This is a genomic window from Woodsholea maritima DSM 17123 (genome assembly GCF_000382325.1).
Lineage (GTDB): Bacteria > Pseudomonadota > Alphaproteobacteria > Caulobacterales > Maricaulaceae > Woodsholea > Woodsholea maritima.
Window position 1 is genome coordinate 797575 of the sequence record NZ_KB908056.1, and the last position, 55562, is coordinate 853136.

The 55562-nt window shown below is 56.7% G+C and carries 60 protein-coding genes (2 of these 60 only partly in view); 35 read left to right on the forward strand and 25 right to left on the reverse strand.

All coding sequences use genetic code 11. The annotated features are described in order from the left end of the window. The 6 genes from ffh to rplS form a co-directional block, all read left to right on the forward strand. Positions 1–444, forward strand: partial view of a signal recognition particle protein gene (ffh, locus tag H151_RS0103695; protein ID WP_026353804.1) — the 3' end only. The gene continues 1095 nt to the left of window position 1, outside the view; the window shows 444 of its 1539 coding nt (coding positions 1096–1539); the start codon falls outside the window, past its left edge; the stop codon is at positions 442–444. Between the two features lie 24 nt (positions 445–468). Next, positions 469–891: a 30S ribosomal protein S16 gene (gene rpsP / locus H151_RS17795; RefSeq protein WP_019960288.1), complete on the forward strand. Its 423-nt coding sequence runs from the start codon at positions 469–471 to the stop codon at positions 889–891. 101 nt (positions 892–992) lie between these two features. Then, positions 993–1583, forward strand: coding sequence for a ribosome maturation factor RimM (rimM, locus tag H151_RS15385; RefSeq protein ID WP_019960289.1), 591 nt, complete (start codon positions 993–995; stop codon positions 1581–1583). 101 nt (positions 1584–1684) lie between these two features. Beyond that, the gene (locus H151_RS17675) at positions 1685–1861 is read left to right on the forward strand and encodes a hypothetical protein (RefSeq protein ID WP_019960291.1); all 177 of its coding nucleotides are present in this window, start codon (positions 1685–1687) and stop codon (positions 1859–1861) included. Between the two features lie 121 nt (positions 1862–1982). Beyond that, positions 1983–2687 (forward strand): tRNA (guanosine(37)-N1)-methyltransferase TrmD, encoded by a 705-nt coding sequence (trmD, locus tag H151_RS0103715; protein WP_026353805.1) that lies wholly within the window; start codon positions 1983–1985, stop codon positions 2685–2687. Next, positions 2684–3076, forward strand: coding sequence for a 50S ribosomal protein L19 (gene rplS, locus H151_RS0103720; protein ID WP_019960293.1), 393 nt, complete (start codon positions 2684–2686; stop codon positions 3074–3076). The genes trmD and rplS overlap by 4 nt, the downstream gene beginning before the upstream one ends. Before the next feature lie 407 nt (positions 3077–3483). Here rplS and thpR read toward each other — a convergent pair whose 3' ends face one another. After that, a complete protein-coding gene (gene thpR, locus H151_RS0103725; RefSeq protein ID WP_019960294.1) occupies positions 3484–4041 on the reverse strand; it encodes an RNA 2',3'-cyclic phosphodiesterase in 558 nt (185 codons plus the stop codon). Between the two features lie 166 nt (positions 4042–4207). Here thpR and H151_RS0103730 point away from each other — a divergent pair, with 166 nt between their 5' ends. Beyond that, positions 4208–4948, forward strand: coding sequence for a Bax inhibitor-1/YccA family protein (locus tag H151_RS0103730; RefSeq protein ID WP_019960295.1), 741 nt, complete (start codon positions 4208–4210; stop codon positions 4946–4948). Between the two features lie 69 nt (positions 4949–5017). On the opposite strand, the gene H151_RS0103735 is transcribed toward H151_RS0103730, so the two are convergent. Beyond that, positions 5018–5350: a DUF2794 domain-containing protein gene (locus H151_RS0103735; RefSeq protein WP_019960296.1), complete on the reverse strand. Its 333-nt coding sequence runs from the start codon at positions 5348–5350 to the stop codon at positions 5018–5020. A gap of 421 nt (positions 5351–5771) precedes the next feature. Here H151_RS0103735 and H151_RS15390 point away from each other — a divergent pair, with 421 nt between their 5' ends. Genes H151_RS15390 through H151_RS0103760 form a run of 5 tightly spaced genes read left to right on the forward strand, consistent with a single transcriptional unit; the run spans position 5772 to position 10593 of the window. Then, entirely contained in the window at positions 5772–6536 is a 765-nt protein-coding gene (locus tag H151_RS15390; protein ID WP_019960297.1) for an ABC transporter ATP-binding protein, read from the forward strand. Next, positions 6533–7273, forward strand: a complete 741-nt coding sequence (locus tag H151_RS0103745) for an ABC transporter permease (protein ID WP_019960298.1) — start codon at positions 6533–6535, stop codon at positions 7271–7273. Before H151_RS15390 ends, H151_RS0103745 begins: the two co-directional genes overlap by 4 nt. Further along, positions 7270–9105: a Gldg family protein gene (locus tag H151_RS0103750; RefSeq protein WP_019960299.1), complete on the forward strand. Its 1836-nt coding sequence runs from the start codon at positions 7270–7272 to the stop codon at positions 9103–9105. The genes H151_RS0103745 and H151_RS0103750 overlap by 4 nt, the downstream gene beginning before the upstream one ends. Next, positions 9102–10169: a DUF4340 domain-containing protein gene (locus H151_RS0103755; RefSeq protein WP_019960300.1), complete on the forward strand. Its 1068-nt coding sequence runs from the start codon at positions 9102–9104 to the stop codon at positions 10167–10169. The genes H151_RS0103750 and H151_RS0103755 overlap by 4 nt, the downstream gene beginning before the upstream one ends. Positions 10170–10212: 43 nt before the next feature. Further along, the gene (locus H151_RS0103760) at positions 10213–10593 is read left to right on the forward strand and encodes a VOC family protein (protein WP_019960301.1); all 381 of its coding nucleotides are present in this window, start codon (positions 10213–10215) and stop codon (positions 10591–10593) included. On the opposite strand, the gene H151_RS15395 is transcribed toward H151_RS0103760, so the two are convergent. Next, a complete protein-coding gene (locus tag H151_RS15395; protein ID WP_019960302.1) occupies positions 10590–11444 on the reverse strand; it encodes a DUF1223 domain-containing protein in 855 nt (284 codons plus the stop codon). The genes H151_RS0103760 and H151_RS15395 overlap by 4 nt on opposite strands. A gap of 145 nt (positions 11445–11589) precedes the next feature. Further along, positions 11590–14271 carry an aconitate hydratase AcnA gene (gene acnA / locus H151_RS0103770; RefSeq protein WP_019960303.1) on the reverse strand — a complete coding sequence of 894 codons (2682 nt, stop codon included), beginning with the start codon at positions 14269–14271 and terminating at the stop codon, positions 11590–11592. 308 nt (positions 14272–14579) lie between these two features. Here acnA and ccmA point away from each other — a divergent pair, with 308 nt between their 5' ends. From ccmA to H151_RS0103800, 6 genes are all read left to right on the forward strand, one after another. Next, the gene (ccmA, locus tag H151_RS15400) at positions 14580–15245 is read left to right on the forward strand and encodes a heme ABC exporter ATP-binding protein CcmA (RefSeq protein ID WP_083918440.1); all 666 of its coding nucleotides are present in this window, start codon (positions 14580–14582) and stop codon (positions 15243–15245) included. Beyond that, positions 15242–15916 (forward strand): heme exporter protein CcmB, encoded by a 675-nt coding sequence (locus H151_RS0103780; protein WP_019960305.1) that lies wholly within the window; start codon positions 15242–15244, stop codon positions 15914–15916. Before ccmA ends, H151_RS0103780 begins: the two co-directional genes overlap by 4 nt. Before the next feature lie 87 nt (positions 15917–16003). After that, the gene (locus tag H151_RS16835; RefSeq protein WP_019960306.1) at positions 16004–16828 is read left to right on the forward strand and encodes a DUF3298 and DUF4163 domain-containing protein; all 825 of its coding nucleotides are present in this window, start codon (positions 16004–16006) and stop codon (positions 16826–16828) included. Between the two features lie 72 nt (positions 16829–16900). Continuing rightward, positions 16901–17635, forward strand: a complete 735-nt coding sequence (locus H151_RS0103790; protein ID WP_019960307.1) for a heme ABC transporter permease — start codon at positions 16901–16903, stop codon at positions 17633–17635. Then, positions 17632–17793 (forward strand): heme exporter protein CcmD, encoded by a 162-nt coding sequence (ccmD, locus tag H151_RS17295; RefSeq protein ID WP_019960308.1) that lies wholly within the window; start codon positions 17632–17634, stop codon positions 17791–17793. The genes H151_RS0103790 and ccmD overlap by 4 nt, the downstream gene beginning before the upstream one ends. Next, the gene (locus H151_RS0103800; protein ID WP_019960309.1) at positions 17790–18320 is read left to right on the forward strand and encodes a DsbE family thiol:disulfide interchange protein; all 531 of its coding nucleotides are present in this window, start codon (positions 17790–17792) and stop codon (positions 18318–18320) included. The genes ccmD and H151_RS0103800 overlap by 4 nt, the downstream gene beginning before the upstream one ends. Positions 18321–18349: 29 nt before the next feature. On the opposite strand, the gene H151_RS0103805 is transcribed toward H151_RS0103800, so the two are convergent. From H151_RS0103805 to H151_RS0103815, 3 genes are all read right to left on the reverse strand, one after another. Then, positions 18350–18916: a MarR family winged helix-turn-helix transcriptional regulator gene (locus H151_RS0103805; RefSeq protein WP_019960310.1), complete on the reverse strand. Its 567-nt coding sequence runs from the start codon at positions 18914–18916 to the stop codon at positions 18350–18352. Between the two features lie 273 nt (positions 18917–19189). Then, positions 19190–19543: an arsenate reductase (glutaredoxin) gene (arsC, locus tag H151_RS0103810; protein ID WP_019960311.1), complete on the reverse strand. Its 354-nt coding sequence runs from the start codon at positions 19541–19543 to the stop codon at positions 19190–19192. 18 nt (positions 19544–19561) lie between these two features. Then, positions 19562–20425, reverse strand: coding sequence for an HpcH/HpaI aldolase/citrate lyase family protein (locus tag H151_RS0103815; RefSeq protein ID WP_019960312.1), 864 nt, complete (start codon positions 20423–20425; stop codon positions 19562–19564). A 25-nt stretch (positions 20426–20450) separates the two neighbouring features. Here H151_RS0103815 and H151_RS17300 point away from each other — a divergent pair, with 25 nt between their 5' ends. Continuing rightward, positions 20451–22010, forward strand: coding sequence for a PfkB family carbohydrate kinase (locus tag H151_RS17300; protein WP_019960313.1), 1560 nt, complete (start codon positions 20451–20453; stop codon positions 22008–22010). Between the two features lie 51 nt (positions 22011–22061). After that, entirely contained in the window at positions 22062–23210 is a 1149-nt protein-coding gene (locus tag H151_RS0103830) for a serine hydrolase domain-containing protein (RefSeq protein WP_019960314.1), read from the forward strand. Positions 23211–23254: 44 nt separating this feature from the next. Here H151_RS0103830 and rarD read toward each other — a convergent pair whose 3' ends face one another. Together rarD and H151_RS0103840 are read right to left on the reverse strand one after the other, a co-directional pair. Continuing rightward, entirely contained in the window at positions 23255–24283 is a 1029-nt protein-coding gene (gene rarD, locus H151_RS0103835; protein WP_019960315.1) for an EamA family transporter RarD, read from the reverse strand. Positions 24284–24379: 96 nt separating this feature from the next. Further along, on the reverse strand, positions 24380–25405 hold the full coding sequence (locus H151_RS0103840; protein ID WP_019960316.1) for an aspartate-semialdehyde dehydrogenase: 1026 nt from the start codon (positions 25403–25405) through the stop codon (positions 24380–24382). A gap of 250 nt (positions 25406–25655) precedes the next feature. On the opposite strand from H151_RS0103840, the gene H151_RS0103845 reads away from it, so the two are divergent. The 4 genes from H151_RS0103845 (at position 25656) to H151_RS0103860 (ending at position 28086) form a co-directional block, all read left to right on the forward strand. Continuing rightward, entirely contained in the window at positions 25656–26126 is a 471-nt protein-coding gene (locus H151_RS0103845) for a low molecular weight protein-tyrosine-phosphatase (RefSeq protein ID WP_026353807.1), read from the forward strand. Positions 26127–26149: 23 nt separating this feature from the next. Beyond that, complete coding sequence (locus H151_RS0103850; RefSeq protein WP_019960318.1) at positions 26150–26854, forward strand: NAD-dependent deacylase; 705 nt, start codon at positions 26150–26152, stop codon at positions 26852–26854. A 99-nt stretch (positions 26855–26953) separates the two neighbouring features. Then, entirely contained in the window at positions 26954–27445 is a 492-nt protein-coding gene (locus tag H151_RS0103855; protein ID WP_019960319.1) for a hypothetical protein, read from the forward strand. Positions 27446–27591: 146 nt separating this feature from the next. Next, positions 27592–28086: an MmcB family DNA repair protein gene (locus tag H151_RS0103860; protein WP_019960320.1), complete on the forward strand. Its 495-nt coding sequence runs from the start codon at positions 27592–27594 to the stop codon at positions 28084–28086. Positions 28087–28089: 3 nt separating this feature from the next. On the opposite strand, the gene H151_RS0103865 is transcribed toward H151_RS0103860, so the two are convergent. Continuing rightward, positions 28090–28599, reverse strand: a complete 510-nt coding sequence (locus H151_RS0103865) for an ActR/PrrA/RegA family redox response regulator transcription factor (RefSeq protein ID WP_051088953.1) — start codon at positions 28597–28599, stop codon at positions 28090–28092. Between the two features lie 145 nt (positions 28600–28744). Further along, the gene (locus H151_RS0103870) at positions 28745–30133 is read right to left on the reverse strand and encodes an ActS/PrrB/RegB family redox-sensitive histidine kinase (RefSeq protein WP_019960322.1); all 1389 of its coding nucleotides are present in this window, start codon (positions 30131–30133) and stop codon (positions 28745–28747) included. A 193-nt stretch (positions 30134–30326) separates the two neighbouring features. Here H151_RS0103870 and H151_RS0103875 point away from each other — a divergent pair, with 193 nt between their 5' ends. Together H151_RS0103875 and H151_RS0103880 are read left to right on the forward strand one after the other, a co-directional pair. Beyond that, positions 30327–30962, forward strand: a complete 636-nt coding sequence (locus H151_RS0103875) for an SCO family protein (protein ID WP_019960323.1) — start codon at positions 30327–30329, stop codon at positions 30960–30962. Between the two features lie 47 nt (positions 30963–31009). Next, positions 31010–32290: a polyhydroxyalkanoate depolymerase gene (locus tag H151_RS0103880; RefSeq protein WP_019960324.1), complete on the forward strand. Its 1281-nt coding sequence runs from the start codon at positions 31010–31012 to the stop codon at positions 32288–32290. 82 nt (positions 32291–32372) lie between these two features. Here the strand turns inward: H151_RS0103880 and H151_RS0103885 are convergent, their stop codons facing one another. Both H151_RS0103885 and H151_RS0103890 read right to left on the reverse strand, forming a co-directional pair. Beyond that, positions 32373–33938, reverse strand: a complete 1566-nt coding sequence (locus H151_RS0103885) for a hypothetical protein (protein WP_019960325.1) — start codon at positions 33936–33938, stop codon at positions 32373–32375. A 108-nt stretch (positions 33939–34046) separates the two neighbouring features. After that, positions 34047–36044 carry a transglycosylase domain-containing protein gene (locus H151_RS0103890; protein WP_019960326.1) on the reverse strand — a complete coding sequence of 666 codons (1998 nt, stop codon included), beginning with the start codon at positions 36042–36044 and terminating at the stop codon, positions 34047–34049. Positions 36045–36206: 162 nt separating this feature from the next. Between H151_RS0103890 and H151_RS0103900 the strand changes: the two genes are divergently transcribed. Next, positions 36207–36428 (forward strand): hypothetical protein, encoded by a 222-nt coding sequence (locus H151_RS0103900; RefSeq protein WP_019960328.1) that lies wholly within the window; start codon positions 36207–36209, stop codon positions 36426–36428. A gap of 107 nt (positions 36429–36535) precedes the next feature. Next, a complete protein-coding gene (locus H151_RS0103905) occupies positions 36536–37588 on the forward strand; it encodes a glycerophosphodiester phosphodiesterase family protein (RefSeq protein WP_019960329.1) in 1053 nt (350 codons plus the stop codon). 66 nt (positions 37589–37654) lie between these two features. On the opposite strand, the gene H151_RS0103910 is transcribed toward H151_RS0103905, so the two are convergent. Further along, entirely contained in the window at positions 37655–37867 is a 213-nt protein-coding gene (locus H151_RS0103910; RefSeq protein ID WP_019960330.1) for a cold-shock protein, read from the reverse strand. A gap of 556 nt (positions 37868–38423) precedes the next feature. On the opposite strand from H151_RS0103910, the gene H151_RS0103915 reads away from it, so the two are divergent. Continuing rightward, positions 38424–38645, forward strand: a complete 222-nt coding sequence (locus H151_RS0103915; RefSeq protein WP_019960331.1) for a hypothetical protein — start codon at positions 38424–38426, stop codon at positions 38643–38645. 32 nt (positions 38646–38677) lie between these two features. Next, entirely contained in the window at positions 38678–38983 is a 306-nt protein-coding gene (locus H151_RS0103920) for a winged helix-turn-helix domain-containing protein (RefSeq protein ID WP_019960332.1), read from the forward strand. 57 nt (positions 38984–39040) lie between these two features. Here H151_RS0103920 and gyrB read toward each other — a convergent pair whose 3' ends face one another. The 4 genes from gyrB to H151_RS16840 form a co-directional block, all read right to left on the reverse strand. Next, entirely contained in the window at positions 39041–41446 is a 2406-nt protein-coding gene (gyrB, locus tag H151_RS0103925) for a DNA topoisomerase (ATP-hydrolyzing) subunit B (protein ID WP_019960333.1), read from the reverse strand. 9 nt (positions 41447–41455) lie between these two features. Further along, on the reverse strand, positions 41456–42079 hold the full coding sequence (locus tag H151_RS0103930; RefSeq protein ID WP_019960334.1) for a LysE family translocator: 624 nt from the start codon (positions 42077–42079) through the stop codon (positions 41456–41458). An 89-nt stretch (positions 42080–42168) separates the two neighbouring features. Beyond that, positions 42169–42933 (reverse strand): SDR family oxidoreductase, encoded by a 765-nt coding sequence (locus tag H151_RS0103935; protein ID WP_019960335.1) that lies wholly within the window; start codon positions 42931–42933, stop codon positions 42169–42171. Positions 42934–43022: 89 nt separating this feature from the next. After that, positions 43023–43661, reverse strand: a complete 639-nt coding sequence (locus H151_RS16840; protein WP_169336701.1) for a TetR/AcrR family transcriptional regulator — start codon at positions 43659–43661, stop codon at positions 43023–43025. An 87-nt stretch (positions 43662–43748) separates the two neighbouring features. On the opposite strand from H151_RS16840, the gene H151_RS0103945 reads away from it, so the two are divergent. Next, positions 43749–44504 carry a CPBP family intramembrane glutamic endopeptidase gene (locus H151_RS0103945; RefSeq protein ID WP_019960337.1) on the forward strand — a complete coding sequence of 252 codons (756 nt, stop codon included), beginning with the start codon at positions 43749–43751 and terminating at the stop codon, positions 44502–44504. Here the strand turns inward: H151_RS0103945 and recF are convergent. From recF to mutM, 7 genes are all read right to left on the reverse strand, one after another. Then, positions 44501–45697: a DNA replication/repair protein RecF gene (recF, locus tag H151_RS0103950; RefSeq protein WP_019960338.1), complete on the reverse strand. Its 1197-nt coding sequence runs from the start codon at positions 45695–45697 to the stop codon at positions 44501–44503. The genes H151_RS0103945 and recF overlap by 4 nt on opposite strands. A 19-nt stretch (positions 45698–45716) precedes the next feature. Further along, entirely contained in the window at positions 45717–46835 is a 1119-nt protein-coding gene (dnaN, locus tag H151_RS0103955; protein WP_019960339.1) for a DNA polymerase III subunit beta, read from the reverse strand. A gap of 132 nt (positions 46836–46967) precedes the next feature. Next, the gene (gene dnaA / locus H151_RS0103960; protein ID WP_019960340.1) at positions 46968–48431 is read right to left on the reverse strand and encodes a chromosomal replication initiator protein DnaA; all 1464 of its coding nucleotides are present in this window, start codon (positions 48429–48431) and stop codon (positions 46968–46970) included. 474 nt (positions 48432–48905) lie between these two features. Continuing rightward, positions 48906–49175: a 30S ribosomal protein S20 gene (gene rpsT / locus H151_RS0103965; RefSeq protein WP_019960341.1), complete on the reverse strand. Its 270-nt coding sequence runs from the start codon at positions 49173–49175 to the stop codon at positions 48906–48908. Positions 49176–49296: 121 nt separating this feature from the next. Next, on the reverse strand, positions 49297–50073 hold the full coding sequence (locus H151_RS0103970; RefSeq protein WP_019960342.1) for an enoyl-CoA hydratase: 777 nt from the start codon (positions 50071–50073) through the stop codon (positions 49297–49299). A 139-nt stretch (positions 50074–50212) separates the two neighbouring features. Beyond that, a complete protein-coding gene (locus tag H151_RS0103975; protein WP_019960343.1) occupies positions 50213–51097 on the reverse strand; it encodes a TraB/GumN family protein in 885 nt (294 codons plus the stop codon). A gap of 96 nt (positions 51098–51193) precedes the next feature. Beyond that, positions 51194–52069, reverse strand: a complete 876-nt coding sequence (gene mutM, locus H151_RS0103980) for a bifunctional DNA-formamidopyrimidine glycosylase/DNA-(apurinic or apyrimidinic site) lyase (RefSeq protein ID WP_019960344.1) — start codon at positions 52067–52069, stop codon at positions 51194–51196. A 43-nt stretch (positions 52070–52112) separates the two neighbouring features. Here mutM and H151_RS0103985 point away from each other — a divergent pair, with 43 nt between their 5' ends. The 4 genes from H151_RS0103985 to coaBC all read left to right on the forward strand — a co-directional run. After that, a complete protein-coding gene (locus tag H151_RS0103985) occupies positions 52113–52748 on the forward strand; it encodes a hypothetical protein (RefSeq protein ID WP_019960345.1) in 636 nt (211 codons plus the stop codon). Positions 52749–52847: 99 nt separating this feature from the next. Continuing rightward, entirely contained in the window at positions 52848–53627 is a 780-nt protein-coding gene (locus H151_RS0103990) for a class I SAM-dependent methyltransferase (RefSeq protein ID WP_019960346.1), read from the forward strand. Positions 53628–53688: 61 nt separating this feature from the next. After that, complete coding sequence (gene ubiB, locus H151_RS0103995; protein ID WP_019960347.1) at positions 53689–55230, forward strand: 2-polyprenylphenol 6-hydroxylase; 1542 nt, start codon at positions 53689–53691, stop codon at positions 55228–55230. An 88-nt stretch (positions 55231–55318) separates the two neighbouring features. Continuing rightward, a protein-coding gene (gene coaBC / locus H151_RS0104000) for a bifunctional phosphopantothenoylcysteine decarboxylase/phosphopantothenate--cysteine ligase CoaBC (protein WP_019960348.1) crosses the window boundary here: on the forward strand, positions 55319–55562 show its start. It continues 965 nt past the right edge of the window; 244 of the gene's 1209 nt are visible here — the first part of the coding sequence; the start codon lies at positions 55319–55321; its stop codon lies beyond the right edge, outside the window.

Genomic DNA, 55562 nt, shown 5'->3' on the forward strand with positions numbered 1-55562 from the left:
ATGGCCAATGCGGGCTTTGATGACAAAGCGCTTAAGCGCCAAGAAGCCATAATCCTCTCCATGACCCCAGAAGAACGCGCTAAGCCGGATATCTTGAAGGCGAGCCGCAAGCGCCGCATCGCAATGGGCGCAGGCGTCGACGTGCCTGAGGTCAATCGCTTGATCAAAATGCACCGCCAAATGGCGGACATGATGAAGAAGGTCTCCAAAAAAGGCCCCAAAGGCCTGGCCGGTATGATGGGCGGAATGCCTGGCATGCCGGGCGGTATGGGTGACGCCCCGGATCTGGGCAGCGCTGCGCAAGATCTTCTCAAAGGAAACACGCCGCAAGGCGTCAAAGGACTACCGGGCCTGCCAGGGGCCGGTGGATCCTCAGGTGGCCTGCCTGGACTTGGCGGATCACTGGGGCCCAAAGGCCTACCCCCTGGCTTCGGTAAAAAATAAACGACCTATCAAGGACTTAATATCATGGCATTGAAAATTCGTCTCGCCCGTGGTGGCGCTAAAAAACGTCCATTCTACCGCGTCGTTGTCGCTGACAGCCGTATGCCGCGCGATGGCCGCTTCATCGAGAAAATCGGCATCTACAACCCGATGCTGCCACGCGATCACGCCGAGCGTATCGTTCTGGACGCTGAGAAAGCCGCTGAATGGCTGAAAAAAGGTGCTCAACCGACCGACCGTGTGGCTCGCTTCTTAGGCGCAGCTGGCGTTATTGAGTGGAAACACGGCAATAACCCGAAAAAAGCGGTTCCTGGCCAGAAAGCCAAAGAACGCGCTGAAGAGCGTGCTGAAAAAGAAGCCGCCCGTAAGGAAGCGGAAGAAGAAGCCAAAGCCGCCGCCGCAGCGCCTGCAGAAGAGGCCGGTGAAGAGGCTGCTGCTGAAGAATAAGGCTTGGCCCTTATCGTCAGCGAATTATAAAAGCCGGATGGGCAACCATCCGGCTTTTCTTCTATGTAAGCTGGTTTTTCGCCATCAAGGAACTGAGTATTATGAGCGCTTCTGACACCTTTATTCTGGTCGGTGCTATCGCCGGGGCCCATGGCGTGAAAGGCGAGGTGAAAATCAAATCCTTCACTGCTGACCCCGATGCAGTCTTTGATTATGGCCCCTTCCTGAATAAAACCGGCGCGCCGCTCTTCACCGTGAAGAGCCATAAAAGCACCAATGATGGCTTTATCGCGCGCATCGCGGAGGTGAAATCGCGCGAAGAGGCCCAGGCCCTGAAAGGCACGCAGCTGTTTGTGCCGCGCGAGGTTTTCCCCGATCTGGAAGAGGATGAGTTTTATTATACCGACCTCTATGGCCTGAAGGTCGAGGATCTGGAGGGTAATCCCTTGGGCGAGGTCAAAGCCGTCTTTGATTATGGCGCAGGCGACCTTCTAGAGCTGCACAAGACCCCAGATCGTAAGGGCAGCTGGCTGTTAGCCTTCACCCGCGAAGCTGTGCCCCATATCGACATCAAGGCCGGCAAGATCATCGCCAATCCGCCGCAAGAGGGCAATGAAACCCAGGCCGAAGAAGAAGCCGGTCGCAAGGCGTTTTTAGAGGGGGATACGCCTGAAGACGACCTGCAAACATAGCTTATGTCTACCACTGCGCTTTTATCTTCCGGAACGCTCTCATCGCTGACGCGTTGATTTTGCTGAAGTCCTTTGGGCGAGGTTGATCAAGGAGAGGCGTCATGTCTGCTTTTAGCGCATATCTGTTAGGCTCTATCGTTTTGGCGCTTGCGATCGGGATGGGGCTTTATAGGCTCAGTGTTCCGCCTCTATGGATTGGTGTCGGAGCCCTTATCATTGTCGGCTTTGGCCTGATGGGCGGCGCAGCCAAGACCAAACATAAAGACAGCCCGCAATAGATCAGGGGCTTAAATCTGGATCGACAGAGAAAGATATGAAGGTTTGGCGCTTAAGGGCTTAGCCAGGATAGCTGGCCTCTCAGCTTGAAACTTCGCCTATTGGATGCCATACCCCGCGCCCATGACATGGACCGCAACTGTCTTAACCCTGTTTCCAGAGGCATTTCCAGGCGCTTTAGGCGTCTCTCTCATAGATTCTGCACATAGAAACGGTCTTTGGGCGCTAGAGACGGTAGACATTCGGTCATTTTCCCGTCATAAGCACGCCTCCGTTGATGACACGCCGGCTGGCGGCGGCCCAGGAATGGTGCTGCGCCCCGATGTAGCAGCAGCGGCGATTGATAGCGTGCCCCGTGACGGGCGCGCATTAATCTACTTAACACCGCGCGGCAAACCGGTGTCCCAAGCTCGGGTTCGAGAGTGGGCACAGGGGCCGGGCGTTATTCTGTTTTGCGGACGCTTTGAAGGCCTGGATCAACGGGTCATCGACAGCCGGGAAATGGAAGAGGTGAGTGTCGGTGATGCCGTGCTGGCCGGTGGTGAAATTCCTGCGCAATACCTCATCGAGGCCTGCGTGCGATTGATCCCCGGTGTGCTGGGCAAGATGGCATCCACCGAAGATGAGAGTTTCGAGGGTGACCTGCTTGAATACCCCCAATACACCCGTCCGCGGGAGTGGGAAGGGCAGGTTATTCCCGATGTGCTGTTATCGGGCGACCATGGAAAGGTCGACCAGTGGCGGCAAGACCAGGCAGAAGCATTAACAGAGCGGCGCCGTCCCGATCTCTTCGAGAGATATCAGCGGCGCAATGGAGAGACCCGATGAACTTGATCGAAGAGCTCGAAAAAGAAGAAACCGCCCGCGTATTGGGTGAAAAATCAATCCCTGAGTTTTCCGCAGGCGACACTGTTTCAGTGGGCGTGTGGATCCGCGAAGGTAACCGTGAGCGTATCCAGCGTTTCGAAGGCGTTGTGATTGCCCGTTCTGGCGAAGGCCTGAACGAGAACTTCACGGTTCGCAAAATCTCTTTCGGTGAAGGCGTCGAGCGCGTATTCCCCGTTTATTCTCCGATCCTCGATTCTATCGAAGTGAAGCGTAAAGGCCGCGTTCGCCGCGCCAAGCTTTACTATCTACGTGATCGCCGTGGTAAGTCTGCGCGTATTGTTGAGCGTACCACCGGACGCGGGATCGAGCAGCGCGCTCAAAAGTCCTAAGACTTTAACGCTTCTGCCAAGTGTTATGCCCGCCTGAGCTTGCTCAGGCGGGTTTTCGCTTATGCCCTCAAGCAGGCGATAACGGCCGTCAGGCCGCAAGCGCGAATGTCCTCAAATAGCCGACAGGCGTTAGGACAAATAAGAAGTGTGCGCCCGCAGCGAAGCGAGGAAACAGAACCGGACCCATCGGGTTCGCAAGGACGACCGTGCGCCCGCAGCGAAGCGAGGAAACTTAAGGAAAAATGTCATGCCAGACTTGATCTGGCATCCATGCCGTGACCTTGAACTATAGTCTGGTCGTGCAAAGCCTTGCCTAACCCTGTCAGCATGGACCCCAAATCAAGTTTGGGGTGATAGTTTGAGTATAGAATTAGACCCTCAAACACACACCATCAGGTTGCGCACCCCTACCCGATCACCAGCTTATGATGGAGGGGGTATTCCGCTTCGATCTCATAACTGGTGCCGCCTTTATCGTGAAACCAGCTGGAATAGAGATAAAACCGGTCCGCCATGAAAGGCTTGGACTTATAAAGGCCTAAACGGCGTTCAAATGTCGCCAAACGCTCCAGATCGGGTCGGCGCAGATAGGCGATGGTCACATGGGGGCGATAGACGCGCTTTTCCATGTCCAGACCCAAGGCCCGCGCACGGCGCTCCACCCGGCCCGCCAGATCATGAAGGGCAGAATTGTCCTCTACGCCGAGCCACAAAGCATGGGGCTCTGTCCTGCCAAAATGGCCTGCGCCTTTAAGCTGGATCTCAAAGGGGCTCTGATCGATACGCGCCAGCTCACTATCGAGCGCCTCGGCGCGGCGCTCATCCAACTCACCAAAAAAGGCCAGCGTGATATGAAACTGGTCACGCCTGCGCCATTTTGCGCCTTTCACACCTTTCATGAGGGGCTCAAAACGCTCAGCGATCTCATCAGGGATCGGCAATCCCGCAAATAAGCGTAAGGTCATAATAGCCCTAGCCCTCATCAATTTTGCCTGTGCCGTCAAGGCAAAATCATGTGATCGCCTATGAAACTAACGCCGGTTTCACTTGCAATTGGCGCGCTCACACCCGATATTATGTAACAAAGCGCAGCTATGCGTGATTATGGATTGAGAAAGGCAGTTAGACACGATGAGTGAATATTCACGGGCAAACTATGGCGCAACCACGCTGGATATGTCCGCAGACGCGGGTTTGCGCAAATTCATGCTGGGCGTTTACAACAAGCTGGGTCTCGGCTTGGTGTTGTCCGGTATTCTGGCCTATCTGACCTCGGCCTACCCGCCGGTGCGCGATGCCATGTTCAACATCCAAGATGGCTATCTGGTCGGCTACACCCTGTTGGGTAATATCGTGCGCTTTGCGCCGCTGGTCATGATTTTCGGCTCGATGTTTGTGATGAAAAACCCCAGCGCCGCGGCCGCGAACCTGCTCTACTGGGCCATGGTTGCCACCATTGGTGCAGGCCTGGGCGTATGGCTCTTGGTGTATACCGGTGAATCGGTAGCCCAGACCTTCTTCATCACCTCAGCGGCCTTCTTTGGTCTGTCGCTGTTTGGCTATACCACAAAGCGTAACCTGCAAGCCTTTGGCAGCTTCCTGATCATGGCCGTCATCGGCCTGATCCTGGCGATGGTCGTTAACATGTTCCTGAAATCAGGCATGATGGCGATGATCATCTCTGGTATCGGTGTTTTGATCTTCTCTGGCTTGATCGCCTATGACACTCAGCGCCTGAAGCTACAATATTACCAATTGGGTGGTGATCAGCGTTCTATGGCGGTTGCGACATCCATGGGCGCGCTGAGCCTTTACATCAACTTCATCAACCTGTTCCAATTCTTGTTGATGCTGTTGGGTAATCGCCGCTAAGCGATCCTAACTTTGATGACAAAAACCCCGGTCCTTTGGGCCGGGGTTTTTTTGTGGGCTCTACCGTGTTTAGGGCGTCAGCTTCAACAATAAGCGATCAAAGACCCGCATCACCTGGGCCAGATCATGACCCCGCTTTAAAATCGCCCCCGTAGCGGCAACCACGCGGTAAGCCCCCTGCTTATGGGCATCCTTGGGTGTTTTGATAATGCGATAGATCGGCACTTCGGCGGCGTGGCGAAAGATTGAAAACTCCGCGCGATCCTTCAGGCCATCAATCGCATAATCGCGCCATTCCCCGGCCGCCACCATGCGTCCATAGACCCACAAAATCTTATCCAGCTCTTCACGCTGAAACATCACGATCTCGGGGGATGATTTCGAGAAGGGTGTTGCACTCATCTCACACCCTTTTGGTGCAGGCTAAACTCAAATACACGTCATACCCTTATTCTTACTGACATTTCATGAAGCGCCACAATACCGCCTTATTTCGGTCTTCTCTGCGCCTCATCCCATGGCCATCTTCATTCCTGTCGATCGGTCGGGACGACGCTAGGTCCTGGTTTCACAGCCCCCCCAGCCCCCCGGATTTGGCGACTGGCTGATCGACACCAGCTTCCCCCCATTTTACCCGCTCATGCAACTGCAATCTTTCGGGAACGCTTTTAGACCTTTGTGGATTATCCTTAGGGTGAATTATGCTGAGATCGTCTTAGCGTCACACCTAGCCAGCCGCCCTAAGACAGGCTATCGCTAAGAGCATCGGGAGAGGGTGGATCACGCGGGCATGCTCGCACGGTCCAGATGAGACGAGGCGTCGATGATCATCGCAGATTCTTTGGTCAAACGCTTTTCCAATCAAACAGTTGTCAAAGGCGTTTCGTTCCAGGTTGAGCGTGGTGAAGTCCTTGGCGTGTTAGGCCCCAATGGTGCAGGCAAATCGACCACCTTGCGCATGTTGGCCGGATGTTTGGAGCCTGATGGCGGCCAAGCCAGGCTGAATGGCTTTGATAGCGCCCTGCAACGCCGCGAAGCGCAAACCTATCTCGGCTATTTGCCCGAAGGGGCCCCGGCCTATCCCTCGATGACCCCGCTCAGCTATGTGCGCTTTTGCTTACGCGCGCGCGGCTTTTCTGGCTCTGCCTTAAAAGACGCCGCCGATCACGCCTTGGAGCGCGCACGCATGGGCAAGATGGCCCATAAATCCATCAGCGATCTTTCAAAGGGCTATAAGCGGCGCGCGGCGCTGGCCGCGGCCATTGCCCATGATCCACCGATCCTGATCCTGGATGAGCCAACCGATGGCTTGGATCCTAATCAGAAAGACGCCGTGCGCGCCTTGATGGCTGAAATGGCCCCAAAAAAAGCGATCATCATTTCCACCCATCTTCTTGATGAGGTGGAGACCATGTGCTCACGCGCCATTGTCATCGCCGATGGCGAAGTGCGCGCCAATGCCAGCCCGCATGAGCTGATGCATTTGGGCCGTGAGGTGAGCCTGGCGAGTGCCTTCCGCACCCTGACCGCCCCGACGGAGCCCCTCCACACCCCTTCGCAGATCTGCCATCATGGGGATGGATCATGACCGGGCTTTATGCGCTTTATCGCCGCGAATTGGCGGCCTATTTCCAGACCCCGCTCGCCTATGTGTTTTTGAGCGTCTTCGCGCTTGCCGCGCCGGGTTTCACCTGGCAGGCCGGGGCCTTGTTTGATACCGGGCGCGCCGATCTGGCCCCCTTGTTCGATTACCTCCCCTGGCTCCTCCTGTTCTTAATGCCCGCGCTCGCCATGCGCGCCTGGGCCGAGGAGCGTGATCGCGGCACGTTAGAAATGCTGCTGGCCACCCCGATGAGCCTATGGTCTGCGGCCGGCGCGAAATTCCTCGCCGCCTGGACCATGGCGGCCTGCGCCCTCATCCTTACCTTTCCGCTGTGGATCGCGATGAATTATCTGGGTGCACCCGATAATGGGGCCATCGCTACGGGCTATGGCGGGGCGTTATTATTGGCCGGAGCCTATCTCGCCTTAGGTCAAGCCCTCTCGGCGACCACCCCCAACCAGGTCATAGCCTTCGTTCTGGGGGCCGGGGCCTGCTTCCTCGTTACCATAACGGGTCTACCCTTTGTGTTCGATATGCTGGCCGATCATTTACCCGGTGCCAGTGCGGAGGCCTTGGGCGAGCTTTCTGCCCTTGCCCGCTTTGAATCCCTACGCCGCGGCGTCGTGACGCTTCGTGATGTGCTTTATTTTCTAAGCCTGATTGGCCTGGGTCTCACCTTAAGCGTCACCTTGATTGATGCGCGCCGGGGAGGGGGCCGATGAATAGCGCGCGCCATATCGCCCTCGTCACCCTGGCCCTGATCTGCGGCTTTGTCGGGCTGAACCTGCTCGCCGGTGTCTTGACCCAGAGCGTGCGCCTGGACCTGACCGAGCAGCAGCTCTATCGCTTAAGCCCCGGCGCGCGTGATATCTTGCAGGACATTGGCGAACCCATTGATCTGGAGTTCTATTATTCGCGCGCCGACGCCGCGCAATATCCCGCCATCCGTGCCTATGGGGCGCGCGTGCGCGGCCTCTTACGCACCATCGAAGCCGAGGCACGCGGGCAGATCCGCCTGCGCGAAATTGATCCCAAACCCTTCAGTGAAGACGAAGACGCGGCCATTGCCGCGGGCCTGACCCAGATCCCAGGTGAAGGGGGCACGCCGTTATTCTTTGGGCTACGCGCCACCAATTCGGTGGATGATGCGCGTATTGTCGATGTGTTTGATCCCAGTGAAGAAGCGCGCCTGGAATATGATATCCTGCGCCTGATTGCAGAGCTGGATCGGGCTGATACGCCCCATATCGCGGTTGTCTCCAGCCTGGCGCTGGAGCCCGTTGAGGGCGGGGATAATCATCCCTTGGTCGCTGAATTACAGCGCGCCTATCAGCTGACTTGGCTGGATCGGGACTTTGAGACCCTTCCCGAGAGCACGGATCTATTAGTCGTGTGGCATCCCGGCCGCCTCACCGATCATCAGCTTTATCTGATCGATCAATTTGCCCTGCATCAAGGCCGCATCCTCGCCATCCTCGACCCCCTGGCCCATATGGCCTTGAAACCGGGCCGCGATGGCCTGCCGCCGATTGATGCGCAGCGCAGCTCCAATCTGGGCAATCTCTTGGGCCAATGGGGTATGGGCTATGACACCACCCAAGTGGTGATGGATCGCCAGCAAGGCCTGCCCGTGCAAGTGGTTGAGGCCGATGGTCGTCCGCGCATGCGCGCCTATCCGCTGTGGTTCTCCGTTCCGCAAGCGGGCCTCGCCGCAGGTGATCCCACCACCGCCAATCTCAGCCGTGGAATTAATCTAGGTTCGCCGGGGCTTCTTTCACCGCTCGAAGGCGCTTCGACGCAGTTTACGCCCTTGATGATGACCAGCGATGAGGGCGCGGTGCTGGATGTCGATATCGTTGCCACCTCGCCTAGCCCGGATGACGTTGCCCGCCTGTATGAAGGTTTGGATCTGGGTCAGCAGATTTTGGCGGCGCGCCTGTCTGGCGTTATCAATACGGCCTTCCCCAATGGCCCACCGGCGCAAACCGATGCGCGCCTGATCGAGGCCGATCATGCCGAAATCTCTGATGGTCCGGTCGACATTATTGTGATTGCCGATGCCGATTGGCTCGATCCGAATTTCTTCCTCAGCGGCGATCAGATCGTTGCCGATAATATCACCCTAGCGCTCAACTGGCTTGATAGCCTGGCTGGGGATCGCGCCCTGTTGGGTCTACGCTCGCGCGCGTCATCCATCCGCCCCATGGTGCGGGTCGAAGCCCTGCGCGCCGAAGCCGAAGACCGGTATTTAGAGCTGCAAACCCAGTTCGAGACCCGCTTGCTCGAAGCGGAAACACGCTTGCAGGCCTTGCGTGAACAGGGCAGTGCCTCGGCCCTCACCCGTGGTGAGGATGAAAGCGGAGCCAATGCCGAGGCCCTACGCCAAGAGATTTTGGAAACCCGCGCGCGTTTGCGCGATATTGAGCGCGGCTTCCATCGTGATATTGATGCGCTGGAGCGCCAGCTGATGATTTGGACCCTTTGGGCACCGGCGGGCGGTATTTTGCTGATCGGTTTGATCGTCTTCTTCATCCGTCGTCGGAGGCGCGCATGAGCCCGGCTCAGTTCAGATTACGCCTTGCTCTCGGCGGGCTCTTCGTCGGTTTCAGCCTGTTGGTGCTGGGCGTGTTAGCGGTTTGGCATGATGCCAGAACCGATACCCGCCCCGATGTTGCCGGTCCCGTTCTGCCGCTATGGCGTGAGCAAGCCAGCCAAGCGCGCACATTGGAGATCCGTACCCGTGATCAACATCTCGTTCTGCGCCGGCAAGACGGCGTCTGGGTTCTGCCCTCACGCGGGGATTATCCCGCCCTTTCCAACGTGATGGGGGAGCTGGATGAATTTCTCACCACGATCCATTTTGAAACAGCGTTAACACGTGATCCGGATAAATATGCACGCCTGCATATTGGTGAGCCCAATCAAGGCGGTTATGGCCTGGCCCTCACCATTAAAGATGATAAAAACCAAGCCCTTGTCGATGTAATCTTCGGCACGGGCGAGCGTAATGACGGCCTCTATGTGCGTGAACGTGGCGGTGCGCGGGTTTATCGCATTTCCGGCAACTTGCCTGAAGGCCTGAATGAGACCGATCGCTGGTTGGGGCTCGATTTCCTGAATATTGATCCCGGAACGATTGCGCGGACACGCATTAATCCTGAAGATGGCCCGGACTACTTCTTGATGAAACCGGGTGCGGGCAGCCGCAATTTCGTCTTGCGTGAACCGCGCGGCTGGCGCCTTCTCACGGCGGGCGCGGCCAATGGCCCGGCCATCTCCTCCACGCGCCTACGCTTTCGCGATGTGCGCCCCTTATCCGACTTTGCCGATCAGATTGCCGTCGCCCATCATAATGCCGTGACATTTACTGGCCTATCGCTGGATTTTGACTTCTATCAAGTCGGCCAGACCCGCTGGGTCGCGGTGAAAGCCGAAGGGCGAAGCGATGATGCGTCCGGCATGGCGATGCTGATCAATCGACGTGCTGAAGGCTGGGCCTTTCTGGTCAGTGAAGATGCTTATGAGCGCTTGGCCAGACCCTTAAGTGATATGGCAGAGTATAATCCGGCGCGCACTTTTGAAGATGCAGCACAATCCCTATCTACCGGAAATAACTAATTCTCGGGGCCTGCCCCGTCAGAGCCGGGGAAGCGTCCTGATCATGCGTCTTAATCAAATCACCTTGCCCGTCAGCGACATGGATCGTTCGCGCGCCTTCTACAGCGCCTTGGGGTGCCGCCTGATCGTCAAAACCGATCATTATTGCCGCTTTCTGGCCCCTGAAGGCGACACAACCTTATCACTCAGCCTGACCGATCAGCCCCTTCATCCCGGCGCGGTGATCTATTTCGAATGCGAGGATGTTGATCGTGTCGTTGGCGCGTTGGAAGAAGCGGGCTTTCATTTCGCCTATGGCCCGCGTGATGAAAGTTGGCTATGGCGCGAAGCCAAGCTAGAAGATCCAGACGGTCATCTGATCAAGCTCTACCATGCCGGGATCAACCGCCTCGATCCGCCTTGGGAAGTCGGGGATGAGACTTAAGGGCGTGCAGGAAAGAGTGCGGCCGCCAGAATGCGTCCGCCGCGTTCGGCCTGGACTAAAATTGCCCCGCGTATATGACCATCCTGAGGAAATTCGGGCAAAGCGAATTCATCTTCGCCGCCATCCCAGGATCCAATTTGGATAAGGCTACGCGCCATATTGAAATGCGGTGTGGACCGCCCGGCATTGGCCCCGCCCCCGATGGCGCGCCATTGCTCGCTCTCTTCATAGGTCACCATCCACACTTCGGCCGGTTGAGAAAGGCGCGGTCCGGACAATATCAATTCATAGCCCTCATGGCCTGAATGAATGTGCGCTTCGGCGCTCAAAGGCTCTTGATGGTCAATGAAATCGAGGATTTCGCTGGGCTTGAATTTCAGCTTATGGGGATCGCCATTGACGACAAAATGCGGAGTGAAGACGCGCATCGCCTCGCCGCGTTCCACATAATCATGCTGGCGTGCGACAAAATCAGGGACGGAAAACTCATCCTCCCAGCCATACATATCCCAATAATCGACCCCATAGGCGATGGCGATAATGTCGGGACGGTCTGACAAAGTCCCCAAGAACGCATTGGCATCGGGACACATCGGACAGCCTTGCGAGGTGAACAGCTCCACCACCACCGGATGGGGATGCCATTCCTTCATCGCGCTTTCGACCAAGCAATCATCATGATCATGATCATGATCATTAGAAGGGTCGGTATGCGAACGCGGCGGTGGGGAGCTGGCTTCGACACCGCTGGTCACAGGGATGTGCGTCATCAACCCAGCGGGAATCGGGCTGGCATCGTCCCAGAGAGGCTGGGCAAACAGGCTGAGGGCAAGAAGTCCGATTATCATCATGTGGCCAAACTAACCCAAGGGCGTGAGAATGCCGAATCACACACGCGTTATAAACCCTTCTGCACGGGTCACTTTATGCATACAACATAAAGCCCCTGGCGATGACGCCAAGGGCTTTTGCAAAAAGTCTTACGAAAAATGGCGCTTATGCGCTGGCGCGTTGACGCAGAACATAATGCAGAATGCCGCCATTTTTGTAATATTCCAGCTCATTCTCGGTATCGATACGGGCCAAAAGCTTGGTGGTTTTCACAGAGCCGTCAGCGAAAGTGATCTCCAGATCCAGCTCACAGCGTGGGGTCAGGTCTTCAATGCCTTTAAGGGTGACAGTTTCAGACCCGGTAAGACCCAGGCTCGCCCAGCTTTCCCCATTTTGGAAGACCGCAGGCAGAACCCCCATCCCGATCAGGTTTGAACGGTGGATCCGCTCAAAGCTCTCGGTGATCACAGCTTTCACACCCAACAGGCGCGTGCCCTTTGCGGCCCAGTCCCGTGAAGACCCGGTACCGTATTCTTTACCGCCGAAGACCACCAAAGGTGTGCCTTCTGCCTGGTATTTCATGGCCGCATCATAGATGAACATCTCTTCGCCATCGGGCTGATGCTTGGTTACACCGCCTTCAACGCCTGGAACCATTTGGTTCTTGATGCGGATATTGGCAAAGGTGCCGCGCATCATGACATCATGATTACCGCGGCGCGCGCCATAGGAGTTGAACTCCAACGGTGGCACACCATGCTCTTGCAGATATTTACCCGCAGGGCTGTTGGCTTTGATCGAACCGGCCGGAGAGATGTGGTCCGTGGTGATAGAATCGCCAAACAGACCCAGGATCCGCGCACCTTCGACGGAGGCTGGTGCGGTAACATCGGTGGACATACCTGCGAAGAAAGGCGGGTTCGCGATATAGGTTGAGCTTGGCCAATCATAGGTGAGACCCGTCGAGGTCTCGATATTCTGCCAATGCGCATCGCCTTTGAAGACATCGGCATAACGCTCGGCAAACATTTGCGGGGTAACGGCCTGGCGCACCACTTCAGCAATCTCGCCAGAAGATGGCCAAATGTCTTTGAGGTAAACCGGCTCATTCTCATCATCATAACCGATCGGATCGCGCGTAATGTCAACATTCATTGAGCCCGCAATCGCGTAAGCGACAACCAATGGCGGTGAGGCCAGATAGTTCGCACGCACATCCTGGCTGACACGGCCTTCAAAATTGCGGTTACCAGACAGGACCGAAGTTGCCACCAGATCGCCTTCATGGATCGCTTTTGAGATCTTTTCTGGCAATGGCCCGGAGTTACCGATACAGGTCGTACAGCCATAGCCCACCAGGTTGAAGCCCAGCTTATCGAGATCATCCTGCAGCCCCGCCTTGGCGAGATAATCGGTCACGACCTGAGAGCCCGGCGCCAGAGAGGTTTTCACCCAAGGCTTCACAGTGAGGCCACGCTTGACGGCATTACGCGCCAACAGGCCCGCACCCAGCATCACGGACGGGTTAGAGGTATTGGTGCAAGAGGTGATCGCGGCGATCACCACATCCCCATGACCTATGGTGTAGTCTTCACCCTCAACCTGAACGCGCTTGGCCGCCTCTTCCATTTTCTTGAACTCGCTGTTCAAGGCATCGGCGAACGCATCAGCGGCTTCAGTCAGGATCACGCGGTCTTGCGGACGCTTCGGACCGGCCAGCGCAGGCACAACCGTGGCCATGTCCAGCTCCAGCGTGTCGGTATAAACCGGCGTATCGGTACGGTCCGGGCGGAACATGCCTTGAGCCTTGGCATAGGCTTCGACCAGCGCCACGCGCTTAGGATCACGGCCCGTGGCTTTCAAATATTCCAGCGCCTCGTTATCGACCGGGAAGAAGCCACAGGTCGCACCATATTCCGGTGCCATATTGGCGATAGTCGCCGCATCTTCCAAAGACAGGCTGTCAATGCCTGCGCCGTAAAACTCGACAAATTTGCCGACAACGCCTTTTTTACGCAGCATCTCAACCACGCGCAGAACCAGATCGGTCGCGGTCGCGCCTTCGGGCATTCTTCCAGTCAGTTTAAACCCGATCACCTCTGGGATCAGCATCGAGACCGGCTGACCCAACATGGCCGCCTCGGCTTCGATACCGCCCACACCCCAGCCCAGAACGGCCAGGCCATTGACCATGGTGGTGTGGCTGTCAGTCCCTACCAGCGTATCAGGATAAGCGTAGGTGACGCCGTCTTCATCTTTGGTCCAAACGGTTTGGGCCAGATATTCCAAATTCACCTGGTGGCAGATCCCGGTTCCAGGAGGAACCGCGCGGAAATTATCAAAGGCACCCGCCCCCCAGCGTAGGAATTTATAGCGCTCAGCATTGCGCTCATATTCACGCTCAACATTTTTCTGGAAGCTGTCTTCACTGCCGAAATAATCCACCATCACAGAGTGGTCGATGACCAAATCAACGGGGACCAGCGGGTTGATCGACTTTGGATCGCCGCCCAGCTTCGCCGTCGCATCGCGCATCGCGGCCAGGTCAACCACGGCCGGAACGCCGGTGAAATCCTGCATCAAGACGCGCGCGGGACGGTAAGCGATTTCGTGCTCGGATTTGCCGGTCTTGGTCCAGGCGGCAATCGCCTCAATATCGGCCTTCGTGACAGTTTTGCCATCTTCGTGGCGCAGCAGGTTTTCCAAAAGCACTTTCAGCGTGTAAGGCAGCTTGGAGACGCCTTCCAGGCCATTGGCCTCGGCTGCGTTCAGGTCGAAATAGACATAGGTCTCGCCATCGACATTCAGTTCGCGGCGTGACTTAAAACTATCAAGAGAAGCCATCATGAGGTTCCTTTTGCGATAGAGCCTGAACCCAGCTGGGTCAGGCGAAACGGACGGAAGGTCTTCACAGCCTGAGGGGTGGCCGTCAAAACGGGTCCAGAAAGAAGGGTCTGACCCGCGTTGTAGCGCCGAGACTTCGCGCCTGCAATGCGTCTGACAGACTTATCTGCGTGTGAAGCACTATTTATCCCATATTCGGGGGCTTTTACAGTCCATTCAACGCTGACACCCCCCGCGTCAGTCTGCCATTTGCACGAAATGAGACTTTATGCCTAAAAGGGTGTTTTCCAATGCCCGAGCCCGGCCCCGTCATGTTTGAGACTTCCCTTATTCTTAAGGCGCTTTGCGTGGCCCGTGCCGGTCGGGTCTTGATGCGTGATCTTACGCTTAGCCTTGAACCGGGTAGCGCTCTGTTGCTGACCGGGCCCAATGGGGTGGGTAAAACCAGTTTATTACGAACACTGGCCGGACTTTTAGCAGCCCAGAGCGGTGAAGTGCATTATCAACGCGCAAGCCTGCGCGAAGACGCAGCACATAACGCCAAACCCCAGGCCCAATCCCATGAAGATGCGGTGGCCTATCTCAGCCATGCCGATGGCCTGAAAGCGACAGAAACTGTCGCCGAAGCCCTGACCTTTTGGCGGACTTTACATGGCGCGCCGGACATCCCTGCGCGTCTCGTTTTGAAACAGGTAGGGATGGAGCGCTTATCCCGGCGGCCCTGTGCGCGTTTGTCTGCGGGGCAAAAACGCCGCGTGGCTTTAGCGCGGGTGATGATCAGCCATCGACCGATCTGGATCCTGGATGAACCTGCCGCCCCGCTGGATACGGCCGGGCGCGCGCTGCTGGCCGATCTGTGCCAAGGCCATCGCGATCAAGGCGGTATTGTCATCGCCGCCACCCATGTCGATCTGGGCTGGACCCAGGCTCAGAGCCTCGATCTCGTCCCACTGCAGGCAGAGGGGATCCGCGCATGACCTTTGTGGCGCTTTGGGCGCTCTTCAAACGTGAAGCCAAGCTCGCCTGGGCGGGCGGGGGCGGGGCCGCGGGGCCAGCCGCCTTCAATCTCGCCGCGCTCGCGCTGGCACCCCTCGCCATGGGGCCCTCACCAGAGCTCTTAAGCCAGGCCGGTCCGGGTATTGTCGCCTTCTCACTCCTGCTATCGACCTTACAACCGGCTGAGCGTTTGTTTGGCGATGATGTCGGTGATGGCACGCTCGATCTTTATGCGTTGTGTGGACAGAGCCTCACCCTCATCAGCCTGGTCAAGACCTTGGCCTTTGCCTTCGCCGTCTTTTGGCCCGCCCCGATGATCGCCCTGATTGGCGGGCTTGCCTATGGACTTCCCTTTGAAGCGGCGGCGACATTGGCCTTCGGATTAAGCCTTGCCATTCCCGGCCTTGCCATGATCACCGCCTTTGCCGGGGCGTTGGCGGCTGGGATCAAACGCTCCGGGCTGTTGATCGCCCTGATCGCCGCGCCATTGCAAACCCCGCTGCTCATCTTTGCGGCTGGGGCCGGGCGCGAAGCGCTCAACGCCACCGGGCGCGCCGATGCCAACCTGCTTTTGACCTTGGCGGTCAGTCTGATGCTGTTGGTCTTAAGCCCCGCCGGGATCGCAGCCGCGCTCAAAGCGCGCCTCGACTAATCTCCTCAAAATCGCCATGGTTATGCACCAAGCGGGCTTTGAGATGGCGCTCAATCGCGCCTGCCCGAGAACAAGGATTACGCTCTAATGATGATGCGCACTGCGCTTTTGTCTCTTGGCCTGTTGGCACTTGGCGCATGCGAAGCCGCTGCGCCAGAGGCAACCTCACCCCCCGCCACGCCAAACTTGGATCAGATAGAAATTTCGCAGCGTAATGATGCCGGTCAGGGCGAAGCGCATTTTCCTGATCTTTCCGCGCACTTCCCCGGGCTTCATGCCTATCTCAACGATCACGAAACCCGCGCCGTCGGGCAATTCCTGGCCGAAGCCGAGCAAGCTCAAACCAGCCTTGCCGAAAACGATCCCGACTATCCCTTTATGACGTGGGAATATGGGGCCACTTATGAGGTGAGCTGGATGGATCGCGATTTCATCTCGCTCAACGTCCATCATTATACATTCACCGGCGGGGCTCATCCCAATCCCGCCCTATCAGGTCGGCTATGGTCGAAAGCGGCGGGGGCGTTTATCGGCTTGGACGCGCTGTTTACTGATTTGAGCGAGCAATCCCCGGCCCGTCTGACCCTCGCTAAGGCCGTCTATGAGGCCATCATCGCCGCACGGTTAGAGCGCAATGGCGATGAAGCGATTGCGCGCGATCCGTTCTGGACCCGCGATCTGAACAGCGAGCATCTGACCGATTGGAGCTTCGTTCTGACCCCGGCGCGGGATGATCCCCAGAAGATCGGGGCCATCACCTTTGTCTTTGGTCCTTATGTCGTCGGCTCCTACGCGGAAGGCATGTATCAGGCGCAAATCCCCCAAAGCGTCTTTCACGACTTTTTGACCCCCGCCTGGCAGGCCCGCTTTGGCGGCGAACCCGCAAGTGAGCCCCGCAACACCGCCCCCTAGGATCTAAGCGTACAAGGGGGTGCGGCGCATGGACGCTTGCACCCCAACCCCACGCCGGTATATCACCGCCTTATGTGGTCTTATTTTGCAAATCCTGATCGTTTTGATCATCTGGCGCGCCGGGCTCTGCCGATATGTGCGGGCGTGAGCTTTCTTCTCTTCGCCATTGGCCTACCTTGGGCGTTGATCTTTTCACCGCCCGATTATCAGCAAAGCGAAAGCGTGCGTATCATGTATGTCCATGTGCCCGCCGCCTGGCTGGCCATGTTCGCCTATGCCGGCCTTGGCGCATCCAGCTTTGTCTATTTCGTCTGGCGCCACAATGTCGCTGATGTCGCCGCCCAGGCCATCGCACCGCTTGGGGCCGCCTTTGCCTTTCTCTGCCTGGTCACCGGATCTCTGTGGGGTAAGCCAATGTGGGGGGCCTGGTGGGTGTGGGATGCGCGCCTGACCTCCATGCTGGTGCTGTTCCTGCTGTATCTGGGTTATATGGCGCTGCGCGGGGCCATCGAAGATGAGAAGCTGGCGGCACGCTCGGCCGCAATCCTCGCCATGGCCGGGCTGGTCAATCTGCCCATCATTAAATTCTCTGTCGATTGGTGGAATTCCTTGCATCAAGCCGCCAGCGTCTTTCGCTTCGATGGGCCGACTATTGATGCCAGCCAGCTTTGGCCGCTTCTGATCATGGCGCTGGCCTTCACCTTCCTCTATCTCACCCTCACCTTGATGCGCATGCGCACGGTGATCGTGGAAAAACGCGCCGCCAGCTTGGAGCGCCGTCTGGAAGCCCAAGGAGTAAATCTATGAGCACCTGGCTCGCCATGGATGGCTATGGGGTTTTCGTCTGGGCCTCTTATGGCCTAACCGCCGGGGTCACTGGCGCGCTGATCCTTCTCAGCATGCTACGTCACGCCAAGGCCAAGGCGCATCTGGCTGACCTTCAAGCCGAGATCGAGGGATTATGAGCCGCGTTTTACTATGGGCCCCGATTGCCTCTGTCCTGATCCTGATCGTGGTTTTTGCCCTTGCGCTGAACAACCCGCGCGAGGATGTGGGCCAAGATCCGTTGATCGGCCATCCCCTGCCCAGCCTGCCTTTAGAGGCGCTACCGGGTGGGCAAATCTTTGACCCGGCCACGATTGAGGGGCCTTATCTTCTCAATATCTGGGCATCTTGGTGTGCGCCCTGCCGGATTGAGCACCCCATGCTAAGCGAGCTGAATGACGCGGGCATCCCCATCTATGGCATTATCTATAAGGATAAACCCGAAACTGCGGGTGCCTTCTTAACCGAGCTGGGTAATCCCTTCACCGCCTTGGCTGCCGATCCTGAAGGACGCGCCGCGCTGGAACTGGGCGTCACGGGCGCGCCAGAAACCTGGGTGATTGATCAAAACGGGATCGTGCGCGCACGCTGGCGCGGGGCCATCACCCGCAATGTCTGGAATGATTTCCTGGCCCCGCCCTATCGCGCGGCCGAGCGCGGGGAATAAAATCAAAGACGGATGAAAAAGGGCTGGGATCAGCCCTTTTTCTTATCTTTCTTCTTTTTCTTATCTTTTTTCTTCTTGCCTTCGCCCTCATCTTCATCGGTGACGGCTTTGATGGCGGCCTTGGCCTTTTTGGCTTCGACTTTCAATTCGCCTTCATCCAGCTCCATCGCGCGGGCAATGCGGGTCAGAGCCTCCACGAAATTGGCGCGCTTGTTCTTGGGCAGCGCCGTTAAGATCGCCTCATCGGCGGCAATCGCCCCAGCGCGCGCATTGGCCAGCAAAGCAGATCCTTCGTCCGTCAGACGCACCGCATTGGCGCGGGCATCGCCCGGCGCGCGCTCTCGCAGCAACAACCCTTTCGAGGCCATGCGCGTCACCAATTCAGCCAAGGTCGAACGATCAATGCCGGTCGCTTGCACCAATTGGGTCTGGGTCAGGCCCTCTTGCGCGGCCACGGCACTGAGCACCGCAAACTGGCGTTGGGTAATGGTCACCCCGCCGGTGGCATCTGAAAACCGGTCAGCGGCAAATTGCTGTGCGCGGTGGAGCAAATGCCCCGGTGAAAGGGAAAGATCGAATACCAGCTCTTCACTCATCGCTTTCGCCTCGTTGTTTACTCCGTATCATGGATGCATATTAGCGATATTTCTTCAGAATACAATGAAAAATCGTTCTGAATACGGAGAGGATTGAGCATGCGCACAATGAACTGAGATATTGTAATATCAAAACAAATCGGAGGGCAGGTGAATATTACTCATAAAATACTATCTACAAGGGAATAATTCATAAACCCAGTGCGCCATGCCACTCCATGATTACACACAGGCACGGAGCAATTCGAGGGCATGAAGACCAACCCCGCCAGCCTAGCTGTTGAACAGCACCAAAACGCGCTCGGGCGGACGGCCCAGCATGGCGCGCGCGCGATGGATCACGATAGGGCGTTCAATCAATTTAGGCTCATCGTGCATAGCCTGGATCAAGGCGTCTTGATCGCTTACCTCGCCCAAGCCTAGATCTTTATAGGCGGCTTCTTTGGTGCGCATCAGCTGGCGCGCATCTTCAAAGCCCAGCTGGCCTAAAACCGTACGGATATCCTCCACGCTGGCCTTTTCCTCCATATAGAGGCGCACTTTAGGCTCAATGGCGTGCTGGCGTAAAAGCGCCAAGGTTTCGCGCGATTTCGAACAGCGTGGATTATGCCAAATCTCAGTCGCCATGAATGAGCCTTTCCCGTCTTAGGCGCGCGCGATCAGGCGCAGCGCTTGATGATAATGCATGGCTTCGACCATGCGGCCTTGATGGGAGATGGCCCCCTTGCCTACGTTTGCCGGATCTTCAAAGGCCGTGACCAGAGCGCGGGCCGCCTCCAGCGCCGCCGCATCCGGGCGTAGTGCCGCGTGTACCCCCGCGATCTGATCGGGATGGATCAAGGTTTTCCCCTCAAAGCCCAAACGCAAGCCTTCTTGGGTTTGGGCGATCAAGCCCGCCTGATCGCGGAAATTATTATAAACCCCATCCAGGGCGATCAGGCCGAAAGCGCGCGCATGAAGGACAAGGGCCTGTAAATGCGCCACGATAGGACCGCGATCGCCATCACACAGACAATCCAGCCCCGCACACAGATCATTGGTACCCGCGATCAATCCGATCAGATCAACATCCCCCGCGATCTCGCAAATCTCTTTCAGATTGACGATACCCAAAGGCGTTTCAATCACCGCCCATAAGGGCCCCGAGCATCCCAGCGTATTTAAATCCGCATGCGCCTCTTGAAGCGCTAACACGCTTTCAACCTTGGGAAGGGCGATGCCGTCAAAGCCCAGCTCTGCGGCCAGGGCTATATCAGCTTCAAACTCAGCCGTGTCGGGGGCATTGACCCGAAGCAATGTCTGAGAGGACGAGGCCCGCCAACTGGCAGCGGCAATGCGGGCATTTTCGCGCGCGGGCGCCTTTTGTCCTGGGCCAACCGCATCTTCAAGATCCAGGATCAGAAGGTCTGCGCCCAGATTTGGGGCCTTTTCCAGCGCGCGCGGCTTATCGCCGGGCACATAAAGCGCACTTCGATGGGCCTTGTGACATTTTTGCTCTTCATTCGTCATCGCGTTACGGCCTATATCAGAGTTTATGCAGAACGCCATCCTTCTCACTTCCCATGTCGCAGGATCACGTATCGGCGGGCATGTCACGCAAACCCTGCTTCACCAAGCCGGGATTGGAACGATCTTTTGTCCCACGGTTTTGTTTGGCCGTCATCCCGGTCGTGGAATACCCGGCGGCGGGGCCGTCAGTGATGAGACTTTCCTGGGCCTGATCGAAGGAATACGCGCCGAAGGTTGGAGCCATGAATGCGATGCGATCTTTACCGGATATTTCGCCAGCACCGCCCAGGTCATGGCCGCCGCACGCCTGATAGATGAAGCCAAAAGCCTAAACCCCGCCGTCAAAGTCCTGGTCGATCCCATCATTGGCGATGGTCCAGCGAATGGGCAAGCGTCAGGCCATTATGTCAAAGCCGAGGTCGCCGAAGCGATCAGCCGCGAGCTGATCAAGCGCGCCGATCTGATCACACCCAATGCCTATGAGCTGGCCTGGTTGACCGGGCGCGCCATCGCATCCCCCTTTGATGGGGCCAAGGCCGCCGCTGAGCTAGGAAAGCCTTGTATCGCGACCTCCATCCCGGTGCCCAGTGGCAATGATCAGCTGGGCGTTCTGATCCATGCTGAGGGCAGCGATTTCCTAATCCAGACCGATTTGCTCGCGGGGGCCCCCAATGGCACCGGCGATGCCTTCGCGGCCATCGTGCTCACCCATTGGCTCAACCGGGTCTCGCTCAAACGCTGCGCAGAGATTGCCACCGCGCGCCTGGACCATCTCTTGAAACTCAGCCTAGAGCGCTATGCCCCGGACTTGATCCTTGATCGCGATGCCATGAAGACCCGCTTGCCTCGGATGCAAGCCCAAAGGGTGGGGGCCCAGCATCCGGCCTGGGTGATGGGCCTGGATGGCGCGCCGGGCGGATGGGTCGGGGTTTTGATTGATCTCAATGGTTTGGAACAGCCGCGCCGTTCGGCCTATGCCACGTTTGAAGGGGCGCTGAATGCGCCTGAACGCCCCCATATCATTGCGGTGGATATGCCCATCGGCTTTGATGCCAAGGCCGAGATTGGCGGGCGCCAATGTGATCGCCTGGCCCGAATGCGGCTAGGCCCGCGCAAATCCTCGATCTTCTCCGCACCCTCGCGCAAGGCCCTGGTGGCGACCAATTATGATGCCGCCCAGATCGTCAATAAGGCGGACGGGGGACCGGGGCTTTCCAAACAGGCCTATAATCTCTTCCCGAAACTGCGCGAGCTGGATAACGCCATGCGTCCCAGCCTGGAAGGCTGCGTGCATGAGGTCCACCCGGAGCTGACCTTCACCCTGCTGGCCGGCAAGCCCATGACCTATAGCAAGAAAACGCGCGAGGGCCGCGCAGAGCGGCTTAAAATCCTCGAAGGTCATGGCCTGATGCGCGATGTGTTTGAGCCCCACCCCTTCCCCAGCACAACCGCCAATAAGGATGATCTGGTCGATGCGGGGGCCTGTGCCTTAACCGCGGTACGCATCGCCGAAGGGCGCGCGCTAAGCCTGCCTGATGATCCGCCCCGCGATGCGCGCGGGCTTCGCATGGCGATCTTTGCTTAAGCCACACATCCCCATCTTGCTTTCTTAGCGCGCGCTGGTTACCTCAGCGCTATGAGCATAGAGATCCATGGCCGCGTCGCCCCCGGGTTTGAGCCTGTGCGCGATGCCTTCGCAGACAATTTCGCCCGCACCGATGAAATCGGAGCTGCCTTCGCGCTCTATCGCGATGGTGAGAGCATTGTTGATATTTGGGCCGGTCACCGCGACCGCAAAAAGACCCTGCCCTGGCTGGAAGACACCATCGTGCCGGTCTTTTCCACCGGTAAAGCGATAACCGCGCTGGTCATGGCCTGGTTGGTGGATCAGGGTCGCTTTTCCTATGATGATCCGATGACGGAGTATTGGCCAGACTTTGGACAAAACGGCAAGGACGCCATTACGATCGCTCAGGCCCTGTCCCACCAGGCCGGTCTCTCAGGCCCCGCCACACCGATGGAGCCCAGCCAATGGTTCGACCGGGAGTTTATTGAAAGCTATTTCGCTGCCCAGGCCCCGCTATGGCCACTGAGTAAAGGGTCAGGCGGTGAAGGATCAGGCTATCACCCGGTCAGTTTTGGGGTTTTGGCCGATGCCATCGTGCGCCGGACCGATCCCAAAGGGCGCACCATCGGTGCCTTATTGAAAGAAGAGCTTGCCGGGCCACGCGATATTGATTTCCTGGTCGGCGTGCCAGAGGATCAGCATGAACGCGCGGCCGAACACATGCTACCGCCCAAGCCGCCCTTCCTGGGCAAGATCAATCCGTATAGAGAAGCCGCCTTCTTAAAACCTTATTCCAGCCCCGGTCGACGCGGCGCGGCGGCCTGGCGCTCGGCTGAGCTACCCGCCGCCAATGGCCATGGCACGGCGCGCGCCATAGCCGAGCTGATGAGCGTGTTCGCCCGCGGCGGCCTCTTACGTGATGAACGCTTGATCTCAGAGGCCACCCTCGCTGAAGCTTTAAAAGTGCGCGTGAGCGGGGAGGATAAGGTCCTGCCCTTCGATCTCGCTTTCGCCGCCGGGGTGATGCTCAACCGGAACAGCGGCCATTACGGCCCCGAACCCCAAACCGTCGGCCATTACGGCTTTGGCGGCTCATGCGGATTTGCTGACCCGGTGCAGGGCCTGTCGGGTGCTTATGTCATGAACCGGCAAATGGATGTGCTGGTCGGCGATGAACGCGCCATAGCCCTCATCAATGCCGCCTATGGGTGTGTATAAAGAATGAAAAAATTGGCCCTGGCTGAAAGCTAGGGCCAATATCCTTACACTTTATCCGCCGAGGATGATCGCTTCATCTTGCGCGCATAAAGCACCAAATCCCACACGAAGACCCCCAAGCCCAGCCAAATCAGGGCAAAGGTGATGGCATAGCTCCAGCTGAAGGCCTCACCATAGGCAAGCCCGGTTATGAATTGCAGGGTGGGGGCGACGAATTGCAAAACCCCCAGGGTGGCAAAGCTGACCCCGCGCGCGCCAATAATGAACAGAAGCAGCGGCGCAACCGTCATCGGCCCGGCCAGCATCAACAAGATCGCCTGGCGCGGTCCTTCGAAAAAATGCCCATGGCCTTGGCTAAACTCATAGCCCAGATAGAGGATGGACGGGATGGCAATGATCACAGTTTCCCAGAACTGACCCACCCGGCCATCCATTTTAATGGTTTTACGGATATAACCATACAGGGTGAAACTCGCCGCCAGGAACAGCCCGATCACCGGGATCTGACCCACTGCAATCACCTGATTGATCACGCCTAATCCGGCCAGGCTAACGGCCAACAGACGCATCTTGCCAAAGCGCTCATGCGCGATGAACACCCCCACGGCCACATTCATCAAGGGATTGATGAAATAGCCCAAGGATACCGACAAAATCTTCCCCGCATTGATGGCAAAAATAAACGTCCACCAATTCGCGGCAATCAACACGCTGGTCGCGGCCAGGATCAACAGCGCGCGCCGATCGGCCAAAACGCCCAGCGCCTCTTTCCATTTTGACGCGGCGAGTAAGATTACCGCCAGGGTCGGCACCGACCAGACCGCCCGATGAAGCACGATCTCTGACGGGTCGGCAAAGGCCAGGAATTTATAAAAGATCGTGGACAGACCCCAGATCACATAGGCGGTAAAGGCAATCAAGCCCGCCTTTAAGGGGTCCATCCGATCACGGATCGCCGCGCTGATATCGGGCGCGGGCACCGTCTTGGCCTCACCAACGCTGTGTTGCGCCCCGCTGTCGAGCGGTGTTTCGCCCGGCTGGAGCGGGTCATGGGGTAAGTCGTGCTCGCGCATACTCTTCTCCTCACCGCGAAAATGGCTTCGCGGTGTCTTGATCAGAGATCGGCCAGCCCCCCGCCGGTCGTCTATGGATTGGGTCTAGGGGCGCGACTAGGCGCGAAGATGTCCCCGGTTCAGCAAAGTCTCAGCGATTTGAACGGCGTTGAGCGCCGCGCCTTTACGCAGATTGTCTGAGACGATCCACATCGCCAGACCGTTTTCAACCGTGGGATCATTGCGAACCCGGCTGACAAAGGTGGCAAATTCGCCCACGCTTTCAACCGGCGTGACAAAGGCCGGATCATCATCATCGGCGCGGTCGATCAGCATCAGGCCCGGGGCCTCACGCAGCAGATTGCGCGCTTCATCCGGCTCCAAGGCCTCTTCCAGCTCCAGATGGGCCGCCACGCAATGGCCGACAAACACCGGAACGCGCGCGCAGGTCGCAAACAGCTTGATCGAGGGATCCAAGATTTTCTTGGTCTCCACCGTCATCTTCCATTCTTCCTTGGTTGATCCGTCTTCCATAAAGTCATCAATCTTGGGAATGACATTGAAGGCGATCTGCTTGGGAAAGACGCTCGGCTCGATCGGGTCATTGACATAAATAGCGCGGGTCTGGGTCCACAGCTCATCCATCGCCTCTTGCCCACCGCCAGACACCGATTGATAGGTCGCAACCGAAGCGCGCTTGATCTTGGCGCGATCGTGGATGGGTTTCAGGGCCACAACCGTCTGAATGGTTGAACAATTGGGGTTTGCGATGATGTTTTTCTTCTTCACGCCATCCACCGTTTCGGGGTTGACTTCAGGCACCACCAGCGGGACGTCCGGGTCCATGCGCCAGGCCGAGGAATTGTCGATAACAATCGCGCCCGCGGCCGCAATTTTCGGCGCCCACACTTTCGAAGGCTCACCGCCCGCGCTCATCAACACCAGATCAACGCTGGAATAATCAAAGGTCTCAACATCTTTAACCTTCAAGGTTTTGTCCCCATATGACACTTCGCGGCCCACAGATTTACGGGTCGCCAGTGCATAGACTGTCTCAGCGGGGAACATGCGCTCGGCCAAAATGGTCAACATTTCCTTGCCTACCGCGCCTGTAGCACCAAAAACCGCAACTTTTAAACCCATGGGAAACCTCCAACGCTTCATGCGCCTGCACCCTAGACCGCTCATATAAGCGCGACAACGCTTGTGCGCTGCAAGTCCCCGGGGTTTGGCAGAATCCTAGGGGTAAATGGCTCTGAGTTAAGGAGAGCCTTAACCTTAACTGCGTTTTCATTATATGTATGCAGCGAATTGGCTTGGGATTCGCATGACACCGATGCGTGATCCTGTTTTGGGTCAAGTCCTTAAAAACGCGAACAAAGAGGTCGCGACTATGAGCCGTAAGCCTGTTTCCATCCTGTTTATCTGCACCGGCAATATCTGTCGCTCTCCTTTAGCCCAGGGCGTCTGTCAAAAGCGCGCCGAAGATCTGGGCAAAGATGTCATTTTAGACTCGGCCGCGACCGGGGCCTGGCATGAAGGCGAAGCGCCTGATCCGCGCGCCATCGCCGCCGCCAAGGCGCGCGGGATTGACATTTCACGCCAACGCGCGCGCGCCATCACGGATGAAGATTTTACCCGTTTTGACTATCTGGTCGGCATGGATGAAGGTCACCGGCGCTGGATGCGCCAGGCGCGCACCTCGCGCGGGCTGGGGGAAAAGCCGATGTCCATCCTCTTGGATTGGTCGGTGGGCATGGCCGGGCAAGACGTGCCTGATCCCTATTATGGCGGACCGGATGATTTTGAAAAGGCGCTCGATTTGATCGAAAAAGGGGTGGACGGCCTGTTACGGCGCATCTAAGCCTTCCCCCAACGGGAGGGCCTATGGCTGAGAATATCGTGATTTTAACCGGGGCTGGGATTTCTGCAGAATCCGGGCTGGGCACCTTTCGCGATAAGGATGGTGCCTGGGCGAAATTTGACTGGCGCAAGCTCGCCAGCCCCGAAGGCTATGGCGAAGACCCGATCGCCGTTCATGACTTTTATAACGCCCGCCGTAGAGGCCTTTTGAAGGCGGAACCGCATGGCGCGCACCAGGCCCTGGCCCAATGGGAAGCCGCCCATGAGGGCGAGTTCCTGCTGGTTACGCAAAATATTGATGATCTACACCTGCGCGCCGGATCGAAAAACCTGATCCCCATGCATGGCGAGCTGTTTAAAGCGCGCTGCAGCGCCTGCCACCATGTCTATGACTGGCGCGAGGATTTAAGCATCGAAAGCACCTGTCCGCGCTGCCAGATACGCTCTGGCCCACGCCCCCATGTGGTCTGGTTTGGGGAGATGCCGCTGGAGATGGAGCGGATTTATCGCGCGCTGGAAAGCTGCACGCTCTTTGTGGCCATCGGCACATCGGGCACGGTTTATCCCGCCGCAGGCTTTGTCCAAGACGCCAAAGCCGCCGGGGCCCACACGGTTGAGCTGTGCTTAGAACCCGGTGAGATCAGCGTCCTCTTCGATGAGGCGATTTATGGCCCGGCCAGTGAGGTCGTGCCCCACTTTGTCGAGACCTATCTGAAATCCCGTGCCTAAGCCCTAACACAGGCGTGAAGCGACGCGCCCGATTTGTGATCGCCATCCCTTAGCAAAATCGCGTATAGACTTCATGAAACCCTGACCCATAGAGGCCCCATGTTAAAACGCGTTCTCTCCTTTGTGCCCCATATCATGGCCGTTTTAATGTCGGTGGTATTTTTGGACTCCCTGCGGTTCAAATTCACCAATCAACCCGAAACCCAAACCATTTTCGGCCTGTTAGATGGCTGGGCGGCTAGCCTGGGCGCACCGGGCCTGTTCGCGCAGACCGGATTGTTCTCGCAATATGTCATTGGGGGCGTTGAGCTGTTGGCCTCTGCCCTGTTGCTCATCGGGATCTTACCGCGTCTACATCGTTTGCAAGCCATGGGCGCTCTCGCGGGGCTTTTGGTGATGACGGGGGCGATTTCCTTCCACCTCTTCACCCCATTAGGGATTGATCCCAATCAGGATGGCGGCGGCTTATTCATGGTCGCCTGTATGAATTGGATCTTTGCCATTGTGCTGCTCGGTGTCTTCCGGCGCAAAGAATTCATCGACTTTGTCACACGCTTCGCGGCTTTATTTGCCCCGGCAGCGAAGGCTTGATGTCATTGCATTGCGGACACGCAATAGAGCGATCCGGGATCCATTAAACCCGCCCCGAACCTCAATAGATCCCCGATCAAGTCGGGGATGACAGGTAAGCGCGAGACACCCCTTGCCATAAAACAAAAAGTGAACATAATGGGCGCATGACGGATACTCAACCCTCCCATGCGCGCCATGATGGCGATCCGGCAAGCCTTGCCAGTGTCAGCAATCCCTTGATTGATGATGCTGAGGCTTTGATGCGCGGGGCCCATCGCCTGCTGTATCAGCTGGGCTATAGCGCCATTCCCGAATTCAAGCTGAAAAACAATCGCCGCGCGGATTTATGCGCCATCGGCCCCAAGGGCGAGATTACCATCATTGAAGTCAAATCGGGGATCGCCGATTTTCGCGCCGACTCTAAATGGCCGGACTATAAAGATTTTTGCGATAAATTTTATTTCTGCGTCTCGACGCGCTTTCCCGCGGACATCATTCCCGACACGGCCGGCCTGATCATCGCCGATGGCTTTGGCGCGGCGATTGTGCGTGAAAGCGCGATTGAAAAAATTGCCGCCGCCCGGCGCAAGGCCGTCACCTTGCGCTTTGCCCGCACCGCCGCCGATCGCGCGATGCGGGTTGAAGAGCGCGAGGATTAAGGCTTAGCGCGGCGCGCGCTTGGCCAGAATGCGCTGCAAGGTCCGCCGGTGCATGTTCAACCGACGTGCCGTCTCAGAGACATTATGCTCGCACAATTCAAACACGCGCTGAATATGCTCCCAGCGCACCCGATCCGCGGACATGGGATTTTCTGGCGGTTCAGGTTTTTCATCGGGTAAAGCCAACAGCGCCTTAATAATGTCATCAGCATCGGCGGGCTTGGCCAGATAATCCACCGCGCCAGATTTGACCGCCGCCACGGCCGTGGCGATATTGCCATAGCCGGTCAGCATCACCGCGCGGCAATCAGCACGATGAGTGTGCAGCGCCTTCACCACATCCAAGCCATCGCCGTCTTCCAAGCGCAAATCCACCACAGCAAAGGCTGGCGGAGTGTTCTTGGCGATGTCCATCGCTTCGCTGACACTGCCCACGGCCGTCACCTCAAACCCACGATGGGCCATGGCCCGGCTCAGCCGGGTGCGGAAAGGGGCATCATCATCCAAAACCATCAAGGTTTTATCGGCGGGCAGATTTAAGTTTGAAAAATCGCTCACGAACGCAAACTCCTCGTGGTGCGTGATTTTTTGATCACCTAGTTATAGGACTTATTTGCAAGTTCAAAAGAGCCCGACCTGTTATCGGGCTTAATCTGCGTCATTGCGCCGCGTCTTCATAAAGCGGGGGCAGATCGGTCGCGGGCTGCGGGCCGATTGCAGCGTCATAATAGGGATCAGCCTCTAGCTCTTTTCGCGGCAAGCGGATGGTAATCTCCGCCCCGCCGGTATCGCGGGCATTGTCAAAATAGACCTTGCCGTGCAGCCGCTCGGCCAAGGTGATCGCAATAAAAACGCCCAATCCCATTCCGCCATAGCCCGGCTCGTGACGGCGCGTAGTGACATAGGGCTCGCCGATTTTGGCCAGAATATCGGGAGGAAAGCCTGGGCCATCATCCTTAATCGTAAAGGCAATACTGTCTTGATCCCATCGGGCGATGACGCTGACTTGCGTTTTGGCAAAATCCACCGCGTTTTCGATGAAATTACCCATGGCATAGATCAGTTCCACCTTACGCTTCAGCATTGGGTGATCAGGTTCATTATGATTGGGCTCAATCATCAAGGCGATATGCGGGCCTAAGCCGCGAAGCGGCGCTGCCGCCTCTTCCATCGCTTCACGAAGACCCAGGCGCGCATGCATTTTATCCGTGGTTTCATGGCTTTCAGACAGGCGCTTTAGAATATCGCGGCAGCGCTGGGCCTGAGAGACCAAAAGTTGGGCATCCTCTTTCATCTCTTCATCTTTGGCCATGATCGCCATTTCCTTGGCCGTCAACTGGATCGTCGCCAAGGGGGTGCCCAGCTCATGCGCTGCCGCTGCGGACAAGGCCCCCAGTGCGGCCAAGCGCTGTTCCCGTGCCAGAACATTCTGCGTCGCGGCCAGCGCGGTGCCCATACGCTGGGCTTCACGCCCGACCAGCCAGGCATAGATCGCGGTAAAGGCGATGGCGATCACCAGCGCAATCCACATCCCCACCACATAGGGCAGGGGAAACACCAAAGCCTGGCCATCACCCCAGGGTAAAGGCAAATGAAAGCGCGCCATCGCCAAAGAGCCCAAAGCCGCAATGGAGGCCAGCGCAATCCAGTATTGTAAGGGTAAAGCGGCCACCGCGATCACCACCGGGGCCACCAACATCACCGAAAATGGATTGGTCATGCCCCCGGTCAGGGCCAGCAGGGCGGTTAATTGCAGCATATCATAGGTCAGCTGGCCAAAAGCTTCCCAGTCTTTGGCAAAGCGTTGGGTCGGTTGAGCCAGGGCGAGCCAGGCATTAAGCCAGGCACTCGCCGCGATAACGCCCAGACACGCCCCCAGCGGCAAATCAAAGCCCAGGCCATAATGGACCAATAAAACCGTCAAAGTTTGTCCGGTCACAGCCAACCAGCGCAATAAAATCAGGGTGCGCAATCGTACGCGTCCGAAGAGCGGCGTCAGCAAACCATCATTCGCAGGCGTATCAAGATCAAAGTCTAAAGGGGTCATAACAAAAGTACTTTTTCACTTTACCAAAGCCGCAAAGCAGACTGGACTATAGCCATGTTGTCGAGACCTATCGATGCCCTTTGTCCATCCCATGTCAATCGGGCGTATCGACGCGGGCCTCACGTAAATCGTGACTTGCACACTTGGCTTGTGCGTCGCACCATGATCCTTAAAAAAGGGTTACGATAAAATTATGAGCACCAGAAGACTGTTTATTGCCAGCTGCGCGGCCCTGATGGGTTTAAGCGTTTCAGCGTGCAATCCGGCCCAACCTGAAGACGCCACCGGCGTTCGCACCGGCGGGGTCAGAACCTCAGGTGAGGCTGCCATTGGCGGACCTTTCACCTTAGTCGACCATCATGGCCAAACCGTCAGTGATAGCGATTTTCGCGGCAAGGCCATGTTGATTTATTTCGGTTTCACCTATTGCCCGGATGTCTGTCCGATGTCGTTGCAATTGATGGGCGCGGCCCTCGATCAATTACCCGATGACCAGGCGGGTGAATTTCAGCCCATTTTGATCAGTGTTGACCCCGAACGTGATACCCCCGATCAATTGGCGAGCTATGTCAGCTCACCCAGCTTCCCAGACGGGCTTATCGGCCTGACCGGAAGCCCAGAACAGGTACGCCAAGCGGCCAATGCCTATCGGGTATACTATTCCAAGGCACAAACTGATTCTAGCGTTGCTGAATACTTAATCGACCATTCTTCCTTTATTTATCTGATGGATAGAGAAGGTCGCTTTGCCGATATTTTCCCTGACAATCTTGCGCCCGCACAAATAGCTGAGCGCCTGCAACACTTTCTAGAGGATCATCCCGCATAGTTGCGCGTTGAAAGACTAGACGAGGTGTGCGGTGGACAGGAGGTCCAATGCTCTATTCCATGTACGAATTCTCTCGCGCTGCCCTGATGCCCTGGCGCACGGCAGCGAATATGACCCGGCGCTCGCTGCGTGCGCCCTGGAACCCCTTCGGTGATACACTGATCGGACGCTCAACGGCGGCTGCGGCCGATGTGTTTGAATCCATCACCCGCAATTACGGTAAACCCCACTGGGAAATCTCCCCCCTGGAGCTGAACGGAAAGCTGGTAGAGATCAAAGAAGAAGCGGTCTGGGCCGATAGCTGGTGCCAACTTCTTCACTTCAAACGGGATCGCGCCCAGCTGGCGCGTGCGCGCGGGATTAAAGTTGCTGAGATCCATGATCCTAAAGTCATGATCGTTGCGCCCATGTCAGGCCATTATGCCACCTTGCTGCGCGGCACGGTCGAGGCCTTCTTGCCCGATTGTGAAGTCTATATCACCGATTGGTCTGATGCGCGCATGGTCCCGATCAGCGATGGTCGCTTCGATCTTGATGATTATATCGACTATGTACGCCGGATGATCCGCGAGATTGGCCCCGATGTGAATGTCGTTGCCGTGTGCCAACCCGGCCCGCCGACCCTAGCCGCCATTGCCCTGATGGCGGAGGATGAGGAGCCAACACGCCCCCTCTCCATGACCTTTATGGGCTCGCCCATTGATGCCCGCAAATCCCCCACCGTGCCCAATGTATTGGCCGAAAATCGCCCCTTCAGCTGGTTCCGCGACAATCTGATCCATACCGTTCCCCCGATTTATCCCGGCGGCATGCGCCGGGTCTATCCAGGCTTTTTACAGCTGACCGGCTTTATCAATATGAATTTTGAACGCCATGTGGATGCGCACCAGCAATACTTTAACCAGCTGGTCTCCGGTGATGGTGAGGATGCGGAAAAACATCGCCGCTTCTATGACGAATATCTCTCTGTCATGGATTTGAGCGAAGAGTTTTACCTGCAAACCATCTCCGACGTGTTCCAGAAACATAAGCTGGCACGCGGGGAAATGACCTGGGAAGGCCGCCCAGTGCGCCCCGAAGCCATCACCGATGTCGCCTTGATGACGGTTGAGGGTGAGAAAGACGATATTTCTGGGATCGGCCAGACCCAAGCCGCTCACGATCTATGTGAGAACCTACCCGATCGCCTGCGGGAAGACTGGGTACAACCGGGCGTGGGCCATTATGGCGTCTTCAATGGTCGCCGGTTCCGCGAGGAGATTGCCCCACGGATGCGCGCATTCTGGGATAAGCACGCCCAGCGCCAGATCAAGAAAAAAGCCGCTTAAGGTTTCTTTCTCGGCACAAAAAAGTAAAGGGCGCCGGAGATCTTCTCCAGCGCCCTTTATCTTAAATACAGACGCTTCAGCCTTATTCTTCAGGCGCTTCAGCCGTAATGGTCAGACCCCAGCTTTCAATGTCCGGCGTTTGGCCGCTTTGGCTTTCGCGTATAATCGCACCTATTGAAACAGGTTCGGCCGGATCCATCACGATATGGATCGAACCGCCATCCTGAATGAAATTCGCTAAGGCCTGGCCCACTTGAGACACCAACGGGCGTGGCAGCTCAGCCGGAGCCGCCGCCATACCGAAAGCCACCATGGCGGCCGCCTGTTGACGCATGGCGCGTGGGTCCATGCCGCCTTGCGCGGCAGCGGCGGCATTGATACCGCGTTCCAGCAAAGACTGGTCTTGCAAATGCATGGCAAAACCATGGATCAAAAGCGGATCATAGACTTCCGCAGGCAACATGCCGGTATCGCTCATCTCGCCATTGGCTATCGCAGCAAATTGCAAGTCCTGTGAGCGTAAATAACCAGAAATATCCTGTTCGACATCAATACGTACCGCATCTTCGATCAGGATATAATTATCGCCCTCAGTCCGCGAACGATCGGTTTGCGGATCATAAATCGACTGACTTTCCATCGCGATATTAAGCTGCTCATAGCCCAGCATTTGCAGGCCCGTCGCCAACTGCGCCCCAACAGGTTGCGCATTATCAGCGCCCACGATCAGAGAAGGGATGGAAGAAACCAACTCATACTGCTCCCCCTTACGCTCTGCGGTATAGGTCATTTGCGGCATTTGCGCGATCAAGCCGCCAATGTTGAAATCCATCCCAGTCATGACCATACGGTCAAGCGCTTCTGCGGGATTGAAGTTAAACTGAGCCGAAGACCCAGCCTCGTCCTCACCCTCACGCAGCATGGATGTCAGCGCCAGGCGAACAACCTCAGTGCCCAGACCTTCCAAGGCCATGCGCTCCAGGCGAAGCGTAATCAGGCCGGTCTCTTTATCTTCCCCCTCCAGTGAGAAGCCTTCAGCGGAAAACTCATCCAGTCCATTGGCCCCCAGATTATCGAAGGTCAAAGCAGCGAGCTTGACATCACTCGGCCCTTCAGGGTCCGAAGACACCATGTGCAGATCGGAAAGGTGAAAACGCTCCAGCCCAAAGCCCTCCATCACCTCATCGGTGACGTCGCCGGAATACTGATAGTCGCGCCCATCGAACGCCGCCGTTACCGCTTCGGCCAGCATCTGACCAGGATGATCAATCTCAATATGCGCGATGGTGAGCGTTTCCTCCCCATCCACACTCGTAAGACCCTCAATCGCGACACGGTCAAACACAATAGCATCAAATTCCAGACGCGGCGCAGCGATCACCAGGTTCGACAATTGCGTGTCGCCAACCTCTTCCCCACCCGTGATATGCACATTGGTGAAGGTGAAGACGCCATCTTCATAGGTGCGCGCATCCCAGGTCACCTTGCCCTGATCCGCCAGATACATCCGGGCCAAAGCGGCAAGGCCTTGATCCTCAGTGATCTGAGTTTCGGCATGGGTGCTGGAGCGCACGTCTTCACTAGGATTGGAGCAGGCGGCGAGCACAAGAGCCAAAGCCCCGGTCAATACATAAGCAGATGCTTTCATCGTCTTTCCCCTTCAAAGGCGTGACAGATCATTGCGCCCTACATAACAGGCTTTTTTGAAAATAGCAGGGCAAAAGGATAATCTTCGCGTAAAAAGTTTTTAAATGAATTAGCCGCCAAGGCTTTGAAGCAGCGAACCAATTGGGTCGTTTTGATCTTCGTCTTCGCGCGGCTCGGGCTCGCGCTCACCCACCCCATCACGCGCCAGGATTGCACCGGTTAGAAGATCTTCCAAACTCGAAGGCGCTTGGCGGACCGGCTCGGCCTCAGCCTCAACCCCTGGATAAATCGGGGCATAAGCGATAAAGCGCGAGAAGGCGCGCGCCGGGCCGGCCCCACCGACCCCATGATCGGTGGACGAGCCATCATCATTGCCCATCCACACGCTCGCCACGATGCCATCGGCCCATCCGGCAAACCAGGCATCGCGGTTATCATTGGTGGTGCCAGTCTTTCCAAACACCGAACGCCCCTCAACCCGCGCCCCGCGCCCCGTGCCATGATCAACCACGGCCCCAAACAAGCGCCGCATATCGCGCTGGACCCGCGGGGCCAAGACGAGATCGCCCTGCATCATTGGGCGTTCATACAACACGCGGCCCTCTAAAGTCTCAATGCGCGTAATCGCATAAGCAGGCGTGCGATACCCGCCATTCATGAAGGGCGCATAAGCCGAGGCCATCTCAATCGGGGTAACTTCATAGGCCCCCAAAGACAGCGCATGAGTATTTTCCAGACGGCTTTCAATGCCCAGGCGCTGCGCGGTTCTGAGCACATTGGCGCGCCCGATACTTTCTGCGACCTGAACCGCGATGGAGTTGGAGGATTTGGCAAAGGCCGTTTCCAAATTCATCAGGCCTTCGTATTTATCATTGTAATTCTGCGGGGTGTAAGTGCCAAAGCTGACCGGGCTATCAACATAAATGTCTTCAGGATAAAGCCCGCCTTCAAAGGCCGAGGCATAGACAAAGGCCTTAAACGCAGAGCCCGGCTGGCGATGGGCACTGACCGCGCGATTATAGGGCGATGTCGCATAATCACGCCCGCCCACCAGCGCCAAAACCCCGCCCGTCGTATCAAGCGCCACCAGCGCACCTTCTTGGGCCCCGCGCGCCAGATCACCTTCGTTGAGAACACTCGACATCGCATATTCACCCGCACGCTGCGCATCGACATCCAGGGTGGTGTGAATGATCAAGTCCTGGGTCTGGGTGCCGACCTCCTCGCGCACCTGACTGGTGATCCAATCGGCAAACCAGCCCGCACCGGGGCTGGACGCCCCGCGTGAAACCCGTATCGGTGTGTTCGCCGCTTCCAAGCGTTCGGCTTCGCTGATCCGGCCGGTATCCAGCATCAAGTCGAGCACCACTGTAGCGCGCACCGCCGCGCGATGCGCATCCATCGCCGGGGAATAACGCGAGGGGGCTTTCAACAGCCCCGCCAGCAAGGCCGCTTCGCCGATGGATAAATCGCGCGCACCATGACCAAAATAGCGCCGCGCCGCCGCATCCGCGCCATAAGAGCCCGCGCCGAAATACACCCGGTTGAGATAGAGCGCCAAGATCTCATCCTTGGTAAAGCGACGCTCCAGCCACAAAGCCAGCAAGATCTCCTGCGCTTTACGTTTATAGGTCCGCTCAGAGCTGAGAAACAGGTTCTTGGCCAATTGCTGGGTAATCGTGGAGCCGCCCTGCACCACATAGCCTGCGCGCATATTGATAAAGGCCGCACGCGCCATGCCGATGGGATCAATGCCAAAATGACTATAGAAACGCCGGTCCTCGACCGCGATCACGGCATCGGCCAAGCGTCGCGGCAAGGTATCCGCCGTCAAAGGCTCACCTATGCCCTGGCCACGCTGGGTAATCATCCGGCCCTGACGGTCCATCAACGTATAAGACGCCGTGCGCGGGGCCGCCACCAAGGCCGATGTATCAGGCAGATCGCGCGCCAACCCGATGACCACAGCGCCCACACCCAGCATGCCAATGATCACCCCACAGGCGGTCAAGCGTAGCCAAAACGCCCAGCCAAAGCGGGGTTTACGCACGGTTTTGGTATGGCGCGCGCCATGAGGCGGCGTTTTTCGCGAAGAACGTCGGGTCATTCCTGCCGGTCCATAGGCTTTGGCCACAAAAGCGTGCCCTGCCTACAACACATCATTCCGGTTAAGGCCGCGTGAACCTTAATCAAAGGTTTTACACCTTTCGATGCTTGCGCTTTGGCCGGAAGATAGAGAGTATGCCCGCCAGATGAGGGGAATGCGATCATGATGCATCTTTTAAACCGTTCACGCCGGGCGCTGGCCTTTGTTTTTATGGGCTTAGGCCTTGTCGGGTTGAGCGCCTGCGCCAATCTGCCCGATCACCCCAGCACGTGCGGCGATCGTGAAATGCGCGGCGGCAGCTGGCCTTATTGCACACCGGCAGAACCAGCCAGTTCCATTCCTGGTGATCAACCCATCGATCCACGCGGGCGCGGCGGGTATTAAGCGCTCCCATTCCTCATGACGTTTCAGCGACGGGGGCCGGAAAACCCTCCCCCCCGCGCGCGGCGTGTTTTATGATCGCTTCTCAGACTTTGGTTCTGGGGGGTATCATGACCGTTAAATTTTCTTGGGCTTTGGCATCGGGCTTAAGCGCCTCATTGATGTTGGTGGCATGCCATGCCCCACAAGGCGAAGCGCCCACTGAGACGGTAGATCACGTAGGCGCAGACAGCACCGCGCCGCACTGGCAGACCCTAAAGGGGCAAGCGCCTTTGATCATCGCCCACCGCGGGGCCAGCGGCGAACGCCCAGAACATACGCTGAGCGCCTATAAACGCGCCCTGGATCAAGGCGCGGATATTATTGAGCCTGATCTGGTGATGACCCGCGATGGGGTTTTGATCATCCGTCATGATGGCTATCTCTCTGACAGTACCGATGTCGCCAATCATCCAGAATTTGCCGATCGTCGCCGCACCCTGTTTGATCATGAAGACTGGTGGGCGATTGATTTCACCCTGGAGGAGATCAAAACCCTGCGCGCGCGCCAAACCCGCCCCTCACGCGGAGAAGACTTTGATGGTCAAGATGAAGTCCTGACCTTTGAAGAGTTTTTGGACTTTGTCGCCAGCGAGCAAGCCGCATGCGATTGTACCATCACCATCGAGCCTGAAGTCAAAGCCCCCGCCGAGCATGCCGCTGTGGGGCTCGACCCGATGGGGCCACTTCTCGCTGCCCTCCACGCCTATGATTTGAACCGCGCCGATGCGCCGATCATCATTCAGTCTTTTGATCCGGAATTTTTAGAGCGTCTGAACGCTGAAAGCCCTGTACGCCTGGCCATGTTAGATGGCGGTGATCTGGCTGAACGCGGCTATGATATGGATCGCGTTGCCAGCTTCGCCGAGGTCATCGCGCCTTATAAGTATGCGTTATATAGCGAAGACGATGGCTCACCCACCGGCTATGTCGAAGCCGCCCATGCGGCAGGCCTCTATGTCCACACCTGGACGGTGCGCGATGATGATGTCGGTGCGCCCTTCGTGACCAGCGACGAAGAGTTTCGTCATATCTTTGGCTTGGGCGTCGATGGGGTCTTTACGGATTTCCCGGCCACGGGCCTGGCCGTACGCGCGGATATGAGCCAAGCTCAAGATAACTAGCCCCAAAAATAAACGCGGCGCTCTCGTGAGAGAGCGCCGCGCAAATCTGTGTCGTGAGGGCGAAGATTAGCCGTTCACTTCCAGGTTAACAGCCTTTGGGCCTTTACCGCGCTTGTCTGGCTCGGTCTCGAAAGACACTTTTTGGCCATCGCTCAGCGCAGCCAAACCGGCAGCTTGAACAGCGGTGATATGAACGAAAACGTCCTTGCCACCATCATCAGGGGTAATGAAGCCGAAACCTTTGGTTTCGTTGAAGAATTTAACAACGCCAGTTGTCATGTTCAGTCCTAATACAGTACTGCGCTGCGTCCAGCGCGTCATCATGTCCCCAATTCTAGCGTCCAAAGAATTGGCATAACGGACGTCGATAGTCGGGGAAGGCTGTCCGCGAGTAAGCGAGATGACGCATAAGCACAGTATCAGTATTCCGCCGGGCCAAAGCTAGGCCGCCCGTACGCGGGAGAGTATGCCTTAACCCTTGAGGGGTCACAAGGCCTGTTCACCGAAGAGGGGCAAGCGACCTGCTTTTTTCCTTAAAATTGCAAATAGTGCGATAATTCAGCAACGCTAAATGCGCTCAATTATAGATCTTAAGGGGCGTATAAACCCACTTCTCCAAATCATCCGACCATCTGAGTTTCAATAAAAAAATTAATAAAAACAATAGATTCACCTTTTGCTTTCACTCAAACGCACCCACAAACCTCGCCCTGCACCTAATTTTCAATAGACTTATGTGCTTTTAAAACTTATCTGAGATGCGCGTCGATAAAGTTACAGCTTGGAGCTTTTTTGATGTCCGCACTCTCGACTTTCGCCCCGTTCGAGCGCCTGCATGCACTCGATGGGGTGCAACGGGCATGGCCTTCTGGCCCGTCCTTGGTGCCAGCCCCCTCCCGCCTTTGCCAAAATTTTCTTCGTCACCTACCTGTTTAGAATGAGTCTTTTTTTCCTGATGGGCGGCTTCATTAAAAACCGCTTGAGCCGGGCAACCCTACCGCTGATGATGGCGGGCCAAATTTACGTTTCCGATCTGACCTACCCGGCGCAGTTCTGATCCAGCTCGCACGGCGGTGATAGGGTAAGCTTGTGAGCGGTATTTCCAAAATTGATGACGTTATCCATGGACGCATATGGCTGGGCGTTGTGACCTATCTCGCCAATGTAGAGGCGGCTGACTTTACTGAGCTTAAAACCGTGCTGGAAACCACCCAGGGCAATCTCTCCGTCCATCTTCGAAAGCTTGAAGATGCGGGCTATATCGCCATCGAAAAGCAATTCAAAGCGCGTAAGCCCTTGACCTTGGTAAGGTTAACTCAGACAGGCCGCGCGGCCTTGGCCGAATATATCACCGCGCTCGATGCCCTATTGGGTGGGGTCAAACCACAACCTTAAAGGCCGGATGATAACCCATCCGGCCTTTATGGTGTTTCAATTCAGCACACAGAGCGCTTAAGCGTCGACCTCGGCTTCCAAGGCAAATTCTTGAATGAAGTCGCGGCGCGGTTCGACCACATCGCCCATCAATTTAGCGAAGAGATCATCGGCCACATCGGCTTCTTGAACGCTAACGCGCATCAAAGAGCGTGCTTCGGGATCCAGCGTGGTTTCCCACAATTGATCCGGGTTCATCTCGCCCAGACCCTTATAACGCTGGATCTTCATGCCTTTGGCACCGGCCTTGGTCACGGTTTCCACCAGGCTCCATGGCCCATAGATCACCGTTTCCTCACCCTTACGCAGGAATTGCGCGGGGCCTTTTTCAAAGTCCGGCCGGATCTCATTGGCACGGTCCATCAGGCGTTTGGCATCCGGCGTGGCGAGGATTTTGTCATCCAAAATCACCGTCTCGGTCACACCGCGCACTTCACGGCTCAGCACCAAATCGCCCGCTTCATTGACGTGGCCTGACCAGCCGTCTTCGCCTTCATCGGCGCTCCGGTCCAACAGCGTTGCCGTAGCGGCAGCCTGTTCGGCGGTTACATCAATATGCAATGCTCCGGCTAGGGCGGCCGCCTCCAACGCGAAGGCCGGTGCCCGCGCGCGAAGCCGGGCCAAGTTCAAGACAAAGCCGCGCGCCACACGCACGCGTTCCGCCAAGTCTTCACCGGTGATCGTCTCCCCCGTGGACAGGGTCAAGCTCGCCTCGGAACAGCCCTCCTCAATGAGGGACTGATCCATTTCCGGCTGATCTTTCATATAGCGCTCAGAGCGGCCCCGCGTGACTTTATAAAGCGGAGGCTCCGCAATATAGAGATAGCCGCGCTCGATCAGTTCCGGCATCTGGCGATAGAAGAAAGTCAGGAGCAAGGTACGAATATGCGCGCCATCAACGTCCGCATCGGTCATGATGATGACTTTATGATAGCGTAGCTTATTGTAATCAATCTGATCGCGCCCGATCCCGGTGCCCAGCGCCGTAATCAAGGTGCCGACCTGATCTGAGGACAGCATTTTATCAAAGCGCGCGCGCTCGACGTTCAAAATCTTACCACGGAGAGGCAAGACGGCCTGGTTTTCGCGATTACGTCCCTGTTTGGCAGAGCCGCCGGCTGAATCGCCCTCGACGATGAACAGCTCGGACTTGGCAGGATCTTTTTCCTGACAATCGGCCAGCTTACCGGGCAGCGATGTGATATCGAGCGCCGATTTACGCCGGGTCAGTTCACGCGCCTTACGCGCGGCCTCGCGCGCCGCAGCCGCCTCAACGATCTTGGACACAACCTGCTTGGCTTCTACCGGATGTTCCTCAAACCATTCCGCCAAGGCCTCAAAGACCGAGCCCTCTACGGCCGGACGCACTTCAGACGAGACCAGCTTGTCTTTGGTTTGGCTGGAGAATTTAGGATCTGGCACCTTTACCGACAACACACAGGTCAAACCCTCACGCGCATCATCGCCGGTGATCGCCACCTTGGATTTCGCCGCGATGCCAGAGCTCGCCGCATATTGATTGATCAAACGGGTCAGCGCGCCGCGGAACCCCGCCAAGTGCGTGCCGCCATCGCGTTGGGGGATGTTATTGGTGAAGCACAGCACATTTTCATGATAGCTGTCATTCCACTGCATCGCCGCTTCAACACTGACGCCTTCGCGCTCGCCCGACAGGATGATCGGATCGGGGAAAATAGGGGTTTTGGCCCGGTCGAGATGTTTGACAAACGCCCCGACGCCGCCTTCATAATTCATCACTTCTTCAACCGGTTCGGCCTCGCGTTCATCGCGCAGCACGATTCTCACACCGGAGTTCAAGAAGGCCAGCTCACGCAGGCGGTGATGCAAGCGCTCGCGCACAAAAACGATGTCAGAGAAGGTTTCCTCTGAAGGCATGAAGCGCACGCGCGTACCCTTTTGGCCTTTGGCCTCGCCAATAACCTTCAGGTCCTGGCCATTTTCCGGATCACCGCGCAGGAAACGCATCTGGTGTTCCAAACCATTGCGCCAGATCGTCAGCTCCAACCAATCCGAGAGCGCATTGACCACGGACACGCCCACGCCGTGAAGACCGCCCGAGACTTTATAGGAGTTCTGGTCGAACTTACCCCCCGCATGCAGCTGGGTCATGATGACCTGAGCCGCCGAGACGCCTTCACCTTCGTGGATGGCGGTCGGAATGCCGCGTCCATCATCGGCGACACTGGCCGAACCATCGGCGTGCAAGATCACCGTGACGGTTGAACAATGGCCGGCCAACGCCTCGTCAATGGCGTTATCCACGACTTCATAGACCATGTGATGCAGGCCCGAACCATCATCGGTATCCCCGATATACATGCCCGGACGTTTGCGAACGGCATCCAGCCCCTTAAGGACCTTAATGGAGTCTGCGCCGTATTCCTGATTCGTGTTTTCTGACATGGGCGAAGTCTACTTGATCAAAAGCAAACCCGCCACGCCTAGCATCACAAAACCGGTGGCAAAATCGCCATAGCGCTTCACCTTGGGCTTCAGAAGATAATCGCGCGCTTTATGCGCCAGGCCCACATAGACGATCACCCACAAGATAAACAATAAAAACATGATGATAACCATGGATAGATAATCCATCAGGTGCACCTGGCTTAAATCAAAAAAGGCCGGCAGAAATGAAAGATAAAACACAATTGCCTTGGGATTGGACAGTGGCATGGCAATCCCGGTCATATAGGTCGCCAAAAGCCCTAATCGGCCTTTGATCAAAGGCGGCTTAATGTCCGCTTGTGGACGTAGAGCGCTGTGAAATGCGCCATAGGCCATCCAGAGCAAAAACGCGCCGCCAATGAGTTTTATCGCGATTGCATAAGGCCCCAATACATCACTGAGACTGGATAAACCCAAAACCGCCAAGGTCAGCCAAAAAATATCGCCTGACAAAATACCCAGGCCATAGATCGCACCATGGCGCGGCCCACTTTGCAAGGTGCGCGCGATCATGGCGGCGATACCCGGACCAGGGGTGAAGAACAGGACTAAAATGGCCCCGGCAAATAAAACGAGATTATGCAAATCCATGTGCACCCCCTTTGACGAGCGGATATAAGTCTATCGCTTTGCCCGATTGAAGGGGGCCACTACACATGCGCGCACTTTTGGCTTGGGACTTAAACCTTGCTGATCGAAACACCCCCATCACAAAACAGCATTGAGCCGGTGGTGAAGCTGGAAAGATCCGAGGCGAGATAAAGCGCGCCCTGGGCCACTTCATCCGGTGTCCCCAATCGTTTCATGGCATGAAGGCCTTTGACAAATTCAATCATGTCGGGGGTATCGGCAAATTCACGCGCCATATCGGTGTCAATGCCGCCGGGCACCAAGCCATTGATGCGCAGGCCCTGCGCCCCAAACTCACTGGCCAGGCATTTGACTAAACCGCCCAAAGCCGCCTTCGCAGTACCATAGGCCGACATATTGGGCATGCCATTGCGAAGACCCACAAAGCTGGAGGTGAAGATCAATGACCCTCCCTTTTCCTTTAAAAGATGCGGAATCTGTGCGCGCGCACCGTAAAAAGCGGAATCGAGATTATTCGCCAAAACCCTGCGCCATTCGTCCAGCGTCATATCCAAAAACGCCGGACGCTCACCCAGAATACCGGCATTGTTGAGCGCAATATGAAGATGCCCAAAACGGGTCGTCGCCAAATCAGCCAAGGCCAGACCAAAATCTGGATCGCTGGCATCCCCGGCCAGGGTTGCGACCTCTACCCCAGTGCTGCGCAGATCGCGCGCCAAAACCTCTAAGCGATCTTTCCCGCGTGCACCCAAGACTAAATTTGCGCCTTCACGCGCAAACAAGCGCGCACACGCCTCTCCAATCCCAGCACTGGCCCCAACGATGAGCGCGGTTTTGCCTGATAAATATCCCATGACAGTCCTCCATACATAGCGATGAGGGGGCCTTCGCATGGACGAAAGGCGCAAAATATACGTTTATTGCGATTAAAAGCCTTAAAGGATTAGGGATGAGGCTTAGCGCATACCGCCCCATAAACCGCGTTCGCCATAGCATCTAAAAATGCCTCATCGCACAAGCTTAAAGCTGCCGCAGCGCCCTCATTGGGGTAGAGCGCTTTTTCAACGAGAACCGTATTCACCATATAGACCAAGATTTCACCCGCACGCTCAACGGGTTGATTAATCTCGTCGGGGTAATTGTTGAGATAGGCAATTGCTGCGTCCCGCGCGGCCCGAAGCTTGCCATCCCATTCCTCACCCACCAGATCAGGGCGCAAACGCCCATACATATAGGCTGAACGCACCAAGGGGGTTTCACTGAGAATGAAGCGCCAATTGAGCTCCAGATTGACTCGGATCGCCGCATAGAGGCCCTCAGCCTGACTATGAAGGTCTGCATATTGGTTATGAAAGGCGGCTAAGCGCTCCCCATAAAGTTCGAAAATAACCGGAATGAAGGCGTCTTTATTCTCAAACCGGCGATACACGGTACCCACGGCGAGGCCTGCATGTGCGGCAATCTCACTGACCGTAAGATCATCAAAGCTTTTCTCACGCAGCAAATCACCGAACGCTTTTAAAAGCTTAGTCCGCGTTTCTTCGGATCGGGCCTGGCGGGCCGGTTTTATACCTTGACTCATTTCATCTTTTCCATAATTGTGAATGCGAATTCGCATTCACAATTATCTTGAGGATTATTCTCCCCTTTGATGAAGGAAGTCCCCGTCATGTCAATGCTCGACCTAAGCGCGCTCCTGCAACAGCCCAGCCTGGTGATCGGGTTAGGCCTCGTCACACTTTTCCTGGTTTTTAGCATGATCAAAGATTTGTTCACCCGCGCTCAACGCGCCAAAGGGGTCCAGATTGATCGGCTCAAACACTACAATAGCGCTATGGTTTTGCTATGGAGCCTTGCTCTGATCTGTCTCATCTGCTGGCATGTTTCTGATTTAAGTTGGGCTCAACTGGGCTTTCGTCTACCCACAGGGTGGCGCGCTTGGATCAGTTGGGGCCTGAGCGGCATGATTATTACATATCTCATCTATACCCTGATCGCTGCGGCCCTGCATGCGCCGTCCCGCATCTCCATGCGCCAACAGTTTGAAACGGCCGCAGATCTCGACCTCATCCGGCCTAGAACTGAAAAAGACCATGCCCGCTTTCAAGGCCTGTCTTTAACCGCCGGTATTACTGAAGAGATTGTCTTCCGAGGCTTTATGATTGGCGCTTTAGCTCTGATCGCACCGCTCTGGTTGGCCGCAATATTCGCTCTTATCTGGTTCATCCTCGGCCATGTCTATCAAGGACTGAAAGGCATGATCACGATCCTACCGATTTCAATCCTGCTCACCGTGATCTTTGTCATCGGCCAATCGCTATGGCCTGTGATCTTGGTCCATGTCTTGGTGGATATGGTCGCGGGAGGGCAGTTCAAATTAGTCGATGCCTTTGAAGAAAAAGATGCACAGATGAGCCCGGCTTAAAGCGCGCTCACACAGCCCTCATCAACCTTGAAGCGCTGGGCCCCTTCACCGAAGCCCGAAAACAGCGCCTCATCCACCCCGGTCATCCAGGCCTGGGCACCAATATCTAAAATCGCTTCGGCCAAGCCATCGCGGCGCGCCTGATCAAGATGGGCGCACGCCTCATCAAAGATCAAGATCGGGATCACGCCTTTGACATGGCGCAGTGCGCGGGCCTGAGCCAGGGCCAGACCCAGCACCAGCGCCTTTTGTTCGCCGGTTGAACATTCCGCGGCGGCTTGATTTTTTTCGCGATGGCGCACCGAAAGCTCAGTCCGGTGAGGCCCGCTCAAGGCCCGCCCCGCCGCGCCATCGCGCGGGCGAACCCGGGCCAGTTCACTCGCAAACCCATCTTCAACATCGCCGGCTTTTGCGCCTTCAGACAGCTGTACCTCTATCATACCATCCAGGCTGAGATCGGCCTTGGGAAAGGCGCTTTTGGCGCGCTGATCAATCTCACTTTGCAGATGAACCAAAGTCTCCAAACGCGCGGCCGCCATGGCAACACCGAATTCGGCCATTTCACGCTCTAGGATTTTCAGCCAATCACCATCGGCGCGCCGACCGGTTTCACGTTCGACATCCAGAAGCTTTTGGCGATTTTTCTGCGCCTTCTCATAAGCGCTGGCGGCCTGCGCATGGGCGGGATCGGCGGCCAAGACCATGCGATCAAAAAACCGCATCCGGTCACTACGCGGACCGGCCCAAAGGCGATCTTCGCGCGGGGTCAACCACATCATGGGCAGAAGACGCGCGAGTTCAGATTGCGTGGCCGCTTCGCCTTCCAATCGGGTGCGCCGACGGCCCGGCTGATCAGGATCAGCGCCCGTGGCGACCCGCATCGCGCCATCACGGGTTTCAACCTCGGCATAAATGCCCCAGACGCCATAGGCATCTTCGCTATTGCGCATCACGGCCTGGGCCCCGCTGGCGCGCAGGCCCCGGCCCGGCCCCAGAAAGGAAACCGCTTCGACCAGATTGGTTTTCCCGGCCCCGTTTTCACCGATCAGACAGACCGGGCGCGTATTCAGCCCCAAATCAAGGCTTTCATAATTGCGAAATTGCGTCAGGCGCAAACGCGTCACGCCCGCCCTGGGGTGATCCGGGGCGGGCGTGAAAGAAGAAAGCGCGTCATCTAAGGCGTCATTCGCCATCAAGAGCGTCCTAAGGGGCCTAAACGCGTAGCGGCATCAGCACATATTCAGCGTCCGGATCACCGCTATCGGTGACACGTGTGGGAGAGGCTGAATCGTTAAATTCAAACACCACTTCATCCCCGCCAATCTGAGCGGCAACATCCAACAAATAGCGTGCGTTAAAGCCGATATGCATCTCATCCGAGCTATAATCTGCGCTAAGCTCTTCGCTGGCTTGACCGCTTTCAGGGTTATTGACGGTCAGGACAACCTGGCCCTGGCTCATGGAGAGCTTGATCGAGCGCGATTTTTCCTGAGAAATCGTCGCGACCCGGTCCACAGCCTGAGCAAACGGTGCGCGATCTACACGCATCAACTTGTCATTACCGCGCGGAATGACCCGCTCATAATCAGGGAAAGAGCCATCAATCAGCTTTGAGGTCAGCACCGCTGCGCCAAAGCCAAAGCGGATCTTGCCTTCAGAGACCGAGACCGTGACATCGTCATTGGCATCTTCAAGCAGACGGCGGATTTCATTGACGGCTTTACGCGGCACGATAATCGCGGCCATCGCCTCAGCGCCGGAGGGTAATTGCATCTCAGCCAGCGCCAGACGGTGACCATCGGTCGCCACGGCGCGCAAGACCGGACGGCGATCACGATCAGCGACATGGATGTGAATACCGTTGAGGTAATAACGCGTTTCCTCGGTCGAGACCGCAAAGCGTGTCTTATCAATCAGGCGTGCCATTTGATCGGCCGGGGCCTGGAACGTGACCGCCAGATCTTCACTCGGCATCACCGGAAAATCACTGGGCGGCAAGGCCGGAAGATTGAAACGCGAACGCCCAGCGGACAAAGACATACGCGGGTCATCGCTGGCCATTTCCAAGGTCACATCGGCCCCGTCGGGCAATTTACGCGCGATTTCATAAAGCGTATGGGCGGGCGCGGTGACCATGCCCTCACGATCCACGCGTGCGCCCGTGGCTTCGACAATTTCCATGTCCAGATCCGTAGCGGTGAAGCGGGCTTGATCGCCGCTGGCTTCAATCAGGACATTGGACAGAATTGGAATGGTATTGCGACGCTCGACCACCGCCTGGACGTGACCCAAGGCTTTCAGGAGGGCGGCGCGCTCAATTGTCAGTTTCATAAAAGAGCGCCTTCTTCGGACGGATTATGATCCCCAAGGGGAAAGGTTTGAAACAGTGGGTGATTACCATAGTGTTCAAATAGAAACGCCGCAAGATAGCGATCTTGCGGCGTTCCAGTAACTTTTGGTCGATTAATTCTGGAGCTGTCGCTTCACCGCCTCTATGTCGTCCATCAAGGTGGGATCATGAGGCAGGCGCTCAGAAATTTTGTTGACCGCATGGATCACCGTAGAGTGATCACGCCCACCAAAACGCCGCCCAATATCGGGAAGCGAGCGCGTGGTCAGGGTCTTGGCCAGATACATCGCGATGTGGCGCGGACGCACAACGGTTTGGGTACGACGCTTAGAGGTCAAATCCGAGACGCTGATCGAGAAATGCGCCGCACACGCTTTTTGGATATCGTCCACAGTCAAACGCCGTTCGGTCTTCACGGGCAGCTCCCGCAGCACGTCTTCAACCGTATCCATCGTCACCGGCAGGCCCATATAGGCCGTGCGCACGATGACATTGTTTAAAACGCCTTCCAGATCGCGCGGAGAGGAGGTGACACGCGCCGCCAAGAAATCGCGCACCGCTTCGGGCACGTCGAGATCAGGGCAATGATGGGTGCGGGCCTGGGTGATTTTGCAATCGACAATTTTACGGCGCAGATCCAAATCGGGCGATTGCAGCGGGCAGGCAAAGCCGCCGCGCAACACCGAGCGCAAGCGCTCATCGGTGATATTGAGCTCACTGGGGGTACAATGAGAAGCCAGCACGACCTGCTTATTCTCCGCGATCATCGCAAGCAAGGTGTGCAGAAACTCATCTTCAGTGCGCGGCTTACCCGCGATGAAATGCACATCATCGATCAATAAGACATCACAGGTGCGCACCTGATCTTTGAAGGGCTGAACATTGTTCTGACGCAAGGCCGAGCGAAAGCCATTGAGGAATTCTTCGGCCGTCAAATACATGCACTTCTTGGCAGGCGCACAAGACGAGACGATCGCGCTCATCAAATGGGTTTTGCCCACGCCATAATCACCGTGGAAGAACACCGGATTGAAGGGGGGCTCTGGCGAGGTCGCAATGGCTTTTGCCGCCGTGGCCGCCATCACATTGGCCTGACCGACCATGAAGGTGTCAAACGTGAAGCGAGATGATTTTTGCTGCGGCTCAGGGTTCATGGTGGAGGAGTCCTGCACGCTGGGTGCGCCTTGAACGCCAACATTAGCACCTGATGCGCGATGTGCAGCACCCTGTCTTGTCTCGGCGGACAAATCACTCGACACAGGCAGGGCCTGACCGTCGACGCATAATTCAATCTCACGCGGGGTCTGATCATATTGCGCCCAAAGCGCGGCCAAGCGAGATCCAAGATTGTCTTCAACCCACGAGCGGCTGAACTCATTCGGGGAGACAATTAAAATACGCTGGTTGAGATCTTCGACCACACGCAAACGTGCAATCTCTGCCGCGAAAACGGTATCGCCGTATTCACGACGCAGGTGAGCGCGCACTTCACGCCATACACCGCTGACCATGGAGCCCATGGTGGTGGCAGGTGCGGTCGTGTCGGCCAGCGCATATACCGAGTTGTTCAAGCCCATAATTCCCCAACCTCTGCCTTTGCCTGTTCATTCTGAACGCAGTCAAAGTTTTGAATTTCGGAAAAGCCATCACGCTCAGCGCCACATCATAGGATGCGCCCGCTGCGGATTTCATGGTCCGTATGGAGATGACTACCGTCTGGAGTTCTTAGGTTACTGATCGAGCCTCGCGGGTCAACAGGATTAACCGTTCAAGACCCCCGAATCACGACTTGACATCCAAAAAATCTAACGGGGACTAGGCGTTGGAAAATGAAAAAAAATTAGATATTTTTTGTGTTCCTAAACCGTTCGATTTGTGACACTCAAAAAGCTGAACCGATTCAGTGTGACAGTTACGTGTATGTCGCAACAACTTCATTGAAATGGAGAAAAGAGATTGAATGCGTTCACTCGTTGTGTGTATACATAATAAAAAAAGCGCCCGCAGAGTTTCTCTACGAGCGCTTCAATCTTCATCCGTTTAGGAATGAATTAGGCCGTCGCCAACGCTTTAACGCGAGCATTCAGTCGCGAAATTTTGCGGGCCGCGGTATTCTTGTGAATGATGCCGTTAGACGCCGCATGCATCACTTCTGACTGAGCTGTCAAAAATGCTGCTCTTGCTTCATCTGCATTCCCGGCCGCAAGAGCGTGTTCAACTTTCTTTACGAAAGTGCGCATCCGCGAGCGGCGGTTTTTGTTGATTTCCGTGCGACGCGCAATCTTGCGCACCATTTTCTTAGCCGACGCCGTATTCGCCATGTGTGGTCCTGAACGTTTGTAAAACAAGCGCGCCACACCTTCACACCAAAGGCGGCGCTGGAAAAACCGTGAGGCGCGGCATATAGACGGGCCACGCCTTCACGTCAAGCGTATAACACGGTTAGCGATGTTTGAAATGCGCTGAACGCTTTTCAGCAAAGGCCGCCATGCCCTCTTTCTGGTCCTCAGTGGTGAACTGAGCCTGAAACACGCGACGCTCAAAACGGATACCCTCAGAAAGGCTTAATTCCTGAGAAATATTAATCGCTTCTTTGGTCATCATCGCAATGGGAAGAGACTTGCTGGCGATCGCCTCGGCCGCTTCCATCGCGACATCCATTAGGTCATCGGCAGGGACTAAGCGCGAAACGAGCCCAGCGCGTTCGGCTTCTTCTGCGCCCATCATGCGACCTGTAAGACACATATCCATGGCCTTGGCTTTACCCACGGCCCGTGCCAAGCGCTGGGTGCCCCCGGCCCCGGGCATCACACCCAGATTGATCTCGGGCTGGCCGAATTTTGCGGTTTCCGCGGCAATAATGAAATCGCACATCATGGCAATCTCACACCCACCGCCCAGCGCGTAACCGGCAACGGCGGCAATGATCGGCTTACGGAAACGCGCTACCGATTCCCAGGTTTTCGCGAACGGGTCATGCATATAAAGGTCGATATAATCGCGACCTTGTAATTCTTTGATATCTGCACCGGCGGCAAAGGCCTTGGCCGAACCGGTCAAAACCACACAGCCGATATCACTGTCAGCTTCAAACGCGGCCAACGCCTCGCTCAATTCACGGGTCAGATCATCGCACAAAGCGTTCAAAGCAGAAGGCCGATCAAAGGTGATAACCCCAACGCGGCCTTCGGTTTTGGTTTGAATATTTTGGTAGGCCATAGGCCACTCCCGACTGACGCGCCACAAAGGGGGCGCAACTCATTTACGACACTCTAAACGCCTCAATAGCTCAAGTGCGCCGCCGGGTCGACACCCTGCAGCGCACAATCTCACCTGAAACGGTTAAGCTGGCTAGCCTTTAATGTCGAGTAACGTGAAGGCCTTGGGCTTCGAGGAGCGGCAAAATTCCATCCGCGCCGGTCATATGGCCTGCACCGACAACCACCAGAACATCTTCAGAACCCGCCAACGCCGCTTTCAAAGGTTCAACCCACATATGGTTACGTTGAACAATCAAAGCGTCATAAACTTCAGGAGAGTCTTCTTCCATTTCTTCAGCAATCAAGCGGTGAATGGTGTCGACATCTCCGGCTTCCCAAGCGGACACCATCTCTTCAAGGATAGAGCTCAAACGTTCAATACCATCAAGAGACTCGCCCACCATCTCCACCTGCACGTCTTGTGGGAGGTTGGCAAAATATCCAATCTGCTGCTGAGGCGTTTCGAGATAAGCGAAGGCTTTTCCCGCCGCAACTCCATCGCCATAGACCGTATGCTCAACGCCTTTTTCAGGGTCAAAGCCCAAAGCCTGCATATGGGTTACACCCAACATCACCGAAGCCAACCATGGCTTTAAGGGCTCCAACGCCGCCACGGGCAGGCCTAAGCTGGGCGCGACCTCAGAAAGCTTGGCCAAAGTCTCTTCATCCAGCTGTGAACTTAACGTCACGCCCGGCGCATTCAATCCCATCTGTGGGATCAAAGCGGCAACGGCTTGCTGACCTTCAGGACTATTCCCATCGGTTTCAAAAATAATCGTTTCAGCATCGGCAAAAGCCGCTTCATAGGCCGCAGATTTCCACTCAACACCCTCAGGCAGCAAATGGAAGGAGCCGAAAAAATAAACGGTCGAATCCTCATCAGATATCGACCATAGGGCTGGATGGGCATCACTTTGCGCCTGAACGCTGGCGCCCATCAAACCTGCAACGCACATCACGCTTGTCAGAACCGTCTTGATCATAGTTTTTCCTTTTTTTAATCGACCTATCGCCCTACGCGCTTATCGTGTCTGTCAGGACGATATGTAAAGCAAGCTTGTCTCAACGCCTTTACCCTGTCAAGCGTCATTATCCCTTTGACAGGCCGGACAAAAAAATGTCGAGCGCCCATTTTGTACGATCCGCTCAATCGAAGCGGTGCACCCTTCTGCCAGGCACGCTTCACCCTCTCGCCCATAGACTTTGAAGCGATGCTGAAAATACCCTAAAGCGCCATCGACCCCCGCATAATCTTTTAAGGTTGATCCCCCCGCCTCAATCGCCTCAGCAATCACGGCGCGAATATGGGGCAACAGGCGCTCTACATCCTGGGGGATGAGACGCGATCCGCTCACTTCGGGATGAAGCCCAGCGCGATATAGCGCTTCACAGACATAGATATTGCCAAGCCCGGCAATAATGCGCTGATCAAGGAGCAGGGCCTTAATACTGGAGCGTTTCGCCAACAGCTTCGCCGTGAGATAGGCATCATCAAGCGCATTGGATAACGGCTCTGGGCCTAGATCCTTCAAGGCGGGATGGCGATCATCGCCGTCACTGGGATAAAGCATCATAAAACCAAAGCGGCGCGGATCATTATAACGCACCTCCACCCCGCCTTCGAGATGAAGGACGACATGATCATGCTTGGGGTTGGCACGCGCGGCATAAACGAAATCACCGGGCTGCGCGGCGAGGTCTTCAGCCAGGATCGAAAAGCGCCCTGACATGCCCAGATGCGCCAGCAAAGTCTCCTCGCTACTCAGCCGGATCAGAAGATATTTTGAGCGCCGCTCGATCACCTCCACCCTCGCGCCTTCCAGACGCGCAGCCATATTGTCCGGAAAAGGAAATCTCAGATCGGGGCGGTTAATCTCGGCGCGAAGTATGCAACGACCCACCATGGCGGGGATCAAACCGCGACGAACGGTCTCGACTTCTGGCAATTCTGGCATCACAATACTTTCTTAAGACATGACCATGAGGGGAAAATAGGCCATGGGGGGACGAGGGGCGAGCTATCCCAGCATCGCACAGCTATCCCATGCGGTTCAAACCGCATTAGGCGAGCTTGCCTTGAGCCGGCGCGGTGTTGACCGGCCGAGCCTCTATGTGCGTGCGCCCCATCCGTGGACGGATAAGCTGGGCGGGCTTTTGCTGTCTCACTTTGGCACAGTGCTGGATGAAGAGATCTATACCAGCCAGTTGAGCGCACATCTGGGCTTTTCCCATCGCCTGCCGCTGCGCCATTTGCCCGATCATATTCACATCACGCATCCTTGGATGAACGAGCTGGGCCTTAAAATCCTGGCCCGACCCAATTCCCATTTGATCGGATATCCGCTCGCCTTTGAAGCGGCCTGGTGCGGCAACTGGCCTCATATCATTGACCGCATCGACCGGCTGGCCGTCACGCGCGCCGACCTGAAAGTCCTGTGCGTCAGCGGTGATCCGCACCGCGATATGGGCACGATGACGCTGTCCCAAGCGCTCGCTTATCGCCTCTCGGCCGGAACGCCCAAAGGCCAAATGGCCCTTCTGGCCTTTTGGCAGGGCTGCGAAAGCCAATCGGGTGAAGAGGGCTTTAGCGTCTTTTCCTATCAAACCGGCGAGCGCGATCTGATCGCGCTTTAATCGCCGCGCCCTGCCATCGCGCGCGGCTATGACCACTGGCCCTACCCGCGCTTTGGGCCTATGGTCGCGCCAAAATCATAGCGATCAGGATGATAGGCCATGAGCGAAACCCAGACCCACGATCAGACCCGCACCGCGTCCTTTGGCTTTAAACAGGTCGATTGGTCGCAAAAGGCCGGCATGGTCAAGGGCGTGTTTGACAGCGCCGCACCCAAATATGATCTGATGAATGATCTGATGTCTTTTGGCGTACACCGCGTGTGGAAAGACATGATGATCACCAAGCTGAACCCGCAACCGGGTGAGCATTTGATCGATGTTGCCGGTGGTACAGGCGATATTGCGCGCGCCTTCCTTGATCGTGCAGACGCAGTCCAGCGCCGGCGCGGCGGTCAACCCGCCAGTGCCATCGTCGCCGATATCAATTATGAAATGCTGCAAGCCGGGCGCAAGCGCGGTCTGCGCGATCATATGGATTGGGCCTGCGTCAATGCGGAATGCCTGCCCTTTGAAGCGGCCTCGGCCCATGCCGTGACCATCAGCTTTGGCATCCGCAATGTTACCGACCGCGCCGCGGCCTTGAGCGAGTTTCACCGCGTTTTAAAACCGGGCGGTCGCTTTTTCTGTCTGGAATTTTCACGCCCCACCACGCGGGCCTTGGAAAAAATGTATGATCTATGGTCATTCAATGCCATCCCCCAGATGGGCGAATGGATCGTGAAGGACCGCGAGAGTTATCAATATCTCGTGGAATCGATCCGCCGCTTCCCCATTCAATCGGCATTCGCGGCGGAGATTGAAGCGGCAGGCTTTAAAAACGTCAAAGTCACCAATTTCTCAGGCGGCATCGCGGCGCTGCATACCGGGTGGAAGATTTAATCCCCTCCCTGCCTTTCGCCCTCCCCGTCATGCCCTCAGCCCTTAAGACAGCATCACCCCCGTGTTTAGAACGCTCATTGATACCCTTCGTCTTCTTCGCGCCGGATGGACCCTGGCGCGTCATGACGCCATGTTCCCGGCCGAATATCAGGCCGCCATGCCCGCCCCGGCCCGCCTGGTCGGTAAAGTCGCGCGCCTGATTGCCATCCGCAACCGGGCGGACAATCCCGGCGAGCGTCTGGCCCAAGCCTTGGAAAAACTGGGCCCGGCCTATATCAAATTTGGCCAGGTGCTCGCCACGCGCTCTGACGTGATTGGCGAAAGCTTCGCCCAAGGCCTGATGCGTCTGCAAGACCGCCTGCCACCCTTTGATGACGATCTCGCCCGCGCGATCCTTGAAAAGGAGCTCCAAGGTCCGATTTCGTCCTATTTTGAGACACTGGGCCCGGCCATCGCGGCGGCCTCCATCGCGCAAGTACATAAGGCCCGCACCCTGGATGGGCGCGATGTGGCGGTGAAAATCCTGCGCCCGGATGTCGAGCGGCGCATTCACCGTGATATTCGCGCGCTGCGTTTGGGTGCCAAGCTAGCCCAAAGCCTCTATCCCAAGTCTAAGCGGTTAGAACCCCATGCCTTTGTTGAGACCGTCGCGCGCTCGCTAACTCTAGAGCTGGATTTACGCCTGGAAGCCGCCGCGGCTTCAGAGCTTTCAGAAGCCAGCGCCGCAGCGGATAATTTCTTCATTCCAGAAGTCGATTGGGCGCGAACCTCCAAACAGGTATTGACCACCCGCTGGATCGAAGCCCTGCCGCTGAATGACATCGCGCGCATCGATGCTGCGGGGGTCAACAAGGTGAAATTGGCCGCTGATCTGACCGATGCCTTCCTGACCACAGCGCTGGAACGCGGGGTCTTCCATGCCGATCTTCATGGCGGCAATCTGTTCGTGACCCCCACCGGACAGCTATGGGCCGTCGATTTTGGCATTATGGGCCGCTTAGGGCTGAGCGAACGGCGCTATCTAGCGGAAATTCTCTATGGCTTCCTGACCAAGGATTATGATCGCGCCGCCCAAGCCCATTTCGATGCGGGCTATGTGCCGCCCCATCATGCCAAGGCCGATTTTGCCAGTGCGCTGCGCGCCGTGGCCGAGCCGATCTTCGGTAAAGACGCCTCGAATGTGCATATGTCGCGCGTGCTTTTGCAACTTTTTGAAATCACTGAGCTGTTTGACATGCATCTTCAGCCGCAATTGGTCTTACTGCAAAAGACCATGGTGCAGGTCGAGGGGGTGTGCCGCTCGCTCTCAGCCGCTCACAATATGTGGACGGCCTCCGGCCCGGCGGTGGAACGCTTCATGCGCCGCGAGCTGGGCCCTGAGGGTCAGGTCATGGACGCGCTGGACGATTTACGGGCACTACGCGGGGCCATCCGCCGCCTGCCGCACTTCATTGATGATATCTCAGATCTGGCCGAGCGCGCACGCGCCCACCCGCCGCGCGAACTACGAGGTCCGCTGCATTGGGGTTGGGGCATGGGGCTGGGCTTTCTTCTGGCCTGCGCTGTCGGCGGTATCGGATATTGGCTCTTACACACTCTTTAACATCGAACGCCCGCAAAAGAGACTTTGCCCCCGCGCCCGAGACCTTGTAAGCCTAAGCGCACCCTATTGACCGTCATGGGAGGCCCAATTGGCCGAAGCACGCATCCTCCTTATCATTTCCGGCGGCGTTGCAGCCTTCAAATCGCTGGAGCTTATTCGCGCGCTCAAGAAAAAGGGTATCACCACCACGCCCATTCTGACCGAAGCGGCCAAGCAATTTGTCACCCCCATGAGTGTGAGCGCGCTATCCGGGCAGAAGGTCTATGACGACCTCTTCTCCCTCACCGATGAGGCGGAGATGGGCCATATCGAGCTATCCCGCTCCGCCGATC

Coding starts and splice junctions, on each gene's coding strand:
- rpsP (WP_019960288.1), top strand. CDS start 469: ATGGCATTGAAAATTCGTCTCGCCCGTGGTGGCGCTAAAAAACGTCCA.
- rimM (WP_019960289.1), top strand. CDS start 993: ATGAGCGCTTCTGACACCTTTATTCTGGTCGGTGCTATCGCCGGGGCC.
- H151_RS17675 (WP_019960291.1), top strand. CDS start 1,685: ATGTCTGCTTTTAGCGCATATCTGTTAGGCTCTATCGTTTTGGCGCTT.
- trmD (WP_026353805.1), top strand. CDS start 1,983: ATGACATGGACCGCAACTGTCTTAACCCTGTTTCCAGAGGCATTTCCA.
- rplS (WP_019960293.1), top strand. CDS start 2,684: ATGAACTTGATCGAAGAGCTCGAAAAAGAAGAAACCGCCCGCGTATTG.
- thpR (WP_019960294.1), bottom strand. CDS start 4,041: ATGACCTTACGCTTATTTGCGGGATTGCCGATCCCTGATGAGATCGCT.
- H151_RS0103730 (WP_019960295.1), top strand. CDS start 4,208: ATGAGTGAATATTCACGGGCAAACTATGGCGCAACCACGCTGGATATG.
- H151_RS0103735 (WP_019960296.1), bottom strand. CDS start 5,350: ATGAGTGCAACACCCTTCTCGAAATCATCCCCCGAGATCGTGATGTTT.
- H151_RS15390 (WP_019960297.1), top strand. CDS start 5,772: ATGATCATCGCAGATTCTTTGGTCAAACGCTTTTCCAATCAAACAGTT.
- H151_RS0103745 (WP_019960298.1), top strand. CDS start 6,533: ATGACCGGGCTTTATGCGCTTTATCGCCGCGAATTGGCGGCCTATTTC.
- H151_RS0103750 (WP_019960299.1), top strand. CDS start 7,270: ATGAATAGCGCGCGCCATATCGCCCTCGTCACCCTGGCCCTGATCTGC.
- H151_RS0103755 (WP_019960300.1), top strand. CDS start 9,102: ATGAGCCCGGCTCAGTTCAGATTACGCCTTGCTCTCGGCGGGCTCTTC.
- H151_RS0103760 (WP_019960301.1), top strand. CDS start 10,213: ATGCGTCTTAATCAAATCACCTTGCCCGTCAGCGACATGGATCGTTCG.
- H151_RS15395 (WP_019960302.1), bottom strand. CDS start 11,444: ATGATGATAATCGGACTTCTTGCCCTCAGCCTGTTTGCCCAGCCTCTC.
- acnA (WP_019960303.1), bottom strand. CDS start 14,271: ATGATGGCTTCTCTTGATAGTTTTAAGTCACGCCGCGAACTGAATGTC.
- ccmA (WP_083918440.1), top strand. CDS start 14,580: ATGTTTGAGACTTCCCTTATTCTTAAGGCGCTTTGCGTGGCCCGTGCC.
- H151_RS0103780 (WP_019960305.1), top strand. CDS start 15,242: ATGACCTTTGTGGCGCTTTGGGCGCTCTTCAAACGTGAAGCCAAGCTC.
- H151_RS16835 (WP_019960306.1), top strand. CDS start 16,004: ATGATGATGCGCACTGCGCTTTTGTCTCTTGGCCTGTTGGCACTTGGC.
- H151_RS0103790 (WP_019960307.1), top strand. CDS start 16,901: ATGTGGTCTTATTTTGCAAATCCTGATCGTTTTGATCATCTGGCGCGC.
- ccmD (WP_019960308.1), top strand. CDS start 17,632: ATGAGCACCTGGCTCGCCATGGATGGCTATGGGGTTTTCGTCTGGGCC.
- H151_RS0103800 (WP_019960309.1), top strand. CDS start 17,790: ATGAGCCGCGTTTTACTATGGGCCCCGATTGCCTCTGTCCTGATCCTG.
- H151_RS0103805 (WP_019960310.1), bottom strand. CDS start 18,916: ATGAGTGAAGAGCTGGTATTCGATCTTTCCCTTTCACCGGGGCATTTG.
- arsC (WP_019960311.1), bottom strand. CDS start 19,543: ATGGCGACTGAGATTTGGCATAATCCACGCTGTTCGAAATCGCGCGAA.
- H151_RS0103815 (WP_019960312.1), bottom strand. CDS start 20,425: ATGACGAATGAAGAGCAAAAATGTCACAAGGCCCATCGAAGTGCGCTT.
- H151_RS17300 (WP_019960313.1), top strand. CDS start 20,451: ATGCAGAACGCCATCCTTCTCACTTCCCATGTCGCAGGATCACGTATC.
- H151_RS0103830 (WP_019960314.1), top strand. CDS start 22,062: ATGAGCATAGAGATCCATGGCCGCGTCGCCCCCGGGTTTGAGCCTGTG.
- rarD (WP_019960315.1), bottom strand. CDS start 24,283: ATGCGCGAGCACGACTTACCCCATGACCCGCTCCAGCCGGGCGAAACA.
- H151_RS0103840 (WP_019960316.1), bottom strand. CDS start 25,405: ATGGGTTTAAAAGTTGCGGTTTTTGGTGCTACAGGCGCGGTAGGCAAG.
- H151_RS0103845 (WP_026353807.1), top strand. CDS start 25,656: ATGAGCCGTAAGCCTGTTTCCATCCTGTTTATCTGCACCGGCAATATC.
- H151_RS0103850 (WP_019960318.1), top strand. CDS start 26,150: ATGGCTGAGAATATCGTGATTTTAACCGGGGCTGGGATTTCTGCAGAA.
- H151_RS0103855 (WP_019960319.1), top strand. CDS start 26,954: ATGTTAAAACGCGTTCTCTCCTTTGTGCCCCATATCATGGCCGTTTTA.
- H151_RS0103860 (WP_019960320.1), top strand. CDS start 27,592: ATGACGGATACTCAACCCTCCCATGCGCGCCATGATGGCGATCCGGCA.
- H151_RS0103865 (WP_051088953.1), bottom strand. CDS start 28,599: ATGGTTTTGGATGATGATGCCCCTTTCCGCACCCGGCTGAGCCGGGCC.
- H151_RS0103870 (WP_019960322.1), bottom strand. CDS start 30,133: ATGACCCCTTTAGACTTTGATCTTGATACGCCTGCGAATGATGGTTTG.
- H151_RS0103875 (WP_019960323.1), top strand. CDS start 30,327: ATGAGCACCAGAAGACTGTTTATTGCCAGCTGCGCGGCCCTGATGGGT.
- H151_RS0103880 (WP_019960324.1), top strand. CDS start 31,010: ATGCTCTATTCCATGTACGAATTCTCTCGCGCTGCCCTGATGCCCTGG.
- H151_RS0103885 (WP_019960325.1), bottom strand. CDS start 33,938: ATGAAAGCATCTGCTTATGTATTGACCGGGGCTTTGGCTCTTGTGCTC.
- H151_RS0103890 (WP_019960326.1), bottom strand. CDS start 36,044: ATGACCCGACGTTCTTCGCGAAAAACGCCGCCTCATGGCGCGCGCCAT.
- H151_RS0103900 (WP_019960328.1), top strand. CDS start 36,207: ATGATGCATCTTTTAAACCGTTCACGCCGGGCGCTGGCCTTTGTTTTT.
- H151_RS0103905 (WP_019960329.1), top strand. CDS start 36,536: ATGACCGTTAAATTTTCTTGGGCTTTGGCATCGGGCTTAAGCGCCTCA.
- H151_RS0103910 (WP_019960330.1), bottom strand. CDS start 37,867: ATGACAACTGGCGTTGTTAAATTCTTCAACGAAACCAAAGGTTTCGGC.
- H151_RS0103915 (WP_019960331.1), top strand. CDS start 38,424: ATGCACTCGATGGGGTGCAACGGGCATGGCCTTCTGGCCCGTCCTTGG.
- gyrB (WP_019960333.1), bottom strand. CDS start 41,446: ATGTCAGAAAACACGAATCAGGAATACGGCGCAGACTCCATTAAGGTC.
- H151_RS0103930 (WP_019960334.1), bottom strand. CDS start 42,079: ATGGATTTGCATAATCTCGTTTTATTTGCCGGGGCCATTTTAGTCCTG.
- H151_RS0103935 (WP_019960335.1), bottom strand. CDS start 42,933: ATGGGATATTTATCAGGCAAAACCGCGCTCATCGTTGGGGCCAGTGCT.
- H151_RS16840 (WP_169336701.1), bottom strand. CDS start 43,661: ATGAGTCAAGGTATAAAACCGGCCCGCCAGGCCCGATCCGAAGAAACG.
- H151_RS0103945 (WP_019960337.1), top strand. CDS start 43,749: ATGTCAATGCTCGACCTAAGCGCGCTCCTGCAACAGCCCAGCCTGGTG.
- recF (WP_019960338.1), bottom strand. CDS start 45,697: ATGGCGAATGACGCCTTAGATGACGCGCTTTCTTCTTTCACGCCCGCC.
- dnaN (WP_019960339.1), bottom strand. CDS start 46,835: ATGAAACTGACAATTGAGCGCGCCGCCCTCCTGAAAGCCTTGGGTCAC.
- dnaA (WP_019960340.1), bottom strand. CDS start 48,431: ATGGGCTTGAACAACTCGGTATATGCGCTGGCCGACACGACCGCACCT.
- rpsT (WP_019960341.1), bottom strand. CDS start 49,175: ATGGCGAATACGGCGTCGGCTAAGAAAATGGTGCGCAAGATTGCGCGT.
- H151_RS0103970 (WP_019960342.1), bottom strand. CDS start 50,073: ATGGCCTACCAAAATATTCAAACCAAAACCGAAGGCCGCGTTGGGGTT.
- H151_RS0103975 (WP_019960343.1), bottom strand. CDS start 51,097: ATGATCAAGACGGTTCTGACAAGCGTGATGTGCGTTGCAGGTTTGATG.
- mutM (WP_019960344.1), bottom strand. CDS start 52,069: ATGCCAGAATTGCCAGAAGTCGAGACCGTTCGTCGCGGTTTGATCCCC.
- H151_RS0103985 (WP_019960345.1), top strand. CDS start 52,113: ATGGGGGGACGAGGGGCGAGCTATCCCAGCATCGCACAGCTATCCCAT.
- H151_RS0103990 (WP_019960346.1), top strand. CDS start 52,848: ATGAGCGAAACCCAGACCCACGATCAGACCCGCACCGCGTCCTTTGGC.